At 47.7% G+C, this 56,006-nt stretch carries 63 protein-coding genes and 7 tRNA genes (2 of these 70 cut by a window edge); 56 read left to right on the top strand and 14 right to left on the bottom strand.

Annotated elements, in window-relative coordinates; all coding sequences use genetic code 11:
* The 11 genes from BLQ36_RS02275 to BLQ36_RS02225 form a co-directional block, all read left to right on the top strand.
* Positions 1 to 671, top strand: partial view of a hypothetical protein gene (locus BLQ36_RS02275; protein ID WP_033171493.1) — the 3' portion only. It extends 151 nt beyond the left edge of the window; the window shows 671 of its 822 coding nt (coding positions 152–822); the start codon falls outside the window, past its left edge; the stop codon is at positions 669 to 671.
* A 2-nt stretch (positions 672 to 673) separates the two neighbouring features.
* Positions 674 to 1,312, top strand: coding sequence for a CsgG/HfaB family protein (locus tag BLQ36_RS02270; protein WP_074513785.1), 639 nt, complete (start codon positions 674 to 676; stop codon positions 1,310 to 1,312).
* Positions 1,313 to 1,353: 41 nt separating this feature from the next.
* A complete protein-coding gene (locus BLQ36_RS02265; RefSeq protein ID WP_074513784.1) occupies positions 1,354 to 2,604 on the top strand; it encodes a hypothetical protein in 1,251 nt (416 codons plus the stop codon).
* Positions 2,605 to 2,723: 119 nt separating this feature from the next.
* Positions 2,724 to 3,596, top strand: a complete 873-nt coding sequence (locus tag BLQ36_RS02260) for a hypothetical protein (RefSeq protein WP_074513783.1) — start codon at positions 2,724 to 2,726, stop codon at positions 3,594 to 3,596.
* 74 nt (positions 3,597 to 3,670) lie between these two features.
* Positions 3,671 to 4,048 carry a RidA family protein gene (locus tag BLQ36_RS02255; RefSeq protein ID WP_074513782.1) on the top strand — a complete coding sequence of 126 codons (378 nt, stop codon included), beginning with the start codon at positions 3,671 to 3,673 and terminating at the stop codon, positions 4,046 to 4,048.
* Between the two features lie 182 nt (positions 4,049 to 4,230).
* Positions 4,231 to 4,626, top strand: coding sequence for a hypothetical protein (locus tag BLQ36_RS02250; RefSeq protein WP_074513781.1), 396 nt, complete (start codon positions 4,231 to 4,233; stop codon positions 4,624 to 4,626).
* Positions 4,627 to 4,672: 46 nt separating this feature from the next.
* Positions 4,673 to 5,041: a hypothetical protein gene (locus tag BLQ36_RS02245; protein WP_074513780.1), complete on the top strand. Its 369-nt coding sequence runs from the start codon at positions 4,673 to 4,675 to the stop codon at positions 5,039 to 5,041.
* Between the two features lie 73 nt (positions 5,042 to 5,114).
* Positions 5,115 to 5,627: a hypothetical protein gene (locus tag BLQ36_RS02240; protein ID WP_074513779.1), complete on the top strand. Its 513-nt coding sequence runs from the start codon at positions 5,115 to 5,117 to the stop codon at positions 5,625 to 5,627.
* Between the two features lie 50 nt (positions 5,628 to 5,677).
* Positions 5,678 to 6,028 carry a hypothetical protein gene (locus BLQ36_RS02235; RefSeq protein WP_074513778.1) on the top strand — a complete coding sequence of 117 codons (351 nt, stop codon included), beginning with the start codon at positions 5,678 to 5,680 and terminating at the stop codon, positions 6,026 to 6,028.
* A 143-nt stretch (positions 6,029 to 6,171) separates the two neighbouring features.
* Positions 6,172 to 8,028 carry an acyltransferase family protein gene (locus tag BLQ36_RS02230; RefSeq protein WP_180364820.1) on the top strand — a complete coding sequence of 619 codons (1,857 nt, stop codon included), beginning with the start codon at positions 6,172 to 6,174 and terminating at the stop codon, positions 8,026 to 8,028.
* A 35-nt stretch (positions 8,029 to 8,063) separates the two neighbouring features.
* Positions 8,064 to 8,666 (top strand): GDSL-type esterase/lipase family protein, encoded by a 603-nt coding sequence (locus tag BLQ36_RS02225; protein WP_074513777.1) that lies wholly within the window; start codon positions 8,064 to 8,066, stop codon positions 8,664 to 8,666.
* Between the two features lie 121 nt (positions 8,667 to 8,787).
* Here the strand turns inward: BLQ36_RS02225 and BLQ36_RS02220 are convergent.
* Positions 8,788 to 8,865: transfer RNA gene (locus BLQ36_RS02220), tRNA-Arg, on the bottom strand.
* Between the two features lie 325 nt (positions 8,866 to 9,190).
* Between BLQ36_RS02220 and BLQ36_RS02215 the strand changes: the two genes are divergently transcribed.
* From BLQ36_RS02215 to nirJ2, 7 genes are all read left to right on the top strand, one after another.
* Positions 9,191 to 10,459, top strand: a complete 1,269-nt coding sequence (locus BLQ36_RS02215) for an ABC transporter substrate-binding protein (RefSeq protein ID WP_081342186.1) — start codon at positions 9,191 to 9,193, stop codon at positions 10,457 to 10,459.
* Between the two features lie 15 nt (positions 10,460 to 10,474).
* On the top strand, positions 10,475 to 12,532 hold the full coding sequence (locus tag BLQ36_RS02210; protein WP_143558656.1) for a methyl-accepting chemotaxis protein: 2,058 nt from the start codon (positions 10,475 to 10,477) through the stop codon (positions 12,530 to 12,532).
* 109 nt (positions 12,533 to 12,641) lie between these two features.
* Positions 12,642 to 14,345, top strand: coding sequence for an S-layer homology domain-containing protein (locus BLQ36_RS02205; protein ID WP_074513774.1), 1,704 nt, complete (start codon positions 12,642 to 12,644; stop codon positions 14,343 to 14,345).
* Positions 14,346 to 14,364: 19 nt separating this feature from the next.
* Entirely contained in the window at positions 14,365 to 16,221 is a 1,857-nt protein-coding gene (locus tag BLQ36_RS02200; protein WP_074513773.1) for a glycosyl hydrolase 53 family protein, read from the top strand.
* Positions 16,222 to 16,444: 223 nt separating this feature from the next.
* Complete coding sequence (locus BLQ36_RS02195; protein WP_033171484.1) at positions 16,445 to 17,050, top strand: TetR/AcrR family transcriptional regulator; 606 nt, start codon at positions 16,445 to 16,447, stop codon at positions 17,048 to 17,050.
* 40 nt (positions 17,051 to 17,090) lie between these two features.
* Positions 17,091 to 18,278 (top strand): putative heme d1 biosynthesis radical SAM protein NirJ1, encoded by a 1,188-nt coding sequence (nirJ1, locus tag BLQ36_RS02190; protein WP_033171483.1) that lies wholly within the window; start codon positions 17,091 to 17,093, stop codon positions 18,276 to 18,278.
* Position 18,279: 1 nt separating this feature from the next.
* Complete coding sequence (nirJ2, locus tag BLQ36_RS02185; protein ID WP_074513772.1) at positions 18,280 to 19,281, top strand: putative heme d1 biosynthesis radical SAM protein NirJ2; 1,002 nt, start codon at positions 18,280 to 18,282, stop codon at positions 19,279 to 19,281.
* A 68-nt stretch (positions 19,282 to 19,349) separates the two neighbouring features.
* On the opposite strand, the gene BLQ36_RS02180 is transcribed toward nirJ2, so the two are convergent.
* The 3 genes from BLQ36_RS02180 to BLQ36_RS02170 all read right to left on the bottom strand — a co-directional run bounded on the left by BLQ36_RS02180 (position 19,350) and on the right by BLQ36_RS02170 (position 21,324).
* Complete coding sequence (locus tag BLQ36_RS02180) at positions 19,350 to 19,898, bottom strand: hypothetical protein (RefSeq protein WP_074513771.1); 549 nt, start codon at positions 19,896 to 19,898, stop codon at positions 19,350 to 19,352.
* Positions 19,899 to 19,930: 32 nt separating this feature from the next.
* Positions 19,931 to 20,314 (bottom strand): hypothetical protein, encoded by a 384-nt coding sequence (locus BLQ36_RS02175; RefSeq protein WP_074513770.1) that lies wholly within the window; start codon positions 20,312 to 20,314, stop codon positions 19,931 to 19,933.
* A 161-nt stretch (positions 20,315 to 20,475) separates the two neighbouring features.
* The gene (locus BLQ36_RS02170) at positions 20,476 to 21,324 is read right to left on the bottom strand and encodes a methyl-accepting chemotaxis protein (protein ID WP_074513769.1); all 849 of its coding nucleotides are present in this window, start codon (positions 21,322 to 21,324) and stop codon (positions 20,476 to 20,478) included.
* 195 nt (positions 21,325 to 21,519) lie between these two features.
* Here BLQ36_RS02170 and BLQ36_RS02165 point away from each other — a divergent pair, with 195 nt between their 5' ends.
* The 3 genes from BLQ36_RS02165 to BLQ36_RS02155 all read left to right on the top strand — a co-directional run bounded on the left by BLQ36_RS02165 (position 21,520) and on the right by BLQ36_RS02155 (position 23,766).
* Positions 21,520 to 22,326: an HAD family hydrolase gene (locus BLQ36_RS02165; protein WP_074513768.1), complete on the top strand. Its 807-nt coding sequence runs from the start codon at positions 21,520 to 21,522 to the stop codon at positions 22,324 to 22,326.
* Positions 22,327 to 22,405: 79 nt separating this feature from the next.
* Complete coding sequence (locus tag BLQ36_RS02160) at positions 22,406 to 23,254, top strand: histidinol-phosphatase (protein ID WP_074513767.1); 849 nt, start codon at positions 22,406 to 22,408, stop codon at positions 23,252 to 23,254.
* A 278-nt stretch (positions 23,255 to 23,532) separates the two neighbouring features.
* Complete coding sequence (locus BLQ36_RS02155; RefSeq protein WP_033171477.1) at positions 23,533 to 23,766, top strand: hypothetical protein; 234 nt, start codon at positions 23,533 to 23,535, stop codon at positions 23,764 to 23,766.
* 60 nt (positions 23,767 to 23,826) lie between these two features.
* Here the strand turns inward: BLQ36_RS02155 and BLQ36_RS02150 are convergent, their stop codons facing one another.
* A complete protein-coding gene (locus BLQ36_RS02150; RefSeq protein ID WP_074513766.1) occupies positions 23,827 to 24,402 on the bottom strand; it encodes a hypothetical protein in 576 nt (191 codons plus the stop codon).
* Positions 24,403 to 24,512: 110 nt separating this feature from the next.
* Between BLQ36_RS02150 and hydF the strand changes: the two genes are divergently transcribed.
* The 9 genes from hydF to BLQ36_RS02105 all read left to right on the top strand — a co-directional run bounded on the left by hydF (position 24,513) and on the right by BLQ36_RS02105 (position 33,249).
* Positions 24,513 to 25,718 carry a [FeFe] hydrogenase H-cluster maturation GTPase HydF gene (hydF, locus tag BLQ36_RS02145; RefSeq protein WP_074513765.1) on the top strand — a complete coding sequence of 402 codons (1,206 nt, stop codon included), beginning with the start codon at positions 24,513 to 24,515 and terminating at the stop codon, positions 25,716 to 25,718.
* A 77-nt stretch (positions 25,719 to 25,795) separates the two neighbouring features.
* Positions 25,796 to 26,773: a hypothetical protein gene (locus BLQ36_RS02140; RefSeq protein ID WP_074513764.1), complete on the top strand. Its 978-nt coding sequence runs from the start codon at positions 25,796 to 25,798 to the stop codon at positions 26,771 to 26,773.
* Between the two features lie 130 nt (positions 26,774 to 26,903).
* Positions 26,904 to 27,839, top strand: coding sequence for a homoserine O-acetyltransferase MetA (metA, locus tag BLQ36_RS02135; protein WP_074513763.1), 936 nt, complete (start codon positions 26,904 to 26,906; stop codon positions 27,837 to 27,839).
* 84 nt (positions 27,840 to 27,923) lie between these two features.
* The gene (locus BLQ36_RS02130; protein ID WP_074513762.1) at positions 27,924 to 28,568 is read left to right on the top strand and encodes a hypothetical protein; all 645 of its coding nucleotides are present in this window, start codon (positions 27,924 to 27,926) and stop codon (positions 28,566 to 28,568) included.
* Complete coding sequence (locus BLQ36_RS02125) at positions 28,568 to 29,467, top strand: ROK family protein (protein ID WP_074513761.1); 900 nt, start codon at positions 28,568 to 28,570, stop codon at positions 29,465 to 29,467. Before BLQ36_RS02130 ends, BLQ36_RS02125 begins: the two co-directional genes overlap by 1 nt.
* Before the next feature lie 131 nt (positions 29,468 to 29,598).
* Entirely contained in the window at positions 29,599 to 30,477 is an 879-nt protein-coding gene (locus BLQ36_RS02120) for an LPP20 family lipoprotein (RefSeq protein ID WP_081342185.1), read from the top strand.
* A gap of 141 nt (positions 30,478 to 30,618) precedes the next feature.
* Complete coding sequence (locus BLQ36_RS02115; RefSeq protein WP_074513759.1) at positions 30,619 to 31,368, top strand: zinc ribbon domain-containing protein; 750 nt, start codon at positions 30,619 to 30,621, stop codon at positions 31,366 to 31,368.
* A gap of 12 nt (positions 31,369 to 31,380) precedes the next feature.
* Positions 31,381 to 32,334: a serine hydrolase gene (locus tag BLQ36_RS02110; protein ID WP_074513758.1), complete on the top strand. Its 954-nt coding sequence runs from the start codon at positions 31,381 to 31,383 to the stop codon at positions 32,332 to 32,334.
* 225 nt (positions 32,335 to 32,559) lie between these two features.
* Positions 32,560 to 33,249: a zinc-ribbon domain-containing protein gene (locus BLQ36_RS02105; protein ID WP_074513757.1), complete on the top strand. Its 690-nt coding sequence runs from the start codon at positions 32,560 to 32,562 to the stop codon at positions 33,247 to 33,249.
* Positions 33,250 to 33,317: 68 nt separating this feature from the next.
* Here BLQ36_RS02105 and BLQ36_RS02100 read toward each other — a convergent pair whose 3' ends face one another.
* From BLQ36_RS02100 to dhaL, 7 genes are all read right to left on the bottom strand, one after another.
* Positions 33,318 to 34,076, bottom strand: a complete 759-nt coding sequence (locus tag BLQ36_RS02100) for a sulfite exporter TauE/SafE family protein (protein ID WP_074513756.1) — start codon at positions 34,074 to 34,076, stop codon at positions 33,318 to 33,320.
* A 130-nt stretch (positions 34,077 to 34,206) separates the two neighbouring features.
* A tRNA-Glu gene (locus BLQ36_RS02095) sits at positions 34,207 to 34,281 on the bottom strand.
* A 3-nt stretch (positions 34,282 to 34,284) separates the two neighbouring features.
* Positions 34,285 to 34,359, bottom strand: a tRNA-Glu gene (locus BLQ36_RS02090).
* A 6-nt stretch (positions 34,360 to 34,365) separates the two neighbouring features.
* A tRNA-Glu gene (locus BLQ36_RS02085) sits at positions 34,366 to 34,440 on the bottom strand.
* 3 nt (positions 34,441 to 34,443) lie between these two features.
* A tRNA-Glu gene (locus BLQ36_RS02080) sits at positions 34,444 to 34,518 on the bottom strand.
* A 24-nt stretch (positions 34,519 to 34,542) separates the two neighbouring features.
* Entirely contained in the window at positions 34,543 to 36,003 is a 1,461-nt protein-coding gene (gene gltX, locus BLQ36_RS02075) for a glutamate--tRNA ligase (RefSeq protein WP_074513755.1), read from the bottom strand.
* A gap of 120 nt (positions 36,004 to 36,123) precedes the next feature.
* Positions 36,124 to 36,747 (bottom strand): dihydroxyacetone kinase subunit DhaL, encoded by a 624-nt coding sequence (gene dhaL, locus BLQ36_RS02070; protein ID WP_074513754.1) that lies wholly within the window; start codon positions 36,745 to 36,747, stop codon positions 36,124 to 36,126.
* 313 nt (positions 36,748 to 37,060) lie between these two features.
* On the opposite strand from dhaL, the gene BLQ36_RS02065 reads away from it, so the two are divergent.
* The 15 genes from BLQ36_RS02065 to BLQ36_RS01985 all read left to right on the top strand — a co-directional run bounded on the left by BLQ36_RS02065 (position 37,061) and on the right by BLQ36_RS01985 (position 48,323).
* Complete coding sequence (locus tag BLQ36_RS02065) at positions 37,061 to 37,963, top strand: LysR family transcriptional regulator (RefSeq protein WP_074513753.1); 903 nt, start codon at positions 37,061 to 37,063, stop codon at positions 37,961 to 37,963.
* A 1-nt stretch (position 37,964) separates the two neighbouring features.
* The gene (locus BLQ36_RS02060; protein WP_074513752.1) at positions 37,965 to 38,363 is read left to right on the top strand and encodes a thioesterase family protein; all 399 of its coding nucleotides are present in this window, start codon (positions 37,965 to 37,967) and stop codon (positions 38,361 to 38,363) included.
* Between the two features lie 146 nt (positions 38,364 to 38,509).
* Positions 38,510 to 39,202, top strand: a complete 693-nt coding sequence (locus BLQ36_RS02055) for a response regulator transcription factor (protein ID WP_074513751.1) — start codon at positions 38,510 to 38,512, stop codon at positions 39,200 to 39,202.
* A gap of 25 nt (positions 39,203 to 39,227) precedes the next feature.
* Entirely contained in the window at positions 39,228 to 40,637 is a 1,410-nt protein-coding gene (locus BLQ36_RS02050; protein WP_143558663.1) for an ATP-binding protein, read from the top strand.
* 70 nt (positions 40,638 to 40,707) lie between these two features.
* Complete coding sequence (gene rfbD, locus BLQ36_RS02045) at positions 40,708 to 41,556, top strand: dTDP-4-dehydrorhamnose reductase (protein WP_074513749.1); 849 nt, start codon at positions 40,708 to 40,710, stop codon at positions 41,554 to 41,556.
* Between the two features lie 202 nt (positions 41,557 to 41,758).
* Positions 41,759 to 43,024, top strand: a complete 1,266-nt coding sequence (gene sstT / locus BLQ36_RS02040) for a serine/threonine transporter SstT (RefSeq protein WP_081342184.1) — start codon at positions 41,759 to 41,761, stop codon at positions 43,022 to 43,024.
* Between the two features lie 142 nt (positions 43,025 to 43,166).
* Entirely contained in the window at positions 43,167 to 43,469 is a 303-nt protein-coding gene (locus BLQ36_RS02035) for a hypothetical protein (RefSeq protein ID WP_143558655.1), read from the top strand.
* Between the two features lie 162 nt (positions 43,470 to 43,631).
* Complete coding sequence (locus BLQ36_RS02030) at positions 43,632 to 43,928, top strand: hypothetical protein (RefSeq protein WP_143558654.1); 297 nt, start codon at positions 43,632 to 43,634, stop codon at positions 43,926 to 43,928.
* Positions 43,929 to 43,977: 49 nt separating this feature from the next.
* Complete coding sequence (locus BLQ36_RS02025; RefSeq protein ID WP_074513745.1) at positions 43,978 to 44,364, top strand: hypothetical protein; 387 nt, start codon at positions 43,978 to 43,980, stop codon at positions 44,362 to 44,364.
* A gap of 485 nt (positions 44,365 to 44,849) precedes the next feature.
* Positions 44,850 to 45,311, top strand: a complete 462-nt coding sequence (locus BLQ36_RS02015) for a DUF4225 domain-containing protein (protein ID WP_074513743.1) — start codon at positions 44,850 to 44,852, stop codon at positions 45,309 to 45,311.
* Positions 45,312 to 45,788: 477 nt separating this feature from the next.
* A complete protein-coding gene (locus BLQ36_RS02005; RefSeq protein ID WP_074513741.1) occupies positions 45,789 to 45,992 on the top strand; it encodes a hypothetical protein in 204 nt (67 codons plus the stop codon).
* 241 nt (positions 45,993 to 46,233) lie between these two features.
* A complete protein-coding gene (locus tag BLQ36_RS02000; RefSeq protein WP_074513740.1) occupies positions 46,234 to 46,620 on the top strand; it encodes a hypothetical protein in 387 nt (128 codons plus the stop codon).
* 387 nt (positions 46,621 to 47,007) lie between these two features.
* Positions 47,008 to 47,391: a hypothetical protein gene (locus BLQ36_RS01995; RefSeq protein WP_074513739.1), complete on the top strand. Its 384-nt coding sequence runs from the start codon at positions 47,008 to 47,010 to the stop codon at positions 47,389 to 47,391.
* A 219-nt stretch (positions 47,392 to 47,610) separates the two neighbouring features.
* Positions 47,611 to 48,045 (top strand): hypothetical protein, encoded by a 435-nt coding sequence (locus BLQ36_RS01990; RefSeq protein ID WP_074513738.1) that lies wholly within the window; start codon positions 47,611 to 47,613, stop codon positions 48,043 to 48,045.
* A gap of 71 nt (positions 48,046 to 48,116) precedes the next feature.
* Entirely contained in the window at positions 48,117 to 48,323 is a 207-nt protein-coding gene (locus tag BLQ36_RS01985; protein WP_074513737.1) for a hypothetical protein, read from the top strand.
* A 99-nt stretch (positions 48,324 to 48,422) separates the two neighbouring features.
* On the opposite strand, the gene BLQ36_RS01980 is transcribed toward BLQ36_RS01985, so the two are convergent.
* Positions 48,423 to 48,513 (bottom strand) — tRNA-Ser (locus BLQ36_RS01980).
* Positions 48,514 to 48,524: 11 nt separating this feature from the next.
* Positions 48,525 to 48,613, bottom strand: a tRNA-Ser gene (locus BLQ36_RS01975).
* Positions 48,614 to 48,729: 116 nt separating this feature from the next.
* Here BLQ36_RS01975 and murI point away from each other — a divergent pair.
* The 11 genes from murI to sdhA form a co-directional block, all read left to right on the top strand.
* A complete protein-coding gene (murI, locus tag BLQ36_RS01970) occupies positions 48,730 to 49,509 on the top strand; it encodes a glutamate racemase (RefSeq protein ID WP_074513736.1) in 780 nt (259 codons plus the stop codon).
* Between the two features lie 86 nt (positions 49,510 to 49,595).
* Entirely contained in the window at positions 49,596 to 50,027 is a 432-nt protein-coding gene (locus tag BLQ36_RS01965; protein ID WP_074513735.1) for an acyl-CoA thioesterase, read from the top strand.
* 27 nt (positions 50,028 to 50,054) lie between these two features.
* Positions 50,055 to 50,606, top strand: a complete 552-nt coding sequence (locus tag BLQ36_RS01960; RefSeq protein WP_074513734.1) for a hypothetical protein — start codon at positions 50,055 to 50,057, stop codon at positions 50,604 to 50,606.
* A gap of 14 nt (positions 50,607 to 50,620) precedes the next feature.
* Positions 50,621 to 51,280: a coenzyme F420-0:L-glutamate ligase gene (locus BLQ36_RS01955; RefSeq protein WP_074513733.1), complete on the top strand. Its 660-nt coding sequence runs from the start codon at positions 50,621 to 50,623 to the stop codon at positions 51,278 to 51,280.
* Positions 51,281 to 51,340: 60 nt separating this feature from the next.
* Entirely contained in the window at positions 51,341 to 52,087 is a 747-nt protein-coding gene (gene rph, locus BLQ36_RS01950) for a ribonuclease PH (RefSeq protein ID WP_074513732.1), read from the top strand.
* Between the two features lie 16 nt (positions 52,088 to 52,103).
* A complete protein-coding gene (locus BLQ36_RS01945) occupies positions 52,104 to 52,703 on the top strand; it encodes an XTP/dITP diphosphatase (RefSeq protein WP_074513731.1) in 600 nt (199 codons plus the stop codon).
* On the top strand, positions 52,700 to 53,182 hold the full coding sequence (locus BLQ36_RS01940; protein WP_074513730.1) for a metallophosphoesterase family protein: 483 nt from the start codon (positions 52,700 to 52,702) through the stop codon (positions 53,180 to 53,182). Before BLQ36_RS01945 ends, BLQ36_RS01940 begins: the two co-directional genes overlap by 4 nt.
* A 275-nt stretch (positions 53,183 to 53,457) precedes the next feature.
* Positions 53,458 to 54,300, top strand: a complete 843-nt coding sequence (locus BLQ36_RS01935) for a fumarate hydratase (protein ID WP_033170002.1) — start codon at positions 53,458 to 53,460, stop codon at positions 54,298 to 54,300.
* 21 nt (positions 54,301 to 54,321) lie between these two features.
* Entirely contained in the window at positions 54,322 to 54,888 is a 567-nt protein-coding gene (locus BLQ36_RS01930; RefSeq protein ID WP_033170001.1) for a Fe-S-containing hydro-lyase, read from the top strand.
* 33 nt (positions 54,889 to 54,921) lie between these two features.
* Positions 54,922 to 55,548 (top strand): succinate dehydrogenase, encoded by a 627-nt coding sequence (locus BLQ36_RS01925; protein WP_074513729.1) that lies wholly within the window; start codon positions 54,922 to 54,924, stop codon positions 55,546 to 55,548.
* A gap of 31 nt (positions 55,549 to 55,579) precedes the next feature.
* Positions 55,580 to 56,006, top strand: the 5' portion of a protein-coding gene (gene sdhA, locus BLQ36_RS01920; RefSeq protein ID WP_033169999.1) for a succinate dehydrogenase flavoprotein subunit. The gene runs 1,481 nt beyond the window's last position; the window shows 427 of its 1,908 coding nt (coding positions 1–427); it begins with the start codon at positions 55,580 to 55,582; its stop codon lies beyond the right edge, outside the window.

Genomic DNA, 56,006 nt, shown 5'->3' with positions numbered 1-56,006 from the left:
AGCGCGAGGCCTTTGACACTTTTGCGGATAAGTTGTATCAGAACATGACGGCCAAAAATTTTCAGGTGGTAAGCAGAGCGGATATGACGAATGAAGCCGGCCGCCACGATGAAGGGACATCCGAGGAAGATGCGAAGTTGTCGATGATCCACATGGATGCAATCATCCATGGTCATTGGTTCGAGCATGGGGAAGCGGCGGCAAAACTGGTGCGCTATGCCGATGCTGCTATGGGGCGCAAGTATTTCTATGATGATGCGCGGATTGAAAATTGGCGCAAACAAAGTGGGGTTCCGTATCATCTGTCGCCGTCAATGATACAGCAGGCGGAGCAGATTGCCCAGAATTATGGGGCGCAATATATGCTATTCGTCAATCTCAAAGATGTCGATGTGCGCTTGAAGCACACCATGTTTGCTTCGCGGACGGAGCGCGAAACTCGTGGGAAAAAGGTGACCGCCGTGGTGGATTATTATCTCCTCAACACGGCCAATGGCAAGGTGTTTGAAGGTCATTGCGAGAACAAGAAGACGGCACAGCTCATGAACTTTGCCATTGTAAAAAATGGTAAAGGCATGAATGTTGATGAAATGCTCAATCAGGTAATGGCGGCTCAGGTTGAAGATATTGTGGCGGATTTGAACAAGAATGGCATGAAAGCGGTGCAATAACTATGGATACGACAAAATGGCTTCGAAAAATAGGGGTGGTTCTGCTCGGATGCGTGCTTATCGCTGGTATTTTTTCCTCGGCTGCGCAGGCCGCAGATCGGCCTGTGGTCATGGTGGTCGGCTTCCAGAATCGGGTGTCCAAATCAAAGGTGACGCTGACGGATTTTCAGATGGAACCGGAAGAAATGCTCCCCGGGCCGCGCACGACGCTGGAAGCGGAATTGAGCCTGAGCCCTCGCATCGATGTGCGGACTATGGATACGGATGTCATCCGGGCCCGTTATGATGAGGTGGCCATTATGGAGCAGCTGGGAAAAGGCGAGATCATCCCCGAATTGGAAAATGAGGCCGATTATTTGATTTATGGATATCTGACGAATGTCAGCAATATCAAATCCCAGAGTGGGACCATCGGTGTAGGAGGCAAGGATAAGACCGCACATGTTGAACTCAGCATGCGCGTGATCGATGCGCATACCGGGCAAGTAGTCTTTGTCACAACGGCGGATTCGCGGCGCAAGAGCGAGCTCAATTATCGCGTCATTGTTCGGCGGAAAATGTCGGGAACGGAAACGGCTGTGAGCCGGGCACTCGATATTGCCGCGCAAAATCTGGCCTATAAATTTTTACAGGCAATGTGAGCGCTGGGGAGAGCTTGAAGAGAGAACAAGGGGTTATGCAGATGAAAAAAATACTTGGTTTTTTGGCTGTCGGTGTCCTGTTGTCTGGGACTTTCGGTATGTCACATGCTGCTGCTGCAGGAAATATTTGGATGGATGAAAGTGCCGACATTCAGGCAAAGCAGTTCCGCAAAGTCATTCTCTTACCCATGCGGGTGGGAAGCGAAGCCGTCGGACGTGTAGAGGCGAATCAAGGGTATAACAACTACCTGCATGCGCGCATCAACAAAAAGATAAAGAACACCAATTTCTTGGGCTTTGGCAATCAGTTGGAAGAAAAAAAGCAGATTTTGCGGGAAACTCCGGAATATCAGGCGCTGCTCGGGAACTTCAACAGTGAAGAAGGCCGAGCCAAAGCTATTTATGATGCCACCATGGCCGATGGCTATCTGGTTCCTCATCTGCGCCATCAGGAAGTGCGCGTGGATCGTTCGCCCGCTACTTGGACTACGGTCCGGATGGAGGCTTATCATGACATCATCAATGGCCCGAAGGGAAACAAATACAAAGTCAATTACCATACGTGGATTCAAAACCATCAGATCCCAGCGTATGACAACTACCTGCAGATGATGGACATGGATTTTGTCCTCTATGATGCATCGACCGGGAAAAAGGCTATGACGCTGGTGGATTATTATAAAAACTACGGTGTCGATGCGTGGCATGCCTACAAGCAGATTACCAAGAACTTTGTCGGTGATTGGGGGCGTTTGAAACGTCATGCCGCGCAAAAAGTGGCGAATAATGCCCCGACCATCAGTATTGGGAAAATCGCAATCCCTGAAGATATCAAGGATGACGAATTGACCGCCAAAACACTGGAATATGCAATCCAAGACGAGCTTGAAGATGGGTTGAAAAAGGTAAAACTCGACAATTCCGGCACGAAGACCCGTTATTATATCACAGGAAAAATCACGCGCTGCAATAGCGGCCAGACTTGGCATCCACCTTATGCGACGCCCCAGACCATGTTTGATCATTCGGAGAAATTCCAATGGGAGGATTCGAATGGAAACAAGCAGACGGCAACGAAGAATTACTACCGGACGGTGATAACCAATCATTATGGGTATTACTCTTTTTGGTATGAGGTCGGTGTGGCCTTGCGCGTGATTGATTCGCAAACGGGCAGCATTGTTTGCAGTGTGTTCCGTACGGAATCTGATGGTGACCGTTATGCAAACGCACTTCGCAAAAGTATCCGAAGACTATGCAAGGTTGTTGACAATAAAATAGGAGAAAGATAACGCCAATTAGCAAAAAAAATTATAGGACAAAACTCCTAAATTAGCAGGTGCGGTTTATATTGGTTTATGTTAAAATAGGCTTATAGGATTGGAATTTGATGAGAAGAGGAGTTTCATGGATGAGAAAAGGAGTTATCTGCCTTTTAACACTGGCCTGCGTGACGCTGGCAGGCAGTGCTATGGCTAATGCTTCCCAGGCGTTGAATGAGGATGCGACGGTATCGGCTGTCGTTGAACCGGCCGAAAAGCCACTCGCAGTTATCACGGAGGAAAAGGTAGATGCTGTACTTCTCCCTGTGGATGGGACGGGCAACATCGCTGTTTTCGAAAAAGAAGAGCCAATAGAGCCAATCAAACAACCGCTGAAGAAACTCACCCTGGAGGAGGAGTTGGCGCAGGATCAGCAGCTTATCAATGATGATGAGGCGGAAAAGGCAATTGGAAATCTCACGGCTATCATTGAAGAGCGAGGTTGTCTGGTACCGGCTCGTGCCTATTATTTGCGTAGTGTGGCCTACTTCAATATGCAGAAGTATAACGATGCGCTGGGAGATGCCCAGACGGCCAGCCGTTTGGATGAGGATGAACCGCTTTATTATGTGCAAAAAGGGCTGATTCGTCTGGCGATTTCGCAGATGTACGATGCCATGGGACAGGATGCTGCCGTAAAGGAGCAGTGCGGCATGGTAGAGATGGACTCGGATAAATCGCTGGAATTTCAGCATCGCTATTGGCCTGCCTTGTTCTGCCGGGCAATCTCGAACTACATGCGTGGTTCCATCCATAAATCCCTGGAGGATTGCGGCGATGCGCTGAAACGCGGTGGTCGTGGAGTAAGCTTTGTCGAAGCGTTTAATGTCTATGTGCAGGCAGAACGGAGTGCCGGCGATGCTCGTTTCCCTACCGTGGATATTCAGCCCGTGCTCTTTAACAGCATCAATGGGTTGATGAATACACCCGACAAAAAGCAATGCATGGAGATTGCTGTGTAAACTTGTAACATATAGCGTTATAGGGTACAATAGCAGAAGATGAATTTATGAATGCTATTGCAGGAGGTACCCTTATGAACGTAATCCATACCCATGAAGCGCCGGCCGCAGTCGGTCCATATAGTCAGGCTGTTTTAGCTGGCAATACGCTTTATATGTCCGGCCAGATCGCCATTGACCCGGCAGTTGGCAAGATTGTTGCCACTACGATTGAAGACCAGGCAGAGCAGTGCTGCAAAAATATCGAAGCTGTTCTGGAAGCTGCGGGGACTGACATGAATCACGTAGTAAAGACAACCTGCTTTTTAGCAGATATTGCCGACTTCAAGGCCTTCAACGAAGTATATGCCAAGTATTTTGTCAGCAAACCTGCCCGTAGCTGTGTAGCCGTAAAGGATTTACCAGCTGGTGCATTATGCGAAGTGGAAGCCTTGGCGGTTATTGAAGGATAAACAAATAAGAAATAGCCCTATCGAGTATGTAGATACTTGATAGGGCTATTTTTAGCAGGATTTTTCCTCCGCTTGTAGTAATAGTCAGTAGTATCGTAAGTTTATGGACTTTTCTACAGTGTTCCAGAGATAAAGGTATAACTCGTGAGAAGAAAATAAATGGAATAGTTAGGAGGAAGAATATGTGCAATTTTTTTCATGTAAACAAAATATTTTTGGTGTTTTTGATGGTTATAACTATTTTTTTTATTGGACAAGACAATAAGGCTTTGGCAAAAGATTATTATGCAGGAACTTATGCCAGCGGTCTACATGCCTATGTTATGACAGAAACTGTGGTGATGGGGCATCCGGGTTTTAGAAGATTTGATGTAACAGTAAAAGCTGTAAATGGTCAAGGTAAACTTGTGTCCTATATAAATTATCATTTTTGGAATGACGTCGGAGAACCGGTGATGTTTTCTAATTCCGAAGGTTATCGTGGAAGAGTAAATTCTTCTACTCCAGTAGAACAAAATATATGGAATATCGCTCAACCTATTTCTGCTGAAATGTGGGGTAGAGAAATTGCGCGTTGATAGGTTTTACATGCGTCAGATGTAATTATAAGAAGGGGGTTAGGAGATGAGAAAGAAATTCATGATAGCAATGATAGGTTTGGCTGCGTTTGTTGGAGGCTTTTGGAATGGTAGTGATATTACTGAAGCCCGGAGGGATTATTACATATGTTATGACAAAGATGAAAAATGCAATGCGTTTATAGATATTGACTCGATAGAGGTACTGGGCTATGACGAACGTGGCAGAACTTCGTGGGCAAGTGTGTATTGGGCTAATGGTAATTCTTGGCATAAAATGGGGGTAATATACAACCCGCATACAGGTGTGTACTATTATTCTAGTGGAAGGGGCGGATTTCATGAAGCAACATATAAAAAGGGATTAGATTATAATTTTTGTGTACTTTGTGACCGATTAGCTTATGGAAACTGAATGAATTGGATGCAAGAAAATAGTTACTTTTTATGAACTGTTAAGTGTGAAGCGATGATTAGGAGGGGGTGATATGGTGCGGTGTCGTTTTGTGGCTATCATGATAGTTTTGTTGAGTCTAGTTGGCTCAATATGTTCTGCATCTATTCCTCGCAGTGAGTTGGCTTTAGGCGGTGTGACGTTGTTTACCCGTTTTGCAAATGTACAACGTATATATGGACATCCGACAAGTACGTCATATATAGATTGTAAAATATGGGGCGGAACAAGTAGATTTTATACTCAGCGTTATGGAAATGGGAGTTTTATTGTCACGGCTACCGATAGAGATGGAGTGGTAAGTGTGAGCACAACAGCCAATAATGGCATAGGTACACCTGCGGGTATCAAGGTGGGCATGAGTTCTGGACGATTGTCAATGGTCTATGGAGAAGTGGACTATATTGGGGAGGATGAGAATGGTAACAAAGTGTTTAACTATAATGAAAGAAAGACTGGGGTAGGCAGTCGGGATAGCTTGCAATTCACAGTACGAGATGGACGCATTATTGAAATTTCATTAGTAGCTGGTATTTTATACATATAGCTAGAAATAAATTTAATCCATGTATGTTTAAATGGAGGCAGGTGTGAAAAATGAAGCGGTTACTTATGATGATTATATGTGTTTCGTTAATGATGTTAGCAATGCCACAAGCAGATGCCAAAGATTATTGGGTGTATTCCGATAAGGATATTCATCTATATTGTGAAAGTGATAGCCTGCAATGGGATTCCGATGGGCGTTATTGCGAAGTGGTAACAAAGGTTGTTGCTGCCGATGGAACGAAGCTAACTCCGGCAAGATGGCTGTTTTATAAAAAGGCTGATGGGTGGTATTATTCGTACGGCTCAAGCCCTTGGGGTGGAGATCCGGAATTATTGACTCAGTCGGATATTATGGGGCAAAGGGTTCTTGCTTGGTGTAGGAGTTTTGCTAAAATATGAGAATAAAAGAAAGAGGCTTGATGGGATAATATCATTTTTCAACAAAGATAATTGGCTATAATAACTTATGAGTAAGAGGCACGGTGGAAGGATAGAACAATTTTTCATTCGAAAATATGGGATTTTGGGAAAGGAAGATTGTCGTGTCAGATAAGGTGGAAAGCTATACGGGAACGCTGGAAAGTAATGGTGGCAGGCGAAGGCATATCGCGGGATTGGATGCTTTGCGGGCGTTGGCTATTACGTTGATAACGTTCTTTCATGTTTGTCCAGACGTTTTTGTGGGAGGTTATATTGGCGTTTGTTTATTTCTGGTGCTCACAGGATTTCTTTTGGCTTATGGCAGTGTTTGCGATTATATGGCAGAATCGTTTAGCGTAAGGTGCTATTATTTCAAGCGGTTGAAACGGTTGTATCCGCCATTGGTGTTTGTTGTCTTGCTGACGGTAGGAGTTTATCACTTCATGTTGCCGGAGGTGTTGGAAGACAGTGGCAAGGAAATAGTCTCGATTTTCCTCGGTGTCAACAACTGGTGGCAGTTGGCTATGAATGCGGATTATTTTGCGCGGGTAATTAATGCATCGCCGTTTACCCATATGTGGTTTTTGGGGGTTGAACTCGAGTATGTGGTATTATGGCCGCTGCTTTTGGGGCTCTGTGTGCTGCTTAAACGATGGAAGGGGGGCTGGATACTTTGCTGGCTGGGGATGCTTTCGGCAGGTCTAATGACGATGGGGGCACTTTATGGTGCAGATGTTAGCAGACTGTACTACGGTACAGATACGAGAATATTTGCCTGCCTGTTTGGCAGTGCTATGGGAATGTGGTTTACAAAACGGGAAGTTACTGGGAGATGCAGTAGGCATTTAGCCGTACGAGGCGAAATTTTCGTAGGTGTACTGTTGATTCCTGTGTTGGAAGCCACTTTCCTGCTGAACGGTCAGGATATGTTTCTTTATGTTTGTGGCATGCAGTTGCTGACGGTTTTGTTTTGTTTGATGTTATTAGCGGTAATCGATTTGCCGCAATTTGGCAATCGGTTGGAAAAGCCCGTCTTCCAATGGATTGGCCAGCATAGTTATGAGATTTTTCTTTGGCAATATCCTGTCCTTTTTCTCTCTCAGCGAACAGGCTGGCATGAATTGTCATATGGCCCTCTTGGGGATATCGTCATGATTTTGTTGCTGGCGGCTTGTACTAAAGCGATACTGGAGCTGTTGGGAAAGCCGAAGAGCTGGTTTTCTCGTGGGGGTGTGAAGGAATGCGTGAAACGTTATACGGTGGCTATGACCGCTGTGTTTAGCATTGTGCTGATTGGTTTTGGTACTCAGGACATTTTGGCTTCGGATTTCGACCCCAATCATCAGCCTGGTTATAAGTTAAAACAGGAGCTGGAACAGAAGCAGACCGAGCTTAAAAACGCACAGGCAGAGCGTGCAGCTAGAGAGGTAGAGGAAGCTCAGAAAATAAAGACTGAGCAGGAGCGTCAGGCGGCACGGCTGCGCGGTGCTGGCGTTACGATGATTGGCGATTCGGTTATGGTTGGCGCTAGTCCGGCAATAGCGAAATTGTTGCCCGAAGCCTATATCGATGCCTTGTCATGTCGTGATGTCTGCGGTGGCTATGAAACTGCCCAAAAACTTGTCCGTGAGGGAAAATTGGGGGATGTTGTGGTGGTCGCCCTCGGTACCAATGGGCCATTGCTGAAATATGAGCCCTATGCCAGCGGTATGCAAAATCTTTTGAAGGTGCTGGGGACTGAACGTCAGATTTTTTGGATTACCACTTATTGTTCATATTCCCAATGGATGACGATGAATAATAAATATCTAGCGGAATTGGAACAGGCACGGCCGAATTTTCATCGGATTGATTGGTATCCTTTGGCAAGAAGTAACCCAGGTTGGTTATATTCGGATGGAACTCATCCTAATATAAAAGGTGCGGAACAATATGCGAAACTCATTCATGATACGCTGACTCAGGCGTTGTCAAATTAAGAGTAATCTGTTTCGGTAAAGAGGGGAGTAGAAATATGCGTAAACTAAGAGGTTTTATAGTTGCTGCTTTGTTGGCGGTGGGGGTGATTTTGTCAGGAGGGAACAATGCTGTTGCGCAAGCGTCAGCGATACCGGACTATTTAACTGGGGAAGGAATCACGATGATTGGCGATTCGATCATGAGTGGTAATCGCAGTATTATTCAGGCGCAACTGCCGAATGCGCACATTGATGCCAAAGGTTCACGCGATGTGTGTGGTGGTTTTGAAGCAGCTCAGAGACTTCAGTCAGCAGGAAAACTCAGTGATGTGGTAATTATCGAGCTAGGGACTAATGGACCTTTGCTTAAGCATGAGCCTTATGCTAGCGGCACGCAGAAATTGTTAAAATTGTTGGGGACGGAACGCCAGATTTTCTGGGTTACTACGTATTGTTCGTATTCTCAGTGGATGAAAATGAATAATAATTATATATTCGAACTCGCTCAGACGCGTCCGAATATCACGGTAATTGACTGGTATGCATTAGCATCTAATCACCCGGAATGGTTTAAGGATGGTGTTCATCCGAATATGGAGGGAGCTCGCCAATTTGCTAAGTTGTTACGGGAGTCTGTGGCAGCAAAATATAGCAATTAAAAGTAGAATAAACGAGGGGCGGTCAAAGGAAGAAAATCCTTTGACCGCCCCTCGTTTATAAAAACAAAAGCGTTATGCAAAAAAGTCTTATCGCTCGCGCGATAAGACTTCATCATTCAAATGGTGACCCAGGAGGGACTCGAACCCCCGACCCTTTGATTCGTAGTCAAATACTCTAATCCAGCTGAGCTACTGAGTCATGGTGTTGTTCGCTCTCGCAATCAACGTATATTATAATATCATGGTGTATATGTGTTGTCAACGCTTTTTTGAAAAAAGTTTTGGAAAAAGTTTTAGAATGAAAAATGTAGTGTCTTGTTGGGGAATAGTTATCGTGTTTGGGCCAATTTTAGGTAGAAAGAGTAGTTTTTATATCAATTACGAGAAAATAATAATATATGATTACATATGCATATAAATAAGCGCGATTTGATTGTTTACTTGCGAGTTTATTTGTGGTAAAATTGGCCTGCTCATAAGATGTAAGGAAGAGTACAATTTCATAGTAGAGGGAGAAGAGACTTATGCAAAAAAGACTCAGAAGGCTTATGTGTCTGATTATGGTCTGTATGCTGGCAGCGTTGGCTGTTGGCTGTGGGAAACAGGCTGAGCGGAGCACACGGATTACAGTAGTGGGATGGAATACTGCAGCCGATACGTTCCGGGAACAGGCAGCCGCCTTTGAGAAAGTGCATCCGGATATCAAAGTGGATGTACAGACGGTGGATTCGAGTTATACGCGTATTATGCCGCGTCTTACGGCTGGTACGGATTTGCCGGATGTAATGGTATTCCAGAATCGGGATTTTTCAACGTTCCTCAATCGCAACGAGGACGCATTCCTGGATTTAAGCAGTGACTTTGAGGATAGTCGCGATCGTTTTGTACCGGCATCCTGGGAAGCGGTAACGAAAGATGGCAAAATTTATGGCGTTCCTACCGATATGGGACCGGCGGCGTTATTTTACCGTTCCGATCTTTTTGACAAGGCTGGGATCAAGGTCGATGAGATTGAGACGTGGGAGGATTTAATTGCTGCGGGTAAGAAGTTATCGGCGGCGACAGGTGGCGAGACGGTCATGTTGGGAACCGCTGAGGATACGGATTTTTACGACCAGCTGCTCAACCAAGCTGGTGGACACTACGTATCGCAGGACGATAAAACGATCGTTTTGAATTCTGCCGAGGGGCAGAAAGCCATGGAACTCATGCAGCGCATGATAAAAGAAGGCGTGCTGAAAAATGTCGGCGACTGGGATGGCCGACTGATGGCTATGAAGCGCAGTCAGATTGCTGCTGTTCCTTATGGTGTTTGGTTTGCGGGAAATATTTCTTCGTCATTGCCAGACCAAAAGGGAAAATGGAAGATTATGCCGCTGCCGGCTATCGAAAAAGGTGGTGTTCGTGCTGCGAATGCTGGCGGATCGGTGGTGGCGATTGCGGCCAATTCCCGTCATAAAGAGGCGGCTATTGAATTTGTGAAATTCTGCGAGAACACCGATGAGGGCGAGGCTATCGCCCTGAAGCATGGATTGTTCCCGGCTTATACTCCAATTTATAAGAGCCAGGAATTCCAGAAGAGTGATGACTATTTTGGTTTTGCCATCTACACGATGTTTGCCAAGGTGGCCGAGGAGATTCAGCCCTTGCACCGTGGCCCGATATCGCTTGATAGCAGCAAGGCTACGAAGGAACTAATCCAGAATGTTATTGCGGGAAAAGATGTAAAGTCGTCGCTGGACGCAGCGGTCCGGGAAATCGCTGAAGCGACAGGCCTCAAGGCTGGCGAGTAAGGAGGCGGGATACCCTTGAGAAGAGAAAAAATCATGAATCGCTTAGTCGGAGTTTCAACGCTGGGAGCGAAATCAATCCGGATGAAATTGCTCCTGCTGGTTTTGCCAATCGTAGCTGTTGGTCTGGTGGTTCTTTCCGGAGTGATTTATCGCTATATGGATGGCGTCCTTGAGCGGCAGCTCCTCGACAGTGCTATCGTTGGTACGCAGGATACTACGGACTCCATCGGAAACTGGATGAATGAGCGCAAGCTGGAAACACAGCAGTCGACGCCAGCGTATATGAGTGCTGGCAGTGACAGTTCTGCCATTCAGAAGGCCAATGAGCCGCGCTGGAAGCTCATGAAGGAGCAGTTTGTGCGGTCGTATGATAATATTGGCTATGTGCCACTGGATGGAAATGGCAATTTGCTAAAAATGGGCAAGAATGGTCCGGGTACGGAAAATGTCAAAAATTTGGCTGCCTATGCCGATGTGGTCAAAGGCGATTCGGATCAGATCATTACGAAGCCAGAATTTGATAAAGCCGGCAATGTTGTTTTTGTCGTCGCTTCGGCATTAAAGGCGTCCGATGGCCATCGTGTGGGTATGGTCACTGCGGAAGTTACGCTGAATGAGGTCGAAGACAAGGTAAAGGCCCTTCATTTCGGCGATAATGGCTATAGCATCCTTATTGCTGGGGATGGTACCTATCTTTACAGTCCAAATCGTGACATGGTGCTGAATAAAAAAATTGAAGATATGGATGATCCAGCCGTCAAGGAGCTCGGCAAAAAGATGCAATCCGGCCGTGCCGATATGTTCCGCTATACGCAGAGCACTGGCGAGAAGATGATTGCCATTTACTATCCGGTGCCGGGAACGGGGTGGAGCTTGGCGACGATTGCTTATGAAGATGAGCTCTTTGCACCAGCGATGAATGCCTTGATGATTATGGCGGGGATTTCCTTGCTGCTGCTTATCCTTATCTCGATTGGTATTACGGTGGCAATCAATGTCATTACCAAACCGCTCAAGGGCATGATGGATGAGATGCACCGGCTGGCTTCGGGAGACTTCCGGGAGTATGAGAACGAAACGAAGTCTGACGATGAGTTGGGGCGTTTGGCCGAGGCGATGCAGTCGATGCGCAAAGATGTGAGTAAGGTAATCCAGACGGTACGCACGTCAGCGGAAAGTCTGGCGGCTTCGGTAGAGGAGCTTAATGCTACGACGGGACAGTCCGCGCAGGCATCGAGTCAGATTGCTGATGCCATTACCGCTGTAGCTGCCGGGGCATCCGAGCAGCTCGAGGCTGTGAATAGCACGACTGAGGCAATGGAACAGTTCAATACGAATATTGAGGATATTACCAAGCGTACGCGACAGGCAGCCGATAAGGGGCATGAAGCGGCATCGGTTGCACAGGCTGGCGGCGATCAGCTGAATAAGGCCATCAGCCAGATCAAGCGCATTGCGGAGACTACTGAGGAATCGACGCGTATGGTTATGGAGCTTGGCAAGCGTTCCGATGAAATTGGCAATATTGTGGATACGATTTCGGATATTGCCGAGCAGACAAATCTCTTGGCGCTCAATGCGGCCATTGAGGCGGCGCGTGCAGGTGATGCCGGACGCGGGTTTGCGGTAGTGGCTGATGAGGTCAGAAAACTGGCTGAGTCCAGCCAGCGGGCAGCGAAGCAGATTGCGGACCTCATTGCGATGATTCAGCAGGATACGCAGACGGTAGTAGCTGGTATCCAGGCTGGTGATGAAGAGGTCAAAAGTGGTACGGAGTCGATTCTGTCGACTGGGGAAGCGTTCAAGAGTATCGTGGCGATTGTCGATGAGGTATCGGGGCAGCTTGATGGCATAAATCAGGCGGTACAGCGCGTATCAAAGAGTGGCGAGACCATTGACGATAATGTCCGTACGATGAAGAACGCCAGCCAGCAGACGGCGCAGCAGGCTGAGACTGTTTCCGCGACTACGGAGGAGCAAACAGCGGCGGTTCATGAAATCGCTGATGCTAGCCAGACGCTGGCGCAGATGGCAGATGAACTGCATGAAAATGTCGCTTTGTTTAAACTTTAAGAAAAGCTATGATACAGGTTGCTAGGATGCATCAGAGCGAAACTCCACAAAGTGGCTTCGGTGCATCTTTAGAATAAAAGAAGTAAGGTTTTAGGGATTAGGAGGAAAAATGAATAAAAAAGTTCTTACCGCAGCACTGCTCACCACGGTGGCTATGACGTCTTCGGCGACAGGTTATGCCGCTAAGAATCCGTTTAAGGATCTCCCGCAGGATCACTGGGCTTATGATGCCGTGACTATGCTGGCCAAAGATGGTGTTATTGAGGGCGATAATGGTTATTTCCATGGCAATCGTACGTTGAACCGTTATGAGATGGCAGAAATTGTCGCTAAGGCAATGGCGAACTTCGACAAGGCAAAACCAGCGGATAAAGGTGCGATTCGTAAACTTAAACGCGAATTTGCCAGCGAGCTCAGCGACATTGATGACCGGCTGACGGCGGTGGAAGAAGATGTGAATTATCTCAAAAAGACGCAGTCCAGCTTTAAGTGGTATGGCGATGCCCGCATCCGTTTCTTCCAGAACAAGGATAATAAGATGACGCATCCCAATACTTATTGGGGAAATCCGCAGGCGGGCAAAGAAAAGCAGTTCGAGAAACGCTTGCGTCTGGGGATGTATGCGGAACCGGCTAAGAACCTCGTAGTAGATGGCCGTTTGAAATATGAGGATTCGTCCTTTGTCCATAGCGGTGCCCAGTATGATAATACGCCGGCAAATGCGAATCTTAACTCTTGGGACAATAGTGATCGCAACCAGAACTCGGTACGCCTCGATAAACTGAGCCTGAAGTGGAAGAATGCCGGTACGACGCTGGTAGTAGGCCGCAATGAGTTTAACCTTGGCCAGGGCCTCTTGTGGTGGGAGAACTCCATGGACGGTGCCTATGTATCCCATGAGTTCGGCCCGCGGTTTAATCTCATGGCTGGATGGGGCGATATGGCAGCCGAAGGCTGGCATGATGTGAATATGCCGGCATATTTTGCCAATGCCGAGTACAAGGCTAGCAAGGCTACGAAGTTCACGGTGGCAATGCTGCATACGACGGATAAATTGAAGGCACACAGCTCTAGGTTTAATACAAGCTTGGATTATACGTACACGAGAATAGATGAAAACGCGACGGTAAAGGGAACCGATGGTCATGATTATTGGATGGAGGGCAAATCCTGGACGGCAGACGATGGAACGGTAATGGGCTATGGCTGGAGCGAACAGGATAAGCAAAGCATGAATTTTGCTTTGGATACGTCTGATGGGAATTTGAAGGAGAAGCTCAATGGTGCGACGACAACTACGATCTCGAAATGGGATGAAAAAGACTATAAGTTCAATCAGATTGCCATTGGTGTCAATACCCAGCTTTCCAACAAGGTCAACCTCATTGCTGAGGGGGTCCGCAATAATATCACGGGCAACTCGGTGACGGGAGATGCGAGAAATGCCCGTATCAATAAAAATGGTTTCTGGACACGTCTTACCTATGGCAAAATGGATTGGAATAAGCCGGGGTCCTGGAAAGTCTATGCGGATTATGTAGCGCTGGGCAATGCTTCGGTTGATTCAGTATTCTGGGGCCATCACCTTAATTTTGCCGGCGGCAACAGCTCCTTCAAGGGCGGCGATAACCGCTGGGGGAATGGTACCCGCGGTTGGGGGCTTGGTACACAGATTATGCTGGCGTCCAATACCAACTTTGAGCTGGCTTACTATAAACTCAATCCGTATGATAAGCACTGGGGCGATGGGGATTACGGTACTTTTGGCCGTTATGATGATATCCTGCTGGCCGCATTGTCGTATAGCTTCTGATGTTTGGTGAGGTAGGAAAATGAAAAAAACGATGTTGAAATCGCTGATGCTTTCGGCATTGGCTGCGGGCACATTTTGCTTTGGATTTTCCTCGTCGGAGGCTGCTGTGCAGGTCAATCCGATTCCGGGATTGCGTGAGGATTTTATCAAGGGTGCCGATGTATCTATGCTGCCGGAGATGGAATCGCTGGGGGCAAAATTCTACGATACCGATGGTACGGAGATGGATGAGCTTCAGATCATGAAGAATCATGGCGTCAATTGGATTCGCGTTCGCATCTGGAATGATCCCAAACACGGTGTCTTGGGCGGCGGTGGCAATACCGATGAAGCTCGGGCCGTCGAACTCGCGAAGCGTGCAAAGGCGTTAGGGCTCAAGGTCTTGGTGGATTTCCATTACAGCGATGGCTGGGCGGACCCGCTGCAGCAGTATACGCCGAATGCTTGGAAAAAGGATAACAAAGACCAGCTGGTACAGCATGTCTATGAGTACACGCAAAAGGTCGTAAAGAACTTCCAGAGTCAGGGCGCTACGCCGGATATGATTCAGATTGGCAACGAAATCAACAATGGTATGATGTGGCCAATCGGCAAGCTGCCGAGCAATGACAATGGCAAGGCTTTTGCGGAGCTCATGTCCAGCGGCCTCAAGGCGGTTCGCGACATCGATCCTTCGATTAAGCTGATGATCCATCTGCCGGATGGTGCAGATAATGGGATGTATCGCAAGTTCTTCGACCGCCTGGTGAAGGATAATGGCGTCAATGATTTTGACGTTATCGGTTTTTCCTATTACCCGTTCTGGCATGGTTCCCTCGCGGCACTTCAGAAGAATCTTGATGACATGGCCACGCGTTATGGCAAAGACGTAGTAGTGGCGGAGACCGCTTATGGTTTCACTACGGATAACTACGATATGGAAAAAAATCATTATGGCAAGGCTGAGGAACGCCGTTCGAATTTTGCCGCTACCGTACAGGGGCAGGCATCAGGACTGCGTGGCGTCATGAATGATTTAGCAAGCGTTCCAAATGGCCGTGGACTGGGAATGTTCTATTGGGAACCAGACTGGTATGCCGTGCCAGGGGCTGGCTGGAAAGCTGGTGCTGGCAACAACTGGGAAAATCTTGCGATGTTCGATAAGGATGGCAAGGCGCTGGAATCGTGGAATGTCTATCGCGATGTTACGGACTATAGCTTGAAATCTGAGCAAATCAAGGTAAGCGATATTGATTACCTTGATGCACAGGGCAGTGCCGGTATTCCAGTTTCCCTGCCGGAGCAGGTCCTGGTTACTTTTTCGGATGATCATATGGAGACGCTGCCGATTTCATGGGAAAATGCAGCCCCTGTTTTTGACCAAGATGGCGATTACACGGTAACGGGAAAAATCCCAGCAATTGGTCAGTCTGTTGACTGTGATATTGAGATAAAGCCTAAGGCAAATCTCCTGAAAAATGGTGATTTCGAGACGATGTCCTTGGCCGGCTGGACGGTCGAAGGCGATAAATGGACGGTTACGCCGACCAGTGGCAAAGGCGATGCCAAGGGGCAGGGTTCCATGCACTATTGGGGTGGTGGCAATTACCACTTCACCATGAGTCAGGAAGTCACTGGCCTTACTGATGGAAAATACACGGTTCAGGTCAGCTCGCAGGGAAAATATGATGATTCGAAGTTCCAGCTTTTTGTCATTGGTGACAATGGGGAGAAGAAGACAGTGCCAATCACCAATAATGGTTGGAATAAATGGCAGACCGTAAAGATAACGGATGTTGAGATCAAAGGCGGCAAAGCTGTGGTTGGTCTTGAAATGCAGGGCAAGCCAGATAAATGGGGCTCAGCAGATAATTTCAAATTCTATCGTCAGGATTGACCGGTCAATTGACAAGTCAAAAATGACAAGAAAACCGGATTCGTCGTTAGGATGGGTCCGGTTTTTACTATGCAGAAAGAAGGATTTTTGCTAAGATTTCACGAAATATGAATATAGTTCATTTTTATCTTTTCACTACGATAATTTTTCGATATAATAGAATAGGAAAAGATAAATCAAACGATATATCAATACGAAATGCCTTAGGATAGGAGCGAGTGAGATGGAGGAGAAAATGGGGCGTCGGGAACGCAAAAAATTGCAGTCCCGCAAGGCGATACTCGATGCAGCGGTAGAGCAGTTCAGCCAAAAAGGGTTCAAGGAAACCTCGGTGGCAGATATCATGAACGCGGCAGATTTGGGAATCGGAACTTTTTATAATTATTTTCAGTCCAAAGAAGAGATTCTCGTACAATTGATACAGCAGATGGTAACCGAGGTGGCTGAGGCTTTGCGGGAGCTCAAAGCGGCAAATCGTCCAGCCGATGAACTTTTGGAGGCTGGCTGCCGTATTACCGCGTGCTTTTTGGATAAAAACCGTTATGTATTGCCGCTGTTTATTTCGGCAGCAGAGCACTCGGGACTTCCAGAGGGCAGCGATAAGCAGCCCAAAGTAGCATCCCCTGGCTTTAAGGGCCTTTACGAGCGCATCCTGCGGGAAGGACAGGAACGCGGAGAGATTCGTCAGGACGTACCGCCAGAGCTTATTGCGGAGATGTTCCATTCCATTTATCAGGCAGCAGCGCTTAGCAAACTGAATATATCGTTTCAGGAAAATATTGAGATGAAGACGCGGTTGATTCTTGATGGCATTCGGTTGAGAAAATAATTGGATTGTGTGTTTAGATGTTTTAGGAGTGTAGGAAGTAATGATTAGTGTAACGAAGCTGTTATTTGCGCGCGAGTATTTTGGGGACAATTTGCGCTATACCAAGAATGCGCATTCGATGAGAAATGGTGCAGCAGAGGGGATGGGCCCGGTGGTTGTCTGGAACTCCACCAAGACTTGCAACCTCAAATGCATGCATTGCTATATGGGATCGGATGCATCGAAATACCAGAACGAGCTGACAACCGAGGAAGCCAAGAAGTTCATCGATGATTTGGCAGATTTCAAAGTGCCGGTTTTGCTGTTCTCAGGTGGGGAGCCGCTCATCCGGCCAGACTTTTTCGAGCTGGCCGAGTATGCACAGAAAAAGGGCGTCCGTCCGACGCTTTCGACAAACGGTACTTTGATTACGCGGGAAGTGGCTCAGCGTATCAAAGATATTGGCGTGGGCTATGTCGGTATCTCGCTGGACGGCCTGAAAGATGTCAACGATAAATTCCGTGGTGTTGAGGGGGCCTATGAAAAGGCGATGGCAGGCATTAAGAATTGTGTCGCTGTAGGTCAGCGTGTCGGACTTCGTTTCACGATTAATCATCATAACATCCAGGAGCTCGATAATATCTTTGATTTTATCGAACGCGAAAATATTAATCGCGTTTGTTTCTATCATCTGGTTTATTCTGGCCGCGGTGAGCATATGGTGGATCAGGATGTTACGCCGGAAGAATCCCGCCATGCTATGGACATCATCATTCGCCGTACGAAGGATTTTGAAGAGCGGGGCCTCGAAAAAGAAATCTTGACGGTTGATAATCACTGCGATGGCGTCTATATGTACCTCAAGGCATTGGCGGCTGGTGAAGATGAGACTGCGGCACAGATTAAGAAGTACATCGCCATGAATGGCGGCAATCGCTCGGGCATTGCCTTTGGCGAAGTCGATCCGCTAGGCTATGTTCATCCGGACCAGTTCACGCAGCATCATACCTTCGGGAATGTGCGGGAACGCAAATTCGGCGACATCTGGTCGGATGTATCGAACCCGATTATGGCAGGGCTCAAAGACCGCAAGCCACTGCTCAAGGGACGCTGTGCGAAATGTAAATGGCTCGACAACTGCAATGGCAACTTCCGCACCCGGGCCGAAGCGGTCACGGGCGATTTCTGGGAATCGGACCCCTCCTGCTATCTGACCGATGAAGAAATTGGTTTGACGGAGGGCAAATAAGATGAAAATCATATCCTGGAATACGACGAATGCCTGCAATATGTACTGCGCGCATTGCTACCGTGATGCAGGCTGCAAGGCCGAGGAAGAGCTGAACACGGAGGAGGCAAAAAAACTCCTGCGTGAGATAGCCAAGGCAGGCTTTAAAATCATGATTTTTTCGGGCGGCGAGCCACTCACACGTCCGGATATCTTTGAGCTGGTGAAATATGCTGCCGATTTGCATTTGATTCCGGTATTTGGTACCAATGGTACGCTGATTACGCCGGAAGTAGCTGGAAAGCTTAAAGAGGCTGGGGCGAAAGGCATGGGAATTTCGCTCGATTCACTGGATAAGGCAAAGCATGACAAATTCCGCAATTTCCCTGGTGGTTGGGATGGTGCTGTGGCGGGGATGAAGAACTGCCGCGAGGCGGGAATTCCCTTCCAGATTCACATGACTATTATGGACTGGAATCAGGCAGAAGTAGAAGATATGGTGGACTTTGCCGTGGAACTTGGCGCAAAAGCCGTGCATTTCTTCTTCCTCGTGCCTACGGGCAGAGCCAAGACTATCGAGGAAGAATCCCTGCGGGCTGAGCAATATGAAAATGTGCTTACGCGCATTATGAAAAAGCAGCAGGAAGTCGACATCGAACTCAAGCCGACTTGTGCGCCGCAGTTCTTGCGCATTGCCGACCAGCTGGGTTATAAGAGCCGTTTTCATCGCGGCTGTCTGGCAGGCCTGTCCTACTGCATCATCAGTCCGCGGGGCAAGGTACAGCCCTGCGCCTACCTTAATATGGAACTCGGTGATGTCCACGAAACTCCTTTTGATGAAATCTGGGAAAACAGTGAAGTTCTGAAGAAACTCAGAACCTTGGACTATAGTGGTGGCTGTGGTACCTGCAACTACAAAGGTGCCTGTGGCGGCTGCCGCGCCCGTGCTGCCTATTACCACGAGGGTGACTACATGTCCGAAGAACCCTGGTGCCTCTATCACGGTCGTCGTGGGGAGAAATAAGAAAATATAATGATTGCGAAAAAATCCTCGTTGGCTTAGCAGAAGCCAACGAGGATTTTTTGATGGATTCAGATGTTCAAGCGGCGATAAAAATCTTCATCAATAACACGATGATATTGCTGAAGACTAGGGCTGTATCCCATGGTATCGTTGTAAAAACGCATCTTGCAGGCTGAGACAAAAGCTACTTCCGCGGTGTGAGGGATGAATGGGTCTCCATCGGCATAGGAATGGTCACGATTGATATCCCAAAGATACCAATTGCCGTTGCTGTCGTCGTAAGAGGCCATTTTTTTGTTTTCGTAGTTATAAAGATAATAATGGGTGGAAGTATCGCCTACGGTATAGGGGCCTCCGTTATAGGTTCCATATTTCTGCCAGTAGGCTTCGGAGAAGGTAACGTAGACCACATTGATAGCAATCATGTAGGCAGGAGGCTGCGATTCCTTGATAACGGCAGAGTTTCTATCAGCATAACTGGCTACACCTTGATGGGCGGAGACCAGAACATAATTGCCGTTGCCGAGAGTTTCCGGATATAGCGAATCGGCTTGTCCTATTGAACAAGGGATAAATAGCAGCAGGGCGAAAAAACAAGATGTCAGTATTCGCAACATAACGTACCACGCTCCTTAGCGGATTATTTTCGTCAATGTCCTGTTATATGTGCCGACCATACGGTTTGGTAGTGGCTATAAATATTGTGTTCGACGGGTGACCATTGGTCGAGGCCGCTGGCATTTATTTCCCCACTGCGGCCATCAGAACTGCTGAACGTCTCGATGTATCCATTAGGGCCTACGCCGCCGGAAAAAACATAATGGATGTAATTGCGTACTTCGTTATTTCGAACTGATTTTATCGTGACTTCAAAGTTTCGATAGTTTCCAATTTTTATGCTATCCGACATTAGCCAAGCATGGTTGCCATTGGAATATTGCCCCATGTAATAATCGGTGGCATAGACTGGAGAAATGCATATGGTACATAGCATAAGCAGCATACCAGCAATCACGGAACTGATTTTTTTCATACGTACACATCCTTTCTTATAGGTTCGGTATAGAAAAAACGTGAAATATAACGGCAGTTGTATATGTGCAAATTTCTATAAAGAGTGATGGATTCCTGCTGGATAGGGAGAGAAAAAATTGCAAAAAAAGAACTGCCTTGAGGCAGTTCCTTTTGACGTTTTTATTTAAACAGAGCGATGAATTTATTGAGCTGTTCAGCGGCCTGAGTTACTCGTGCCAGATGGGCGGTGATTTCCTCGGTGGAGGCAGCCTGTTCTTCACTGATGGCGCCAGTGGATTCAATCGTGCGGGAGATTTCGTTGACGGCGGCATTCATCTCAGCCAGCGTGGACTGAATCTTTTCCGTAGCTTCACGGGACTGTTCAGCCAGTTTCCGGACTTCTTCGGCAACGACGGCGAAGCCGCGGCCCTGTTCGCCAGCACGAGCGGCCTCGATGGCGGCATTGAGACCAAGCAGGTTGGTCTGACCGGCGATATTGGTAATGAAGTCGATGACTTTCAGCGTGTCGGCATTGCGTTCCTGCAGGAATTTGGCTTGCTCGACAGACTGCTGGCCGGCTTTTGCCAGTTCTCCAGCACTCTGTGCGACCTGCTCAACGGCATCATAGACGGTCTTGGTGGCCGTGGTAATGTCTTCAATGGAACGGACGAGATTCATGTTGCTTTCCATGTCTACGCCCGTGCTGATGGTACCGATGACATTGCCGTTTATGCCATGAATCGGAGAAAAAATCGTCTTGATAGGTACGCCGTAAACACTGGCATCCTGGTCGTCATAGGTAACCCGGTCGTACTTGATGCATTCCTGGATGGTAGGAATGTCTTTGATCGGCATACCGGGGACGATTTTGATGTCGAGTTTCTTGCCTTTTACATAATCAATATATTCCGTGAGATTGGTAAGACCGATGACAACATCTTCGCGGACAATATTATTGATATAAGGGATTACCACTTTAAATGCGTTCAGAATGTCTTCGTCGGATTTGATATTCTCTGGAAAAGCCATGTTTAGTACCTCCTTCATAATACACCTTTTCTCTTCCTATTATTCCTCACGATGCGTTAAGAATCCTTTTTCCTGGAAAAAATTATAAGGAATCGATATTTTTTCATTGGCAAACCTGCGGGAATTACGGTATAATATATGCGTTACGAAATAAGTATATGCTTCGAACGAAATTTTATCAATAGGAGTACCGTTATGATTAAACTGGTTATGTCGGATATGGATGGGACATTGTTGGATGAAAAGGGCGAGCTTCCCAGCGGTTTTGACGATATGGTCAGCCAGTTACGGGAGCGGGGCATTCTGTTTGCACCCTGTTCTGGGCGGCAGTATTTTTCGCTGCTGGACAGTTTTGACAAGTATCGGGATGAGTTCCTGTTTTTGGCGGAAAACGGTACGATGGTGATGTATCAGGGCCGGGAGTTGTTTTCTAGTTCCATGGACCGCGAACTTACTCATCAAGTATTGGCGGCGGCAGGTCAGCAGCCGGCGGTTTATCGGATTTTCTGTGGCAAACGGGATGCCTATGTACTGGAGTCTGAACACGATGCGGTGATTCAGGCAGAATTGGATAAATATTATACCCATTCGGAAGTGGTAGCGGATTATTCCCAAATCGAGGATGAGCCCATCAAAGCGGCTTTCTTTGACCCGACGGGGAATGCGGTGAAGACAATCTACCCGCTGCTGGCACCCTTCCGCAGTCGCTTGCAGGTGGTTCTGTCTAGTGATTATTGGGTGGATGTCATGAATGCGGACATCAACAAGGGAGTGGCGGTTCAGCAGGTGCAGCAGTATTTGCAGATACAGCCGGAGGAATGTGCGGCCTTTGGGGATTACTTAAACGATGCCGAGATGTTAGCAGCAGTAGATTACAGCTTTGCGATGGAAAATGCCCATCCGGACATCAAAAAGCTGGCCCGGTATTCTACGGATAGCAATGCCAGGGCCGGTGTCCTGCGCGGAATCCAAAGACTTATGGATAAGGGCCTTTGTGGTTAATAATGAATGTAAACCTGTAACTTCGGTGGCGGATATGCTACAATGAGGCTGCAGGTTTTTTGTATGAGGAGGAATGATAATGAAAATTGATTACCATATGCATTTCGAAAAGGGTTCCTATGACAAAACTTGGGTTGAGGGATTCTTCCAGGCTGCGAAAGAACGTGGTTTAGCAGAAATTGGTATCTCGGAGCACTCCCATACCTTTCCCGAGTTCAAGGAACTTTATTATGAAGATTTGATTTTGGACGATTCTGCCATGGGAACTTTCCAGCAGCAGTGGTTGAAGTCCAATAAATTTAAATACACGCTGGATGATTATTTCCGCTTTATGGCCGAACTGCAAAAGGAACATACGGTTCGCACGGGTATTGAGGTTTGCAATTTCCAGGACCAGGAGAAAGTGAAGGATATCCTGAAGGACTATGACTTTGATTATGTGATTGGCTCTGTCCATTTCTTGCATGGTTGGGCCTATGATTGTTCCGAAATCATAGCGGAGTGGCAGAAGCATTCTTTGCAGGATATTTATGAATGGTACACGGAGGAGGCCGAGAAGTTGGCGGATTCCGGTCTCTACGATGTGTTGGGGCACCCCTTTAACATCCGTCTGTTCAAGTTCTTGCCGGACTTTGATGTGACCCCTTACTTAGAGCGGGTGGCCAAGGCCATGAAGAAGGCCAATATGATTGTCGATGTCAACACGGGAACTTTCTACCGTTACCCCATTGCTGAGATAACGCCGTATCCGGACTTTATGAAAATCGCGGCTAAATATGATTTGCCCATTATCACGACTTCGGATGCCCACAAGCCGGAAGATTGCGGTGCCTATAATCAGCAGGCGGTGGAGTACGTCAAACAATTTGGTTATACCACTACCCTCCAATTGGTAGGAAAACAACGAAAAGTTATCGACCTTGGCTGATAACATACTATATATTTATACTAATAAAAATATTCGCACAATAATATTGACAGGATGCTCGGAAGCGAGTAAAATATAAATAGAAAAATTGAATAAGTTTTACATATTTGTTACGTGAGGCTTAAGTTTTTTCATGATAATAACGAAATAACTTGTAACAAGACGGCAAAGACAGCGGATTGTACTTGCATGATTGTTAATTGGTTGAAAAGCTGTGGATGGTTATTTCATCAATTTGATCAATTACAGTCAGAGTGTTGATACAAGGAGTGATTATCATGAAAGTACAGATTTATTCCCAGTGGATGGAAGATGTATTTATTCCGGTCCGCGTAAAACAGTTCACGAAGGCAGCTAGACTTATGGGACATACCAATTTCCAGGACTATGCTGAACATCATGACGTGGTCGGCCTCGCTTCGGCAGATCGCAAGTCTGCGGAGTATCTGGCAGTAGCTGAATGGCTTGATAGCCGTGAGAATGATATCAACGTGGCTGTAGGTGTCGCGTAACAAATATGCAAGATGGCGCCCTCGATTATCCTTTGAGCGGCGCCCTTTTAATGTCTTGATTTAGTTCAGTGTTTTTGGTGGCTGAGGAATGGAAATATCCATTTTGACCGCTTGAATAGCACTGGCTTTTTCCCGCATGGCTGCCGAGGTCTTAGCTGCCCAGATTTGCTGGACTTTTTTCCGGTAGGCTTCTGGTGAGATGGGCTTTTGCTGCTGCTTTTGGACATGCTTGCGGATGATGCTCATGAATTTATCATTCAGTTGGATATCGCGCTGTGCCAGCAGAATCTGGAGCGTGGTGTCGACCAGGTAGAGGTGAATGACGGAATCCCGCAGGCTTTTTTCGGTGGGCATGAGCTCATCTTTTATGCCGGAGAGGGAGAAGGGCGCATCGCCCCAGCCCTCTTTGAAGATGCCGTCGATTTGGTAGAGGAAGAAGAGCAGGCCGTCCTGTTCGTAGAGGCCCAGTTCCATTTTACCGGTCCGGAAGGCCTCAATGGCAATGATATCTGTGTGGGACAGCTGGAGGATGAACATGCAGCCGTTGGCGTCTACCTGGAACATGCCGCCGTCCTGCTGAGTCTTGATGGGCAGCGGGAAGGGTTCGCCGACTTGAAAATTCGTATAATCACTCATAATAGGAAACTCCTTTACGGTTTGCAGATTTTCGATAGATATAGTGTATCATATTTGGAATGGAGTATGCTATACTAAACAAAATGGAAGAAAGAGGAGTGTGAAGGACGTTGAGTCTTAATGATACACCGCGGGCGAATCGCCTGCATATTGGACTGTTTGGGCGGCGTAACAGCGGCAAGTCCAGCCTTATCAATGCACTTACGGGACAGGAAATTGCTACGGTATCGGATGTGCCGGGAACTACTACGGATCCCGTATACAAGGCAATGGAACTTCATGGCATCGGGCCGGTGGTATTTATCGATACGGCTGGTTTTGATGATGAAGGCAAACTCGGTGAGCTTCGGGTACAGAAGACGGAGAAAGCTTCGGCGGAAACGGATATTGCCCTAGTGCTTTTCCATGATGCGGATATGATGGAAGAACTGGCGTGGGTAAAGAAGTTCCGCGAGGCAAAGACCCCCGTGGTAGCCGTCATCAGCCAGATTGACACGCTGGCAGATAAGGGACAGGCCTTGGCGGCAAAGGTAAAGGATGAAACCGGGCTGTCGGCGATTTTTGTCAGCTCGGCTGACGGCATTGGCATTGACAAAGTACGGGATGAGTTGATTCGCCAACTGCCTGAGGATTTCGAGGAGCAAAGCATTACTGGAGGCCTTTGTGATGCGGGGGATACGGTACTATTGGTGATGCCCCAGGATATTCAGGCACCGAAGGGGCGGCTTATCTTGCCGCAGGTGCAGACGCTGCGGGAACTTTTGGACCGGAAATGCCATGTGCTCTGCTGTACTACGGATGAATTGGATAGTACCTTGGCGCTTTTAAAGGAGCCGCCACAGCTCATTATCACCGATTCCCAGGTATTCCGTACGGTTTTTGAAAAGAAACCGGTTGGGAGCAGATTGACTTCCTTTTCGGTGCTGTTTGCGGGGTACAAGGGGGATATTGATTATTTCACCAAGTCCGCTAAAAAGCTGGCTGATTTGCCAGCGGATGCCCGCATCTTAATTGCGGAAGCTTGTACGCATCGGCCACTGGCTGAGGATATCGGCCGGGTAAAGCTTCCTCGCCTGCTGAAGAAAAAACTCGGGGAGAACATTGATATCCAAATCGTAGCGGGACGAGATTTTCCCCGGGATTTGACGGGGTATGATTTTGTTATTCACTGCGGTGCCTGCATGTTCAATCGCAAGTACGTGCTCAGCCGGGTGACAGAGTGCCGCCGACAGGGAATTCCCATGAGCAATTACGGGGTTATTATTGCGGAATTGCAGGGGATTTTGGACCAGGTGGAACTGCCCGCAAAGGCGTAGATAGTTGATGTTCGCATCAAAATACGGTAAAATGTAACATATTCTGATGAATTGTTCTCTTGGCAACGAGGTGAATCATGATGAAAAAAGAATTGCGATATTGGTTAGGTATAGGTATGCTGGCCACAGGTCTTGTTGTTATGCCGGCCGCTATAACGGGAGTTCCGGTGGAGGCGGCTGCCGACCAGGCACAGGATACCGACAATGCGGCCGAACAGGATAACTGGTATTGGCTCAGTGCGGATGACCGTTATAGTAAGTTCATCGATTTGCAATCGGTGGTTGCCCAGCCGCGCAAGACGGCCACGGGAGAAAAAGGCTATGAGACAGAGGTTCAGGCATGGACGAAGACTGCCTACAGTTATGGTGGTGCGGAAGATACCCTGCGGGACTACAAGCTGTTGAAGAAGTTCAGCGATCCTAGCAAACTGGCCTTTAGTACGGCGCTTATTTCCATGAACCCGCAGACGCGTCAGTGCTGGTATCTGGAGGAGTATTTCTACGATAAGGCGGGCAATGTATTCTGGTCGGAGAAACGGAACCCTGCCGAGCGCGACAATGACAAAAAGGGTAAGGAAATAAATAGCCAGTCCTTCGACGAGGCCTTCTATACGGCTGCCATTGACCGGGCCTTTAAAGGGGCCGGCGAGACTGCTCGGGCCAAGGCCAAGGACCGCTGGTATGATATTTTTGAAAAGAAGCAGCCAGATGGGGTGCGCTATACGATTTCTGCCGACACTTCGACGATGCGGATGGAAAAAGACAATGTCATTTTTTGGTCCTGGCAGGAAACGAAGGACGTCAACGGGAAAGCCGTAGATGTTAAGCATCAGAAATTGGCAATCAATCTGCCTGAGTCGACCATCAAGGTCATTAGCGGAGATCATTGGACCCCCCAGCGCGGCTGGCAGAGCATGGAGAACGAACTCGATGGCCATTACCGCATGATTTCGGAGAATTCCGCCGAGCATCAGATGGTGGAAAAGCTTCGTGAATACGTGACCGGCCATGATGATTGGGTACATCGCTACGAGCGGAAGTACGACAGGACTTGATGGATAAAACCTTCCTCATATGAGGGAGGTTTTTTGTTTGTAATGTTGTAAGGAATAAATTTATGGTATAATAGAAAAGCATGTGCATAAAAGAAAAGATTATGCGAATCGAGAGTAAGGAAGTGGTCAGATGCCAATAAAAGTACCGAATGCGCTGCCAGCGGCGCATATTCTTGAAAGTGAAAATATTTTCGTTATGGATGCGGACCGCGCCTATAGTCAGGATATCCGTCCGCTGAAAATACTGATTCTGAACCTGATGCCGATTAAATACATCACGGAAACGCAGCTGCTGCGTTTGCTGGGCAACTCACCATTGCAGGTTGAGGTGGACTTTATCTATACGGAAACCTATGTGCCCAGCCATACCCCCAGTGATTATTTGGCACAGTTTTACGGCACCTTTGACGAGGTGCGCCATAAGAAATACGATGGGATGATTATTACCGGGGCGCCGGTGGAACATATGGAATTTGAAGAGGTTGCCTATTGGGATGAGGTATCCGAAATCATGGAGTGGAGCAAGACTCATGTGTATTCGACTTTCCACATTTGCTGGGGCGCTCAGGCAGGCCTTTACTATCACTATGGGATTCCGAAGTTCCAGGTTCCGGAAAAGATTTTTGGCGTGTTCAAACATCGTAAATGCGTCGAACACGAGCGCCTGCTGCGGGGCTTTGACGATGAATTTTATGTACCCCATTCCCGGCATACCGAGGAGCATAAAGAGGATATTTTGAAGGTGCCGGAGCTGACGATTCTGGCAGAATCGGACAGCGAGGCCGGGCCGTATATCATTGCCAACCTTGAAAAGCGGCAGTTCTTTATCACGGGCCATGCCGAATATGACCCAACGACGCTGAAACAGGAATACGACCGGGACTTCAAAGCTGGGATGAATCCGAAGATTCCCCAGAATTATTACCCGGATGATGACCCGTCAAAACAGCCCATTGTGCGCTGGCGCAGTGTAGCGCATCTGTTGTTTGCCAACTGGCTGAACTATTATGTCTATCAGGAAACGCCTTATGAGCTGGATGAACTCTATAAGGAAAGCGAATACTGATAACAAGGTGTTCAGTATTTTTTCAGTTGAATCTGATAAAATTATTATATTTGGATGAAAAATAGAAACGTAGGGGGACTTGTTATGAATAAGCGATGGGGTGCCGGAATTCTTGCAGCAGCAATGATTTTTATGGCAGCACCGCAGGCAGATGCTACGGAGGTAATTTCCGAGGACGTCTACCAGTGGGTGCAGTCTACGGCTCGTCAGAATTATTATTTCAACAAGCAGCAGTTTTATTTTGCCCAGGATGATGCGGGGTATATGACGCCGGATATCCTTTTGGTACCGGTACTTAAAACCTATGACCAGGTGCAGATTCGCGATGTGGTATCGAAGCGCCGTTGGAAGGGATTATCCACCAGCGGTTATGATGACCTGGTGGGTTGTGCAGAATATTTGAAGTTCAACCTCAAAGAGCAGACGGTTCAGGTTACGAAACACGATGACTTGGACAGTGACTGGGGCGTACTCGGTACAACTACGTCGGATAAAGTGGTGAAAATCACCGAGCTTTCGGATAAGGATGTGGATGCGAAATTCTATCGCGCTATTTTGCAGTATGCGTCTAGCCACTACCAGGAAATTTATGACCGCACCCAGACGGTTAAAGGGGCCAAGGCACCAAAACCAGAGGTGAAACGGCCGACAAAAGAAAGCGCGAAAGACTCCAAGGATAAGAAAAAAGGCCGCGTTACCAAAAGCAGCAAAAGAGGCGTTCGTGAGTAATGCAGAAAAAATTTGTGACGATTGATATTGGTGGCATGGCCATCAAATATGGATTGGCAGATGAAAGGGGAGTCTTTCTCGAGAAGAAGAGCCGGCCGACGCTGGCTCGCGAGGAAGGCGGTGCGGGAATCCTTCGCAAGGTAGTGGAGATTGTAAAGCACTATCAGCAGGATTTTGTTCTGGATGGCGTTGCCATCGATACGGCGGGGATTGTACGTCCCGATGCCAGTGGCGAGATTGTCTTTGCTGGCGAAAAAAGTTTCCCTGGCTACACGGGCGTGAAGCTGGGGGCTGCCGTCTGTGAGGCCTGCGGCGTTAAATGCGTCGTGGAAAACGACGTCAATGCGGCAGCTTTGGGGGAATATTGGCAAGGCGCTGCCCGCGGGGCAGGCTCTGCCTTTGTCATGACCGTGGGAACCGGCGTCGGCGGCTGCTTCGTGCTGGATGGTAAGATTTGGCATGGAGCGGGCTTTAGTGCCGGTGAGGCCGGTTTTATGCGCATTCACGGTGACCACCGCGTGTTAGAGGAAGTGGCTTCGGCTCGAGCTATGATTGTGGAAGCGGCAGCATCCCACAACATTTCCCCGGCGGAACTTCATGGCGAGACGGTCTTTGAATGGGCGATGAGCGGCGACGCCGACGCCGTGCTGGCGATTGAGCACATGGTGGATAATCTTTCCGAGGGCATTGCTAGTATTTACTGCCTGCTAAATCCGGAAGTCTTTGTCTTAGGCGGTGGAATCATGGCCCAGCAGGAATATCTGCGGCCGCGTATTGAACAGCGTCTCGAAGAATTGGTGGTGCCAGCTATGCGCCAGGCAACGCGGCTGGAGTTCGCCAAGCTGGGGAATGACGCCGGTATGCTTGGTGCTTTGTACAGTCTGTTACAGAAAAGTTGATTCTTTGTTGAGTCAAGCAACTATTTAATGAAATTTAAATACAGTTGCAAGAGGATTTTAACAGTATATGTATAATATACAAATAGGAAGGATAATGTCTTCATTTAACAAGCAGAAATGAGGGGAGAAAAATGAGAAGTGTATCAAGGATGATGGCAACGGTTGTTGCCGTGTTGTCGATTATGGTTTGCTCTATGGCGTCCGCATTAGCTGCCACCAGTACGATTGACTGGAATGACAGCGTGGTTCGTGTTGCTGGTTATGGTGTTGCCCCGGCCAATGCGCGTACCCCGAGTTTGGCACGGCTCATGGCCCGTCGGGCAGCTATCGCCGATGGCTACCGCCAAATGGCAGAAGCTGTTGCGGGAGTAAGTGTCGATGCGGATACGACGGTTGAGATGGCGGCGGTATCGAATGATGTGGTTCGTACTCATGTCAGTGCGGTAGTAAACGGTGCGAGAATCGTATCGGAGCGCGTGGTTGGTGACAGCTACGAGGTTATCATGGAAGTGCCGATGTTCGGTGTCCGCTCGATTGCTGGTGCCGTTATGGGACGCCCAGACCGCATCGAAGCATTCCCATCGCCAGTGACTTCGGTAGCTCCTTCGCCGGTGCTGACAACGGGGTCGGCAGAATCCGCTAAAGGTTCTTCGGCAGCTTCGGCTCCCTCTGGTCGTGCCATTGGTGGCTTTACGGGCCTCATCGTTGATTGCCGCGGGCTGGATATCAAACCGGTTATGAGCCCGGCTATCTACAACGACAATGGTCAGCCAATCTACGGTTATAAGAACCTTGACTACGACAAGGTCGTAGAAAACGGCATGGCTGGTTATGCTAAGGATATGGATCAGGCTCGTCGTGCTGGTTCGAATCCGCTGGTTGTTCGGGCGGTATCGCTTATGAAGCACAATTCCTGCCCGGTACTCTCCACGGCGGATGCCAATCGTGTCCTGATTGAAAATGGTGCCAGTCATTTCCTGGATAAGACGAATGTCGTCTTCCTTCGTTAAGTGAAATATGAAATTATAGCGGGAAAGCTTTTAGGCTTTCCCGTTTTTGTGATATCACGGTAATTTTTGCTGGTTGGCAGGAATTTTGCGAGATATATCGTATAATAGTATCGATTCAGGAAAAATGAAGGAGGATTTGCTATGGCAAATTTTTGTAAAAAATGTGGGGCACCGTTGAACCCGACCAGTAAATTCTGCACGAAATGTGGCGCACAGATTGTGGACACGCCGCCACAACAGGCGCCGGTACAACAGCCGATGGTGCAACAGTCGTATCAGCAGTCATACCAGCAGCCCTATCAGCGGCCTTATCAGGCCCCGGCTAAATCCCAGAGCGATAACCCTATGATTATTGGGTTATTGGTTTTGGTAATACTGATTTTAGGCGTATTTGTGGGTTATTATATGTACACGAACGCAGGCGATAACGGGCAGGCAAATTATTCCAAAATCGAGAAACAGGCACCGGGAAGCTCTGGTGGTGCTGAAAAAGAGCAGCCAGCACCGGCAGGCGCAAATCTTGATGAGCTGGTACGGGAAAAGGATTCGATTGATACCGCTATTGGCGAACTGGCCAACCGCATTAATTCCCATCTGAGCAGTCATTCCAGCTTCCGTGGTTATGATGGGCTGAAGAATGATGCCAAGGCGATTATCGACCGTGCCAACAGTGCCAAAGACCGGTTGAATGGCATGAATGCCGCCGACAATGCCAAGAAAGAGGCGCTGATGAATTTGTTCTCCTTGGAGATTGATCGTGCCCAGGGCCTTTACAAGGGAATCGTGGACAACCAGAATGGCGGCGACTATTCCTTAGGGTTCCAGCAGGGAACGAAGGCATCGTATTCCTTTGATGCAGCCAACTCCAGCTTTAATGCAAATTACAAATAAGCGAGGCAGGATATGAGGAAGGTCAAAATTTTGCTGGCCGTTATTTTGTTGCTAGCCCTTTGTGGTGTTACTGCTGTTGGCTGCGGTCTGTTGGGAGAAAATAAAAAAGCCCAGGAAAGGCAGGATTCCGTGGCAGCTACTGCACCGGTGGAAGTCCAGGCGGCTGAGCATAAGCCGAAAGGCCGGGAGCAGCGCTTGCAGCTGGAAGCCTCATTGCGACAGCTGATGGACAAAGATTCGGCAAAGTATCAGGTGTATGTTTTCTTTCCCCAGTGGGATGAACCACTGGTAATGGGGGACGGGCCTCAGTCTTCGGCCAGTATCATCAAGATTTTTATCTTGGGTACGGCCTATGAATTGGCGGAACGTGGTCAGTTGGAACTCAATCAGCAGGTCACGGTCCATCAGTCGGATATGGTGGGGGGCGCTGGTGTCATAAACGGCAGGAGCGGCGAGCCGGTTTATACGGTGCGGAAGCTTTTGGAGTTGATGATAACGGAAAGTGACAATACCGCTACCAACGTGTTGATGGATACCATTGGAATCGAACGCATTCATCGCTTTATGAGGGAACACGGCTTCCAGGATTCCGTCCTCCAGCGCAAGATGATGGATTTTGAAGCCCTTCGCGCCGGCAGAGACAATTTCACTACGGCTGCCGATGTGGGGAAGTTTTTCCGCGTTTTGCGGGAACATAAGCTGGTCAGTGAAACAGCTGACAGCGAGATGATTGCTATCTTGTTTGGGCAAACGGATACGGAATGTTTCCCTCAGGCATTGCCACAAGCCAGGATTGCCCATAAGACTGGTGAGTTGTCTGGCGTATATCACGATGCGGGCATCGTTTATGAAGCAAATGACAGCTATGTGCTTTGCATCTTGAGTACGGACAGCCGTGGCCGCGGCAACACCCTTTCTACCATGTGTGATATGGCCAAAACAGTGGATACTGCTTTTCGTCCGTGAAGATAGCAAATAAGAATATGGATTGACTCCCCCGCAGCAGCCGTTATGGCTATTGCGGGGGAGTCCTTTTTCTGGCTGGGCGTTATTCGCGTAATCATTTGCTTTTATTTGGGCGATACTGGCAGGATTCTAGCAGCGTGGCGCCGAAAATAGCAAGTATCCATAGAAGTACGTAAATGGTGGTTTAGAACAGAATGGTTCTAGCGAATAGCGAGGATAGATAGAATGGCCAACTATTGTACGAAATGCGGCGCGACGTTAGAGGGTGAGGTAAAATTTTGCACGAAGTGTGGAGCTCCAGTGACACCGCCACCGCAAAATAATGCCGGATGGACCGGGCTTTCCGTAGATCCCTATGAGAGTGGAAGGCAGCCCCATAGGGAAGAGGATGATTCCGCGAAAAAGATATTGGTTTTGTTGTTGTCCGTGATATTGGGGCTGCTGGTATTTGGCGGGATTGGCTATTACTTATATACGCAAATCATGGACCCGCTAAAAATTGCGCCGGAGTCCTCTTCGCATAAGTCGAATCCTGTGGACAGCAAGGATAAAACGGATGCTGCGAAAAAGGATGCCGCTATTAAGGACAAGCAGCAGGAAAAGAAAGAGGCGGCGCCTCAGGTGGTGGAAGATAAACCAAATTGGCATTGGATTCAGGATACGACTACCGGGGTGTGGCTTTGGAATCCGGAACCGACAGAGGGGGAGTGGATTGTCTGGAGTGGCGACTATGTAACCGATGGTAATTACCGTTATGCTAATGGCCCTGGGGTGCTTACCTGGTATAAAAATGGCAAGGTGATTCAGGTGGATAATGGCTCTTTTGAACGGGGCCGCCATCATGGAAGATTTACGCATAAATTCCCCAGTGGCAAAGTGAAGTACAGCAACTGGAGTCATGGACGAGAATTATAAAAATTGTGATTGTGTTGAAAAAAAAAGCCCCCAATCCATCTGCTTGTTGGACGGATTGGGGGCTCCTTTTAATGGAACAATATCATGATAATGCTGCCGATGGCTGGAAGGGCGACGATGGCGGCTTTTAGCAGTGGCAGTGGGGCGAGATGAGTGCCTTTAGCACCGAACCAGGCGCCAATCATAAGACCGGCCAGGGTCTGGATGAAAATCATAAAATCCAGGCGGTCGTTAAACAGGTAGCCGAGTCCACCGGCGGCTGAAATTGGCAGGATAATCATCATGCAGGTGCCGATGGTTTGCAGCAATGGTACGCCGAAGATTACCATAAGGGCCAGCTGAATGTAGGCAGCGGCGCCGATGCCAAAGGCACCGGAGAGAAAACCGGTGATAAGACCGGTCAAAAGGCCGTAAATCCAAAGCTTGCGGCCGGTTAAGAGTTCCGTGCGCATGGGGGTGTGAGCGGCCAGCCACTTGTCATGATAAAGTTTGATATAGAGAATCACGGCACTGGAGAAAAGCATGAGGCCGGTGATGTCGCTTAGAAAATCGGCTGGCATGAGGTTGGAGACATTCGCGCCTAGGAAGGCGCCGCTGATGCCGCCGAAGCCGATGATGGCACCTGTTTTTACCACAACTTCCTTTTGCCGGAAGTGACTGATGGTGCCGGATAGCATGGTAAATACCATGGAGGCCAAGGCAACGGCCAGTGCGGTGTGAATCGGAACGTGGAAGCCCACGGTGAGCAGAGTGATGGTAACCCCGGCACCGCCAGCTCCGACAAAGCCAATCAGAGTTCCGAGCAGCAGCATAGAGAAGAATAACATGGGAGGATTCACAGCCTTTCTAGATGGTTAAAGTGTTACCATTCATTATAGAAGTTTGCCGGGAATTGTCAAATGAGGGCAGGAGAAGACAACAAAAAAGCCAGGACATAAATCCTGGCTTGTAATTTCCTGGTGACACCTATGGGATTCGAACCCATGAACCCGGCGTGAGAGGCCGGTGTCTTAACCACTTGACGAAGGTGCCGATTGGTGACGCCTATGGGATTCGAACCCATGAACCCGGCGTGAGAGGCCGGTGTCTTAACCACTTGACGAAGGCGCCGATATTTGGTGACACCTATGGGATTCGAACCCATGAACCCGGCGTGAGAGGCCGGTGTCTTAACCACTTGACGAAGGTGCCGATTGGTGACGCCTATGGGATTCGAACCCATGAACCCGGCGTGAGAGGCCGGTGTCTTAACCACTTGACGAAGGTGCCACGTAACTGACTTGATTAATTATATTACAGGTCTTGCAAATTTGCAAGGCTTTTTTTCAATCTTTCCAGAGAAATTTCCTTGCCCAACAGAGAGAGCAGTTCCGTAGCACCGCCCGGCGTTACTTTCTGGCCGGCAACAGCGATGCGGAGTACCCACATGACGAGGCCTTTCTTGAGTTCTTTTTCTTCAATGAAGGCTTCCAACTTGGCATAGAGGCTGTCGTTGTTCCACTCGGCTTCGTCGACGTTTTCGATGAGTTCGACGAGAGTTGGCAGCAGCTCGACGGCTTTTTCCACCGTAACCTTGTTGCGCTTGTTGATATAGAGCTCAGCATCGAAGGCAGGCATGTCAATCAGGAAGCTGATTTCGTCTTTGATTTCGCCGAAGCGGGTAAGGCGGGTTTTCAAGAGAGCTGCCAGGGATTCCCAGTTTGCTTCGAGATAGTCCGGCAAATCGCCTGCGAAGTCGTGAGCCTTTTTCGCGAAACCTGCATCGTCCATTGCTTTGAAATACTCGCCGTTAATCCAGCCGAGCTTGTCATAGTCAAAGACTGCCGGAGATTTGGAAAGACCTTCCAGGCTGAAATGAGCGATGAGCTCATCCATGGAGAAGATTTCCTGATTGGTGGTTTTCGGATTCCAGCCAAGCAGGGCAACGTAGTTGACGATAGCTTCCGGCAAGTAGCCCATGTTCACCAAATCGTCAAAGGAGGTAGCACCATGGCGCTTCGAGAGCTTGGATACGGAGCCATCCTCATTCTTGCCCATGACCGGTGCAAGGTGGATGAAGGTTGGCGTCTCCCAGCCGTAAGCCTGGTACAAGAGGTTATATTTCGGCGTGGAGGTGATGAACTCAGCGCCGCGCATGATATGGGTGATGCCCATCAGATGGTCATCGATGACGTTGGCGAAGTTGTAAGTCGGCATGCCATCGCGCTTCAAGAGAACCTGGTCCTCCAGTTCTTCATTCGGGATGGTGATGTTGCCGTGCAGGACATCGAAGAACGTAGTCTCGCCGGTAAGGGGCATTTTCTGACGGATGACGTAGGGGTCACCGTTTTTCAGATGTTCGTCGATTACTTCCTGGGGCAGGTCGCGGCAGGTGCGGTCATAACCACCGAACTGGCCGACAGAGTGGTCTTCGTCTGGGTCACAGAAGCAGTAGTAAGCATGGCCGGAGGCTACGAGCTCCTCAGCGTATTTCTTGTAGATATCCATGCGCTCACTCTGGATGTATGGGCCGCAGTCGCCGCCGATGTCGGGGCCTTCGTCCGGAACGATTTTGGCCAGTTCCAGGGTGCGGTTGATAAAGTCGACTGCATCCGCAACATAGCGGGTACGGTCCGTATCCTCGATGCGCAGGATGAAATCACCTTTCTGTGCTTTGGCGTAAAGGTAGCCGTAAAGGGCCGTGCGCAGGTTGCCGATGTGCATATAACCCGTCGGGCTCGGGGCAAAACGGGTGCGGACTCTCTGTTCAGTCAATGTTGTTTCCTCCTATATAAATAGATAAAAGTGTGTCAAATTTTCTTCTAAAAGTATACTACATTCCTAGGATACGGGCAAATAAAAAGCCTTCCGCAGTGGAAGGCCGTATAGACATGGTCAGTTCTTCAGGAACTGATAAAGGGCACGGTACATCACCATCGAGCTTACAGCACCTGGATCTTCGATGCCGATGCTGCGTTCACCTACCAGGCTGGCGCGTCCCTTGCGAGCGGCAATGGTTTTCGTGTAATTGACACCTTCGCCAGCTGCCCGGGAAGCATCCTGAAGGACTTCGAATAAGGTCTTGTCCTGGGCGTTTTCCGGCAGGAAGCAGTCGCGAACCGGAATCAAAGTATCCAGCATGGTTTTGTCACCCTGTTCGGCATGACCGCGTCTCTGGATAGCGGCGATGGCAGCACTCAAAAGTTTTTCAATGCTTCCTACATTCATGTGCGTTTCTTCGTCACAGGCCTCGCCAGCACTGACAAATCCAGCACCGTAGAGGGGGCCGGCAGCGCCGCCGACATTCTGAATCAGGGCTTTGCCGATTGCCTTGAGTACAGGGCCTGGCATAGTAGTATCATCCATTTCCTCGACAGCTTCTTGCGCTGCGCGGAAGCCGCGAGCCATGTTTAAGCCGTGATCGCCATCGCCGATTTTGGCATCTAACGAAGTAAGATAATCCTTTTGGGCAATTACAGCTGCTGCAACAGCATCCAATGCATCTTTGATTCTTGTCATTCGAAAACTCCTTTTCTATAAATTGGGTAATTAATGGGGATTAGGGAATAAACTCTATTGCGTGGAGGCAATAGAGAATGATTCGTAATATTGTACCATAATATTATAGCATGGTTAATCTAAAGCACAAGTGTGAATTGACAGAAATATGGGATAAGAGTTACAGCTTTACATAAGATTTGGTGGATGGAGCGCGTTTTTCTATAAAAAAATCGTGAAATTGTTTGCCTATTTCTGGCTGAAAAAGTATAATAGCAATAAGGTTCAGTATAGTAACTATGTGTATTACGTTATAGATTGAAAGAGGGTTAATATGGAAATCAAGGATATGCGGGCGTTTTATGCAATCGTCGAGGAGGGCAATATCAGCCATGCCGCCCAGCGGTTGGACATTGCACAGCCGGCTTTGTCCCGGCAGATGAAGCGCTTGGAGACGGCATTGGGGGTTCAGCTTTTTGAGCGCGGCAGCCGCCGCATCCGCCTGACCGATGCGGGACGGGTCATGTATGCCAGAGTTGAGCACATCCTGGGAATGGTGGATGGCACCGTTCGTGAGATTACGGAAATCGGTTCGGGGGTAGCCGGGTCGGTTCGCATCGGTACCATTACTTCTTCGGGAGCTATGCTGCTGCCGGAACTCATCACGGAGTTCCACTCCCGCTATCCCAATGTTACCTACCAGATTTGGGAGGCTGAGGGGTCGAGAATCCTGGAGCTGCTAGATAATCGCGTCATCGAAATTGGTGTAACGCGCACCCAGGTGGATTCCAAGGTATATGAGTCCATCGTTTTGCCTAATGAACCCTTTGTACTCATCATGAATAAGAACGATGAGATCGGTGAGGCAAAAGACACGGTTCGCATGGAAGAACTCAAAGACGTTCCTATTATTATCCCCCTGCGGTGGCAGTCGGTTTTCGTGTCCAACTGCCACAAGCTAGGCTTCGAACCCAATGTGGTTTGCGTCAGTGACAGTATTGTACAGGATTTGCTGTTGGCTAAAATGGACATGGGCATGGCGCTGGTGCCGATTTCTTCCAAGAATCTGCTGACAGATGGCAACCTTATATATAAGAAACTGGTGGAACCGGAAATGAGTACCCACACGGTAGTGGCATGGCTCAAGAACCGTACCCTTTCTTCTTCCAGTGAGCATCTCATTAACCTGTTCCGGGAAATGTATCTGAGCGAAGGCACAGAAGGAGGCCGAGGCTAATATGGAATTAACGGAAATAAAGATTGGTCTTACCAATAGGGTTACGGAAATGGTCACCGAGCAGAATACCGCTGTGACCATGGGCAGTGGCAACCTGCCGGTCTATGCAACACCGGCAATGACCTGCCTGATGGAAAAGGCAGCAGCAGAGGCGTTGGAACCACTGCTGCCGGAGGGCTGGACTACGGTGGGAATTTCCCTGAATGTTGCCCATAAGGCCCCAACGCCAACCGGGATGGAGGTTCGGGCAGAGGCAGAGGTGGTGGCCGTGGAGGGGCGCAAGGTGACCTTTACTGTTCGGGCTTTTGATGGACGGGAAGAAATTGGAAGCGGCACCCATGAGCGCTTTGCAGTGCTGCGGGAAAAATTCACCGCCAAGGCGGAAGCGAAACGGTGCTGATTCCACGGTGTTTTCCGGGTTATATTTGAATTAGAAATGAAGGGCGGGGGTTTAATTTCCCCGCCTTTCGTTATATCATAGTAATATAGTTTATTAGAAAAATTATGCAATCCACAGGGATTACTAATATTCGGAGGGATATAACTATGGGAAATCCACGTATTTTTATTGTTGAGGACGAGCGGCGTATTGCCCGTTTCCTTCAGATTGAGCTGGAGCATGAAGGATATGAGACAGCTACGGAGGACAACGGTCTGCATGCTTTTGAGCGCATTGCCCAGGAAGATTACGATTTGGTACTGTTAGACCTCATGCTACCGGATATGGACGGCATGACGATTTGCCGTAAAGTACGTGAGATTTCCGATATTCCTATCATTATGCTGACGGCTCGCGACGACGTGGAAGACAAGGTCAATGGTCTCGACATCGGTGCCGATGACTACATGACGAAGCCCTTTGCTATCCAGGAGCTCTTGGCCCGCGTCCGCAACGCGCTGCGCAAACCTCGTGGCGATGGACGGGAACTCGAAAACGAGGGCGAGAAACTGCAGGTCCGCGACCTCGTCATGTATCCGAGCCGTTATGAGGTTCGGGTGAAGGGCGAGGAAGTTCAGCTGACTAAGAAGGAATACTCCCTTTTGGAATACTTGCTTCGCAATAAGCGCAATGTCCTGACCCGTGACCAGATTCTCCAGGAAGTATGGGGCTATGATTACACGGGCGACACGAACGTTGTCGATGTTTATATCCGTTACCTGCGCGCGAAAATTGATGACCATTTTGATGAGAAGTATATCTTTACGGTTCGAGGCGTAGGTTATGCGATCAAGGAGTAAGGCTTGGCTTCGTCATCCCATGATGATGTTCAACCGGTTGCGCTATGCGCAGATATCTACGAAGATTACCTGCTTTTATGCGTCGGTCTTACTGTTGGTCCTTATCCTGACCAGCGTGCTGACAGGATTGGGCGTTTATTTTTCCTTTTATCACCAGGCGGAAGTGGAAATCGAAATCAGCATGAATCATGTCCTTGAGCGCATGCATCAAGGACGTCCCATGGGCGATGATTTTTGGCGCGATGACCTCATTATGCCCGGTGTAGTCCTGCGCATAACGGATTTATCCGGCCGGACGGTGTACGAAAATGATGCGCACTATCCATCGATTCGCCGCATCGAAGAAAACACCATGAAGAATCCGCCCTTTTGGGCAAATCGGGACATGCAGGTTGCAGAAGTGCGCAACATGACCATTTATCATGCGAAGATGGACGTGGAATACCAGGGACAAGTCTATCAGCTTCATTTCTTCAAGACGATTACGGCGGAAAAGCATTTCTTGGAGACGTTGCAGAAAATCTTGTTCCTCATGACGATATTAGGGTTCGTGCTGGCTCTGTTGGCAGGGTATTTTGTCAGCAAGCGGATACTGCTGCCCATTCGTGAAATGACCGCAACGGCGCGCAAGATTGAGGTAGAGAAGATGGATCGCCGCATTTCGGTGCCGCCGGCCCATGACGAACTCTCGGAATTGGCTGAGACCTTCAACCACATGCTCGAGCGGTTGGAGGCTGGGTTCAAGCAGCAGCAGCGTTTCGTATCGGATGCTTCCCATGAGCTTCGGACGCCAGTCACCGTTATTTTGGGATATTCCGACTTGCTTTCCCGCTGGGGGCGGCAGGATGAAGAGATTCTCGACGAAGGTATTTCCTCCATTCGTTCCGAGGCGGAGGACATGCAGCAGCTTATCGAAAAGCTGCTGTTCTTGGCGCGTGCTGACCAGAAGCGGCAGGTTCTTCACAAAGAGCGTATTGAGCTTTCGGAACTGCTGGAAGATGTCATGCGCAAGATGAAGCTGGTAACGAAAACCCATACGGTTGATTTGCTGGAAAATGCCCAAGGGGTTATTTTCGCAGACCAGGTCACCATGCGTCAGATGATACGCATTTTTTTGGAGAACAGTACGAAATATACGCCCCAGGGAGGCCGTATTACCGCCAGTTCCCACCGTCTGCCAGAAGGTGGTTTTATTCAGCTGGAACTGGCTGATAATGGCATCGGTATCGCCAAGGAAGACCAGCAGAAGGTCTTTGAGCGATTCTACCGTGTCGATGCATCGCGTACTAAGGCTGAGGGCGGTGTTAGTGGCACCGGCCTAGGGCTTTCCATTGCCAGCTGGATTTGTGAACAGCATGGAATTGAGATTTCCATGGACAGTGACCTGGGTAAGGGCACGAAGATAATTTTGAAGATTCCTTTGGTAGAAGGATGAAGGGATATGTCTCTCCCGGATAGGGGAGAGACATATTTGTATGTAGAGATGAGAGAAAGGATGTATAGAGATGAAGGTTTTGGTTACGGGGGTGACGGGACAGTTAGGTTTTGACTGTGTCCGGGAATTAGAACAGCGCGGCTTGGAGGTGCGTGGGGTATCCAGCCGTGATTTTTCCTTGACCGATCCGGTGGGAATGCGGGAGTATATGGAGGCTTACCGTCCTGATGCCGTGATTCACTGTGCGGCTTATACAGCCGTGGACAAAGCCGAGGATGAACCGGAACTTTGTGAGGCCATCAATGCCGAAGGTACACGCTATCTGGCGGAACTCTGCCGGGAGCTGGCGTGCAAGATGGTCTACATCAGTACGGATTACGTGTTCCCCGGAACAGGGGAGGATTACTATGAACCGGATGATAGCAAAGCCCCTTGCAATGCTTATGGCCGTTCGAAACTTCATGGGGAAGAAGCGGTATTGGATTTGCTGGAGGAATACTTTATCGTTCGCATTTCCTGGGTGTTTGGCATCAACGGCAAGAACTTTATCCGTACGATGCTAAAGCTGGCAGAAAATCATAAAGAACTCACTGTGGTGGATGACCAGATTGGTTCCCCCACCTACACCTATGATTTGGCGTGCCTGCTGGCAGATATGGTGCAGAGCGATAAATACGGTGTTTATCATGCGACCAATGAAGGTGTCTGCTCCTGGGCGGAACTGGCAGCGGAAACCTTCCGCTTGGCAGGAAAGGACGTAAAGGTTACGCCGGTCCCCTCGTCAGCGTATCCCACCAAGGCAGTGCGTCCGAAAAATTCCCGCATGAGCAAGGCATGTCTGGATAAAGCGGGCTTCAAACGCCTTCCCCAGTGGCAGGATGCGGTAAAACGCTACATAAATGAGCTGAAAGAAAACTAAATAATAATAACGTCTCTTGTATATAGACATTTTACAAATATATTCGTCTCAGTTTGTACCTGACATAAATGGTTCACCGGAGAAAAACATTTTTACTAAAATATGTTGCAAGATTGTAAAGTTTAGTATATACTAACACATGTACTTATTGCGCGGACGGATTCGCGTTGTTTTGTAAAAGGTTGTAAAGGAGATGGTTAGCATGTCTAATCAGTTAAAAAAGATTGGCAGGAAGTACCAAGAGACGGCACTGATTAAACTCATTGCCGTTGGCTTGGTTATTGGTATTATCCTAGCGGTATTTGCACCGCAGACGGTCCCCGTGATTTCTATTTTCGGTGACCTCTTTGTACGGGCCCTCAAAGGGGTGGCGCCGATTCTCGTGTTTGTGCTGGTCATGAATGCGATGGCCCAGAAAAACGCCGATGCCAGCGCCTCGATGCGCCCGATTGTCAAGCTCTATGTGATTGCTACGTTCCTGGCATCGCTGGTAGCGGTTGGTTTCTCGTTTGCCTTCCCGACCAGCCTGCAGCTGCAGATGGCAGACGCCAAGCTCGCTCCACCGAGCGGCATCCTGGAAGTCTTACATAACTTGATTTTGAGTGTGGTGGACAATCCGATTCATGCAATCGCTTCGGCGAACTACATCGGTATTTTGGCTTGGGGCGTTCTTTGCGGTCTGGCTTTGCATAATGCTTCGGATACCACGAAAGTCATGATTAACGATTTGGCGAAAACGGTAACGAAAATCGTTCAGTGGGTTATCCGCTTTGCGCCGTTTGGCATCATGGGACTCGTGGCTAATGCGATTGGAGAAAGTGGCCTCGGCGCGCTTTTGGGTTATGTCCAGCTGCTGGGGGTTCTGCTCGGTGCATTCTTCTCGGTAGCCCTTATCATGAATCCGCTAATCGTTTATGCACATATTCACCGCAATCCGTTCCCGTTGGTTTGGACGACGCTGCGTGAAAGCGGTATCTATGCATTCTTTACGCGCAGTTCGGCAGCGAATATCCCGGTTAACCTTTCGCTTTGCAAACGGCTGCATCTCGATGAAGATACCTATTCGATTTCCATTCCGCTGGGAGCAACGATTAACATGAGCGGCGCTGCAATCACCATTGCGGTCTTATCGCTGGCAGCCGCTCATACGTTGGGCATTGATATTGATATGCCGACGGCACTCTTGCTCTGCATTATCGCGACGGTTGGTGCCTGTGGTGCGTCCGGTGTCGCTGGTGGCTCACTGCTGCTCATCCCGGTAGCCTGCTCGTCGTTTGGTATCGGTAACGACATTGCTATGCAGGTCGTTGGTGTTGGCTTTATCATTGGCGTGTTGCAGGATTCCTGTGAAACAGCACTCAACAGTTCCAGCGATGTACTGTTCACCGCTACGGCTGAATTTGCCAAACGGGCAAAAGCTGGTACGCTGACGGCAGAGGACATGGTTCCGGCAGTGGATGAAGACTAAGACAAGAAAAAAGTGATTTTTAAACCTCCTGTTCAGGATTATTCCTGGACAGGAGGTTTTTTTATGTTCATCAAGGTAGGATAAGAAAAAGTTAATGATATTTATAGAGTTTATTTAGAATTTAGGTATAGGGTAATAGAAGGTGGGAGATGCGTCTGCCAATAAAGCAATGATTTGGACAAACCGAACTTTTATGGCAACCGATTATCCGGGAATTCATCAAACGTATCAGGCAACTAAAACATGGGGGAAAACCTTTGGCTTGGTAAGTACTGTTATGACTGGAAAAAGTTTATATGATGATTGGCATAATTATCAAGGTGTGAATTGTGCGAAAACTATGATGATTGATACTGGAGCATTTATAGGAGGATGGATGGTAACAGCTGGTGTGGCATATGTCGCATCTTTTTTGCGGTTCCGACAGTTGTTATTTTTGGAGTAACAGTATTAGCTGGGGCGATGGTATTGTTAGGCTCTGAGTCATTAAAAGATAAGATTACTAGGAAGAATAAATGATGAAAAGTGAAAAAAATATTTACCGTTGGTGGCTATAATATCCTATGGGATAGGACATTATATATCAACAAATTTTTTAATAGGAGTAATGACGGTATGTATAATTATGATAGCTGTATTTTTGATACGGTATATTAACGATGGTATGCCATTAATAGTAGTATGGGTATTTGGTTTGCTTATGATCTCAGGAATTGGCGGTGTTGTAGCGGCGGCTTTTAATTTAGGTAGTGATATGATAGTAAATGCTATATTTATACCAATGTTTATTTATTTCGTTGGTTTAGGGATGCTTTCTTTTAGAAAATGCAAATCAGTTTCTTATAAAGCATGGGTGGGAGCATTTTGTATAATGCTTTTATTGGTGATAAATTGGTCATCATAAAGAATTCAATGTCCTATTTATTTCTATAAAAAGGTAGGGGATAAAGATAATGAAACCAAAGAATAAGGCATGGATTATTGGAGTTGGGATGGCATCTTGTGCGATAGGTCAATATTTACTGCCTAAACAAATGGTTATATTATTATCGATAGGTATAGCCTGTTTATTGCTGCCGTTGTTCCTTTTCAGGAAATATAAATGGCCACGTATAATGATTTGGTTGATTGTTATGTCTTTGTTAATTGCGATAAATGTTATCGTGTTAGAGTTTGGGGTTGTTAGCAGAGATACTGGTATAAGTTTTTTGTTTTCATTATTATTAGGAGAATTTCTGGGGGCGGGAATTTTATCATGGGATCAATATAGGGATATTTCGTATAAGTTTTTTGGAAGTGCGGTTATAATTATATTGATGGGAATAATTTCTAAGTTATGATTAGCAATAACGGCATTTGAAGCTGTTGAGGATGTGATTACTGGACATGATGTGGATGAGAAGGATGATGAATAAATGACACATTGGACGTATGCAATGATAAGTTTATGTTTGGTTATGAGCTTTCTTGTTAGTATCGTATGGCTATTAATTACCTTGTTTTTACGGAAGTGGCGATTGAGGTCATTGGCATTGTCCTTTTCGCTGTTGATGATATCAACTTTAGAAGCATCTTTGATGACATATGATTATGGGTATGCGTGTATGATATTAGCTATTTCACTTTTTTCTTGGGGGGGAGGATTGTATATAGATGAATTGCGAAGAAAGGCAAAGGGGATGGATATCCCGAAGTGGTATAGATATAGAAAATTATTTTTTATTGTAGCGGCGATAACTATGTTGTTTTATATTTATTGGTGGCCAGAGGAATATCAGAAATACGAATATATGATTCCACCTCAATATAGATTGGAAAATATGCATTGACAATAGTAGTCATATATGATGCTGGGACAGGGTTCGTTCAAATGACAGGAGGCTTAGTAGCAATTGGTGCAAGTGGTGGATTGGCAACAATACCAGCAGGGTTAACAGCTGCAGATGGGGCTAATAACTTTGTATATGGTGTGGGAGAGGTAATATCGGCAGTAAAGGATGATCCTAATTATGCATGGAATCCGTTGGAATCAGGCTATGAAAATGTAGCAGAAGCCTTGGGGGGGAGTAAACAAACTGCCGATGAGTTGTATGATATGCAGGAATATGCGTTAAGTTTTAATGGCGTGCGTAAAGATTTAGGTAAATTAGCAATACACGAGATTACGAAAATGAATACAGTAGTCGATGGAATAGGTGTTGCTAAAAATTTGTATACAGCTGTGTCGGATCAATATAAGGGCATGATGGAACAAATGGAAAAGAGGAATGATAATGCAACTGATTGATAAGTGCTCAAAATTAAGGCAAAGACTTGATTTCAGAATAGATAGAGGAAAAATTTGGTTGTTTGGGCCTTCAGCCATTTAAATTATTTGGTGTTCTTTTAGGGGGATTTATTGGTGAGTACTTATATAGGAGTATTCAGTATTATAAACGAGGTAATCCTTTAAATTTATCGGGACGACAGTTTCAAAGTAGTTTGTTTCGATTATGTATTATGATGTTTTTGCTTATCGTTATAATAGCGGTAATACAAGGTATGCTTGAGTTATATTTTAATGTAAATTTGGTATGGATTACGGGAATAGAACCGGACCTAGAATATGATTAATATTATATTGGTAGATTGATGACTCTAGAATATTAATCATTGACCAATTGGGAGAAAAACGTAATGATAAATCTAATATATCTTAGATGACATATCTGTTTCCGATGAAGTTTCGGGATACATTGAGGCTGGTAAAACGTACGCTAGTGATATGTTGAGTCAAACGGTTGATAAGGTTAGTGATTGGGCAAGCGAAGCCAAAGACTATGTCAGCGATACGATAGATAAGGCGGCTGACAATGTTGGTGAGACAATGGAAGCTGCTTATGAATATGTTAGTGATATCGCAAGTAAGGTTGCTGATAAGGCTGGGGAAATGGTAGATACGGGGAAAAATATGCTAGTAATGCAATAGAACATACGGTAGAAAGTGCAGAGAAATTAACTGATGAGGCAAAAAATGTTGCTAGTACAGCGATAGATGATATCAAAGAACAATCGACAGGGTTCTGGGGTGCGGCAGCTGGTTTGACATATTTTGCTTCTTTTTTTGCAGTTCCGACAGCTTTGGTTTTTGGAGGAACAGTCCTTCTCGGTGCAGGAGTAACTATGATAGCTAACTCGCTGAAAGATTCAATCCCTAAGGAGGATAATAAATGAATAATACTAGAGAGTGGATACCATGGGTAGCTGTTATAACCTGTGCAATAGGAAAGTATATATCGGCGGATATTCTAGCTTATATAATGGCAATATGTGCGCTGAGTATATTTATATTTTTAGTACGTCATATTCGGGATGGAATGCCATGGATAGTAGTGTGGGTTTTTGGATCTATTATATTGATAGCAATTGGCGGAGTGGCAGGCGTATTTCTAAATATGAATAATGATTTGAAAGTATATCTTTTATGTGTGCCGTTTATAATGTTTTTTTTTCGGGTGGCAATATTTTCGTGGAAAGATTGCAGGTCAATGTCTTATAAGATGTGGATTGGTCTGTTTTCTACTATTTTGATCATGGTTATTTATAAATCGATATAAGATGTAATTAGTAATGAGATGTTAGAGAGTGGGGGAGATGATGCAATAGAGTGGACAAAGCGAAATTTAATGGTAACAGATTATCCGGGGATACATCAAACGTATCAGGTAGCTAAAACTTTGGGGGAAATTTTTGGATTGGTAGGAACGGCTATGACCGGGGAAAAGTATATAGGGTGATTTTTATAATTATCAAGGGGGCAATTGTGCAAAAACTATGGCTATTGATACTGGTGCTTTTTAGTAGGATGGAGCGTAACTTTTGGGGTAGGAGTTCTTGTTTCGTATCTGATCGCTCCAACAGCAGTGATGGGAGCCTTGGCTTTTGGTTGCTCTGTTGTTATGGGAGCAAAATCTTAAAAATGGTATCGATAAGGTGGATAAATAATGAATAATGATAAAAAATTGATTTCTAGCGTGGTTTTTATAGCGATGGGATTGTGTCAATATTTATCAACAGAAAATCAAACGATATTTATGTGTATATGCTTGGCATTTTTAGGAATATTATTCTGTTTTGTGGTTAGAAGAGTGTCATCGGTGTTGGTATATTTTTGGTTCGTTATAGTTATGGTTGGCTTGATTGCGGGAGTTTTATTTAATCAGGGAATTATTAGTGCTGATGCCAGTGATTATATTATATGTGGATCTTTGTCGTTGGTTTTTCTCGTCTTCGGTGCTTTGGCGTGGCCACAAAATCGAAAGATTGCTTATGGGGAGTTTTTTTGTGCCTTCATATGGATTATATTGCTTATGATTGTCAAGCTATAGTATTATACGAACTATCATTTGATAAGGATGTTTTTGGGGGTGTTTGGTTATGATGAATTAATTGCTAAGTTATAAGTGCTAACACCTGCATTTAAAGTTGGGGAGGATGTAGTTACTGATTATGATAAATTATCTTCTGCTAAGGAGTAGGCAAGAATATATATAGTTTAGTGACTGACCAATATAAAACAATGACGGAGCGATTGGGAGAAAAACATAATGATGAATCTAATTGATTGGCTTAATGAAAAAAAGAAGCTTACGGATGCTATGATTGATCGCGGTAAACTATGGATGCTTTGTTCTCGGAAACGTTCATATGGTTTTTGTTTTACAATAGCATATCTTATATTATTTTGGAATTACTGGTCGTATTTTTTAAGGCAGGGAATACTGGGAGTTCAGCCATTTAAATTGTTCGGGATTTTGTTTGGTGGTATGGGAGGGGAATGGTTGTATAGATGTGGTCAGTATTTTTTGCTAGGAAATCCTGAGAAATTGTCAGAAAAAGAATTTCAAAAAGAAGGGTTATATGTAATTGGGGGAATAATTATTGTCGGTATGTTATTGATAATAATACAAATATTGGTGTGGAATTGTTGGCATGTTGATTTATCTTGGCTGACTGGCGTTGGGCCAGCAATGCGTCGTTGATAAGTAAGAGGCTATTGTAGCAGATTGATGAAAGTGTAGTGTAATAAACTCATTGGAAGGAATGGTGACATATGATGAAAATATTTCTGGCGGCAGGTGTTTTCCAGGCACTGGGGGTCGTTTTGCCGCTGGTTACACAAGTTGTTATCGATAAGGTTATTGTGAACCATGGGGTAGTTACGCTTAATGTGCTCTGTGGCGGCTTGTTGATTGTTTTGTTGTTCCAATTGCTTATGGATTGCAGTCGTCGTATTTTGTTTGCTCATACAAGCTGGTAAGGTGGAACTTATCCTGGGGGGTAAGTATTATCAATTGTCATCATTAGAATAAGGATAAACAAAAAACGCCAGGTTTAAAACCTGGCGTTACATTTCGTATGGCGGAGTGGAGAGGATTCGAACCTCCGCACCGGTTACCCAGCCTAACGATTTAGCAAACCGTCCTCTTCAGCCTCTTGAGTACCACTCCATGTATTTATATGGCGGAGAGGGTGGGATTCGAACCCACGCACCTGTTACAGCCTACCGGTTTTCAAGACCGGACTCTTCAACCACTTGAGTACCTCTCCATAGTGAACAGATATATTATAGCAGGTCGCAGGATGCCTTGTCAAATGGCAAGGGGACTGTTATAATAGCCTTTGAATTATTTTCGTAAGGACTAATGCGTTTAGGAGCTGAGTGCATGAAAATCGCATTTTTTGATTCGGGAGTTGGCGGCTTGTCGGTGCTCCATCACGCCATGAAGGTTCTGCCCCATGAACAGTTTGTATTCTTTGCTGATGAAGACCATGTTCCCTATGGAACGAAGAGCAAGCAGCAGGTTCGTGATTATGTGGCCGAAGCTTTTGACTTCCTCATGACGAAGGATGTTAAGGCAATTGTTACGGCTTGCAATACCGCAACTTCGGTGGCTGTGGCAGAAATGCGCCGCCGTTATGATATTCCGATCATTGGCATGGAACCAGCGGCCAAAAAGGCGTTGGATATGGATGGGGAGCATCGGGTCTTGGTGACGGCAACGCCCATTACCGTAAAGGGCCGCAAGATGGAACTGCTCATTGAAAAGGTGGACAAGGACCATCTGGTGGATAGGCTGGCACTGCCAGGGCTGGTGGAGTTTGCTGAGCGGCAGGAGTTTGAATCCCAGGCTGTGACCGATTATTTGACCGGTCAATTTGCAGGCTTTGACTTTTCGCAGTATTCGGCACTGGTGCTGGGGTGTACCCATTTTAACTATTTTAAGGATACGATGCGGAAATTGCTGCCGGATAATGTGCAGTTTGTGGATGGCAACGAAGGAACAGTCCGGGAGCTTATCCGCCGCCTGAAGGAACGCAATCAGCTGGAACAGAATCGCCCATCGGTGGAGTATTATTATTCCGGACGTCTGGTTGAGGAGGATAGGGAACTTTCCCGGCTGCAGAGTTATCTGAAGCGGTTGGAGAAGATGTATAGGATTTGACTTGACTTTAGGCAGTATTTGTTCTAGGCTATACATTGTATTTTGTAAGTAATTAAGGAAATAAGATTTCCGTCGGGAGGGATTGCATGCCGGTCATTACGGAACATCACGTGAATTTTTACGATACGGATGCGATGGCTGTAGTTCATCATTCCAATTATATCCGCTGGTTTGAAATCGGCCGGGTGGAATATCTGCGCTCTATCGGCATTACGTTGGGGGAGCTGATGGATGATGGTTTCGTATTTCCCATTACGGATGTACGGGCGAAGTATGTTTCGCCGGGGCGATTCGATGATGTTGTCTTGATTGAGACGACACCTACGGCGCTTACCAAGGCTAAGATGGCCTTTGATTACCGGATTATCCGCAAAGCCGATGGCGAGGTTATGGTGACTGGTCATTCCCAGAATGTGTTTACCAGCAAGGAAACTGGACATATAACCCGTCTGCCGGAAAAATACTATCGGATATTAGCGGCGGCAATGGCGAAAGAGAAGGCTTTGTCGTCGAAATAACTAATGGATTTCTAGGGAGGAATAATTGTGACAATCGTATACGTTATTGTTGGTCTGATTGTACTGGCCGTAGTAGCAGCTAACCTTTACCTGGCTGTTGCAGGTAAGGAGGACATTCGTGTGGATACGAGTGCGCCGGTGGTTGTGGAGTCTCAGGATGAAAACAGCATCGTGCTGTCGAAAAAACTGAACTTCTATAATGAAGGCAAGCAGTGCGCAACCATCATGGATGCCATTAACCACATCCAGCTGCCCTATGAGCAGTATGATGGAATCGCGGTCAAAGGTATTGCAGAACGCGAGGGTGAGCCCCGCGAGGATGAGTATTTCGAGGCTGTCCTGATTCAGAAAAAAGGCGATGCCCATGGCGAAGATAAGCTGAACATTTACGCCAAGGTCAAATTGACGCCGCGCAAGGGTATGAGCCTTAATGAGGCCCTTTCGCATATGGTTGACCTACCGGTTGACTTTATTTGGATGGAGACGGGCCGTACGCCGTGGCATTACCGCAAAATCCGTTTGGTATTTACTGCTGAAGAGATTGCCAAGTTGGCAGACGTCCAGCTGGTACAGGACTAAGGAGGCACGAAACAATGGCAGAAGAATTAGAACTCATCCCGGTGCCGACGCGCATCCTGACTGAGAAAGATGACATCGTTGATGCGATTGAACGCTATACGAAAGATAAGATTGGTGAAAATGACCTGCTTTGCTGTGCAGAAAGCGTAGTAGCTATCACCCAGGGACGTTATGTACGCCCGGAAGACCTGAAAATCAGCAGGGTAGCACAGTTCTGCTGCCGGTTCATTCCGGATTATGGCTCTTTGGCTTCGCCCCATGGCATGCAGTCGCTGATGAATGTTGAGGGCAAGTGGCGCGTAGCGTTTGCGCTGTTTGCAGGCTTTATTGCAAAAATCTTTGGCAAGTCCGGCATGTTTTATGTTTGGGGCGGCAAGGAAACGGCTATGATTGATGACGTAACGGGCACGATGCCTCCTTTCGATAAGTGCATCGTTTATGGTCCGGGCGAGCCGAATGAAGTCGTAAAGAAAATCCAGCAGCGCCTTGGCTGCTTTGGTGCGATGATTGCGGACGTCAATGACCTCAAGCGTTCCCGCGTGGTCGGTGTTACGGATAAAGTCGATGGCCCGAAGGCTGCACAGCTGCTGATTGATAATCCTTTCGGCAATGCATCTCAGAAAACGCCGATTTGCATCATCAAGAACTACAAGCAGTATCAGGAAAATAACTAAGACGGAATTTTATAGCCTTCCTCTGACGGGGAAGGCTTTTCATGTATAGGAGGAATTTCTATGGAACGAATCGACCGCCGCAGTGCGGATCAGCTGCGTCACTACACCATCCACCGCCATTTTCAGAAGTACCCGGCAGGGTCGGTGCTCATTGAAATGGGAAATACCAAGGTAATCTGTGCGGCTACGGTGGAAGACCGAGTGCCCTTTTTCTTGAAAGGGACGGGGGAAGGCTGGGTCACTGCTGAGTATTCGCTGCTGCCCAGTGCTACTGGCGTGCGCACTCAGCGTGAGGCTGTCCGGGGGAAACAGTCGGGGCGCACTCAGGAGATTGAGCGCCTGATTGGACGCAGCCTGCGGTCAGTGGTGGATACCAAGGCAATCGGTGAGCGAACGATCATGATTGACTGCGATGTCATTCAAGCCGATGGCGGTACCCGCACGGCTTCCATCACCGGTGCTTTTGTGGCTTTGGTGGAGGCCTGCGCGACCTTCTACGAAAAGGGAAATATCTTCCCGGTAAAGGATTTTCTTTCAGCTATCAGCGTCGGTGTCAGCCATGAGAATGAACCGATCCTCGACCTTTGCTATGAGGAGGATTCCCAGGCCATTGTGGATATGAATGTGGTAATGACTGGGGATGGCCGTTTTGTTGAGGTTCAAGGTACTGGGGAAGGACGTCCCTTCTCCCATGAGGAGATGTCGGAGTTGCTCCGTTTGGGTGAAAAGGGCTGCCGGGAGCTGATTTCCTACCAAAAGGATATCTTAGGCGGGCAGCTGGTATGGCTGGTGGGCCGCGAAGGCTGAGATGAGGAGAAAAGATATGCAGAAAATCGTAATCGCAACGAAAAATAAGGGCAAGGTGCGGGAAATGGCGGCAGCATTGCAGGAACTGCCAGTGGAAGTGGTTTCCCTAGCGGAGTTTGGCGAGCTGCCGGATGCTGTGGAAGATGGCAAATCCTTTGCAGAAAACGCGAAGATTAAGGCGGCGTTTTATCAGCAGCAGACGGGCTGCGCCTGCATCGCCGATGATTCAGGATTGGAGATCGAGGTGCTTGGTGGCGCGCCGGGCATCTACTCGGCTCGTTTTGCTGGCTATCATGCCGATGATGCTGCCAATAACGAAAAGATGGTGGAAGAGTTACAGAAGGCAGGGGTAGCGGAATCGGCGGCGGATTATCGCTGTGCCCTGGCCTTTATTGGGGCCGATGGCAAAACTTTGACGGCGGAGGGGCGCTGTGATGGGCAGGTCAAGCTGACAGCCAAAGGGGAAAATGGTTTCGGCTATGACCCGTATTTCTATCCGGTGGAATATCCAGGGCGCACCATGGCAGAACTCACCTTGGAGGAGAAGCAGGTTATCAGCCATCGGGGAAAGGCATTGAAGGAACTAGCCACGGCGTTGGAGGATTACCTGAAATGAAAATCGGAATTGCAAGTGACAGCCATGGAGACACGAATGCGCTGGATGTGATGCTGCAGCATCCAGCAGCCGCGGATGTGGAAGCGTGGCTGTTCGCTGGGGATATTGCCATGGATGCAGAATATCTGGAGATGGTGACCGATTTGCCGGTCATAAAGGTGGCCGGCAATAATGATTGGCCCATGTCGCGGTTGGAGGATACCGTGCTTGCGGACTTGGGGGATCACCGGATCCTGCTGACCCACGGACATCTTTACGGTGTGAACTTTTCTACCCAGAATCTTGTGCTGGCAGCTCGTGAGCAGGCGGCTGACATTGCTGTCTATGGTCATACCCATGTGGCTGACTTGTCAATTGGCGAGGTCACGGTACTCAATCCTGGCAGCGTGGCGCGCCCTCGGGATGCCAGCCGTGGTTCATTCATGGTGGCGGATTTGGTACAGGGACAGAAGCCCGTGGTCAAGCTGATACGGATATAAACTGATATAATTCTGCTCTCATGAAAAAATAAAAAATAATAATACATTTTTTACGAAAAAAATAAAAATCAGCAGGAATTTTTCCCTCGATGGATAATAAGTATAGTGATGTGATGTATATCATATAGATCTGTTTTTGGGTGAAGTAAAAAGTGAACGAAATTCACTATTTACGCGGGTTTGCGGCACTTTTTACAGTGCTTGAATGGCATAATAAAATGTGCTATGATGAACCTACAGATGTGTGATAAGTTGTATTTATGGGAGGGATTACTTTGCGAGAACTCGACGCAAAACAAATCACTGAAAACGTAGCACAGATGTGCAAGGAAGCAGCTTATTATCTGCCGAAAGACGTTTACGAAGGCCTCAAACGTGGCCGCGAGACGGAGGTTTCTCCGGTCGCACAGAACGTTCTTGACCAGATTATTAAGAATGCAGAGATTGCCCGTGCTGAGGACCGTCCGTATTGCCAGGATACCGGCATGACGATTGTATTCCTCGAAGTAGGCCAGGATCTCCATATCACTGGTGGTTCCTTGGAGGATGCTGTCAACGAAGGTATTTCGAAGGGCTACACGGAAGGTTATCTGCGCAAATCTGTTGTTGCGGAGCCGCTGTTCAATCGTGTCAACACGAAGGATAACACGCCGGGCGTTATCTACACGAAAATCGTTCCGGGTGACAAGCTCAAGATTACGGTTGCACCGAAAGGCTTTGGTTCGGAGAACAAATCCGGCGTTAAGATGCTGGTTCCGGCCGATGGCGTTGAGGGCGTAAAGAAAGCTGTTATGGATATCATTCTCCATGCAAGCATGAATCCGTGCCCGCCGATGGTTGTCGGTGTTGGTATCGGTGGTACTATGGACCGTGCCGCGCTCCTTTCCAAGAAGGCACTGACTCGTTCCATTGATGAGCGTAATCCGATGCCGGAATACGCAAAACTCGAGGGCGAGCTCCTGGATCTCATTAATCAGACGGGTATCGGACCGCAGCTCGGCGGCTCGACCTCCGCTCTTGCAGTCAATATTGAGTGGGGCCCAACGCATATCGCAGGCTTGCCGGTCGCTGTAACGATCTGCTGCCACGCAATGCGTCATGCATCCCGTACGCTTTGATTTGAGATAGGAGGAATAACAATGGCAGAACCAATTAAAATTCAGACTCCGTTTACGGAAGAGAAATCCCGCCAGCTGCATGCTGGTGATGCAGTCTTGATCAGCGGTACGATTATCGCTGCTCGTGATGCAGCTCATAAGGCAATGACAGAAGCGCTCGCACGTGGCGAGAAGCTGCCGGTTGACTGGACGAACCAGATGGTCTATTACCTGGGACCGACGCCGGCAAAACCGGGCGATCCGATCGGTTCCTGCGGTCCGACGACTTCTGGCCGCATGGATGCTTATACGCCGACGATGCTCGATCAGGGTATCAAAGGTATGATTGGTAAAGGCTCTCGTTCGGAGGCTGTTATCGAGTCCATGAAGAAAAACGGTGTTACGTATTTTGCTGCTGTTGGTGGTGCTGCTGCCCTGATTGCAAAGTCGGTTAAAAAATACGAAGTCCTCGCATATCCAGAGCTTGGCCCTGAGGCAGTAGCTGCTCTTACGGTTGAGGATTTCCCGGCTATCGTTGTTATCGATTGTGAGGGTAACAACCTTTACGAGACGAATCAGGCTAAGTATCGTACGCTGAAAGGCTACTGATAGAAGTATTGGAATTATTTTAGGAGGTACAGAATGTTTCACACAACTTTTTATCTGCGTCGTCTGCATTCTTTAGTGGGTCTCCTGGTTCTGGGTATGGTTCTCTTTGAGCATATCTTCACCAACTCGATGGCCCTCGGCGGCGCTCCGGTGCTGAATGGTGCACTTGCAACGATGGAGCTCATCCCGAAACCGATCTTCCTCGCCCTTGAGGTTGGGGCTATTGCGGTTCCGCTGCTGTTCCATGCTATTTATGGTATTTACATCTGCCGTCAGGCAAACAACAACCCGGGCCGTTATGGTTACATCCGTAACTGGCAGTTCGCGCTCCAGCGCTGGACGGCTTGGCTCCTGGTCTTTTTCCTTGCTTGGCATGTATTTGATCTCCGTATCTTTACGAAGGCTATTAGCGGTACGCCGATCTCCTATGAACTGCTTCAGAGCATGTTCACGGGCAACCCGATTATCGCTGTACTCTACATTATTGGTATGTTCGCTGCAATCTTCCATTTCTGCAATGGTATCACGACCTTCTGCATGACTTGGGGTATTGCTAAGGGCCCGCGCATCCAGAACGTCGTCAGTCTCTGCAGCATGGGTCTCTGCGCTCTTCTCTGCCTGATTACGCTGGTATTCATGGGCAGCTACTTCGTAATGTAAGTGAAGTATCGCAAAGAAAAGGAGAAAATCAATGGCTAATAAACCTGAAAATAAGATTATTGTCGTAGGTGGCGGCCTCTCTGGCCTCATGGCTGCGCTGAAAATCTGCGAAGGCGGCGGTAAAGTAGATCTGTTCTCGTACTGCCCGGTAAAACGTTCCCATTCCCTGTGTGCACAGGGTGGTATGAATGCTTGCATGGATACCAAAGGTGAGCATGATTCCATTTATGAACATTTCGATGATACGGTATACGGCGGTGACTTCCTGGCTGACCAGCTGGCTGTAAAAGGCATGGTTGAGGCAGCTCCGAAACTCGTCAAGATGTTCGATCGCATGGGTGTTCCGTTCACGCGTACGGCGGAAGGCGTTCTCGATCTCCGTAACTTCGGTGGTCAGAAAAATAAACGTACGGTATTTGCTGGTTCCACGACGGGTCAGCAGCTCCTCTATGCTCTTG

The organism is Selenomonas sp. WCT3 (assembly GCA_900100835.1).
Classification (GTDB): Bacteria; Bacillota; Negativicutes; order Selenomonadales; family Selenomonadaceae; genus Selenomonas_A; species Selenomonas_A ruminantium_E.
This window is presented reverse-complemented; position numbering and strand designations above follow the sequence as displayed.

What these genes read in the sequence shown, in the direction of transcription:
- BLQ36_RS02150 (WP_074513766.1), bottom strand. Translation starts at nt 24,402, where the DNA reads ATGAGTGATTATACGAATTTTCAAGTCGGCGAACCCTTCCCGCTGCCC.
- BLQ36_RS02110 (WP_074513758.1), top strand. Translation starts at nt 31,381, where the DNA reads ATGAGGAAGGTCAAAATTTTGCTGGCCGTTATTTTGTTGCTAGCCCTT.
- BLQ36_RS02250 (WP_074513781.1), top strand. Translation starts at nt 4,231, where the DNA reads ATGTGCAATTTTTTTCATGTAAACAAAATATTTTTGGTGTTTTTGATG.
- BLQ36_RS02170 (WP_074513769.1), bottom strand. Translation starts at nt 21,324, where the DNA reads ATGGCTTTTCCAGAGAATATCAAATCCGACGAAGACATTCTGAACGCA.
- BLQ36_RS02245 (WP_074513780.1), top strand. Translation starts at nt 4,673, where the DNA reads ATGAGAAAGAAATTCATGATAGCAATGATAGGTTTGGCTGCGTTTGTT.
- BLQ36_RS02050 (WP_143558663.1), top strand. Translation starts at nt 39,228, where the DNA reads ATGTTCAACCGGTTGCGCTATGCGCAGATATCTACGAAGATTACCTGC.
- BLQ36_RS02105 (WP_074513757.1), top strand. Translation starts at nt 32,560, where the DNA reads ATGGCCAACTATTGTACGAAATGCGGCGCGACGTTAGAGGGTGAGGTA.
- BLQ36_RS01945 (WP_074513731.1), top strand. Translation starts at nt 52,104, where the DNA reads ATGCAGAAAATCGTAATCGCAACGAAAAATAAGGGCAAGGTGCGGGAA.
- BLQ36_RS02200 (WP_074513773.1), top strand. Translation starts at nt 14,365, where the DNA reads ATGAAAAAAACGATGTTGAAATCGCTGATGCTTTCGGCATTGGCTGCG.
- BLQ36_RS01925 (WP_074513729.1), top strand. Translation starts at nt 54,922, where the DNA reads ATGTTTCACACAACTTTTTATCTGCGTCGTCTGCATTCTTTAGTGGGT.
- BLQ36_RS02055 (WP_074513751.1), top strand. Translation starts at nt 38,510, where the DNA reads ATGGGAAATCCACGTATTTTTATTGTTGAGGACGAGCGGCGTATTGCC.
- BLQ36_RS02255 (WP_074513782.1), top strand. Translation starts at nt 3,671, where the DNA reads ATGAACGTAATCCATACCCATGAAGCGCCGGCCGCAGTCGGTCCATAT.
- nirJ2 (WP_074513772.1), top strand. Translation starts at nt 18,280, where the DNA reads ATGAAAATCATATCCTGGAATACGACGAATGCCTGCAATATGTACTGC.
- BLQ36_RS02065 (WP_074513753.1), top strand. Translation starts at nt 37,061, where the DNA reads ATGGAAATCAAGGATATGCGGGCGTTTTATGCAATCGTCGAGGAGGGC.
- dhaL (WP_074513754.1), bottom strand. Translation starts at nt 36,747, where the DNA reads ATGACAAGAATCAAAGATGCATTGGATGCTGTTGCAGCAGCTGTAATT.
- BLQ36_RS02205 (WP_074513774.1), top strand. Translation starts at nt 12,642, where the DNA reads ATGAATAAAAAAGTTCTTACCGCAGCACTGCTCACCACGGTGGCTATG.
- BLQ36_RS02240 (WP_074513779.1), top strand. Translation starts at nt 5,115, where the DNA reads ATGGTGCGGTGTCGTTTTGTGGCTATCATGATAGTTTTGTTGAGTCTA.
- BLQ36_RS02155 (WP_033171477.1), top strand. Translation starts at nt 23,533, where the DNA reads ATGAAAGTACAGATTTATTCCCAGTGGATGGAAGATGTATTTATTCCG.
- BLQ36_RS02115 (WP_074513759.1), top strand. Translation starts at nt 30,619, where the DNA reads ATGGCAAATTTTTGTAAAAAATGTGGGGCACCGTTGAACCCGACCAGT.
- BLQ36_RS02140 (WP_074513764.1), top strand. Translation starts at nt 25,796, where the DNA reads ATGATGAAAAAAGAATTGCGATATTGGTTAGGTATAGGTATGCTGGCC.
- BLQ36_RS02270 (WP_074513785.1), top strand. Translation starts at nt 674, where the DNA reads ATGGATACGACAAAATGGCTTCGAAAAATAGGGGTGGTTCTGCTCGGA.
- BLQ36_RS02180 (WP_074513771.1), bottom strand. Translation starts at nt 19,898, where the DNA reads ATGTTGCGAATACTGACATCTTGTTTTTTCGCCCTGCTGCTATTTATC.
- BLQ36_RS02025 (WP_074513745.1), top strand. Translation starts at nt 43,978, where the DNA reads ATGAAACCAAAGAATAAGGCATGGATTATTGGAGTTGGGATGGCATCT.
- BLQ36_RS01955 (WP_074513733.1), top strand. Translation starts at nt 50,621, where the DNA reads ATGGCAGAAGAATTAGAACTCATCCCGGTGCCGACGCGCATCCTGACT.
- BLQ36_RS01990 (WP_074513738.1), top strand. Translation starts at nt 47,611, where the DNA reads ATGATGAATCTAATTGATTGGCTTAATGAAAAAAAGAAGCTTACGGAT.
- BLQ36_RS02225 (WP_074513777.1), top strand. Translation starts at nt 8,064, where the DNA reads ATGCGTAAACTAAGAGGTTTTATAGTTGCTGCTTTGTTGGCGGTGGGG.
- BLQ36_RS02030 (WP_143558654.1), top strand. Translation starts at nt 43,632, where the DNA reads ATGACGGTATGTATAATTATGATAGCTGTATTTTTGATACGGTATATT.
- nirJ1 (WP_033171483.1), top strand. Translation starts at nt 17,091, where the DNA reads ATGATTAGTGTAACGAAGCTGTTATTTGCGCGCGAGTATTTTGGGGAC.
- BLQ36_RS02175 (WP_074513770.1), bottom strand. Translation starts at nt 20,314, where the DNA reads ATGAAAAAAATCAGTTCCGTGATTGCTGGTATGCTGCTTATGCTATGT.
- BLQ36_RS02000 (WP_074513740.1), top strand. Translation starts at nt 46,234, where the DNA reads ATGAATAATACTAGAGAGTGGATACCATGGGTAGCTGTTATAACCTGT.
- sstT (WP_081342184.1), top strand. Translation starts at nt 41,759, where the DNA reads ATGTCTAATCAGTTAAAAAAGATTGGCAGGAAGTACCAAGAGACGGCA.
- BLQ36_RS02235 (WP_074513778.1), top strand. Translation starts at nt 5,678, where the DNA reads ATGAAGCGGTTACTTATGATGATTATATGTGTTTCGTTAATGATGTTA.
- BLQ36_RS02165 (WP_074513768.1), top strand. Translation starts at nt 21,520, where the DNA reads ATGATTAAACTGGTTATGTCGGATATGGATGGGACATTGTTGGATGAA.
- BLQ36_RS02060 (WP_074513752.1), top strand. Translation starts at nt 37,965, where the DNA reads ATGGAATTAACGGAAATAAAGATTGGTCTTACCAATAGGGTTACGGAA.
- BLQ36_RS01930 (WP_033170001.1), top strand. Translation starts at nt 54,322, where the DNA reads ATGGCAGAACCAATTAAAATTCAGACTCCGTTTACGGAAGAGAAATCC.
- BLQ36_RS02100 (WP_074513756.1), bottom strand. Translation starts at nt 34,076, where the DNA reads ATGTTATTCTTCTCTATGCTGCTGCTCGGAACTCTGATTGGCTTTGTC.
- BLQ36_RS02260 (WP_074513783.1), top strand. Translation starts at nt 2,724, where the DNA reads ATGAGAAAAGGAGTTATCTGCCTTTTAACACTGGCCTGCGTGACGCTG.
- BLQ36_RS02125 (WP_074513761.1), top strand. Translation starts at nt 28,568, where the DNA reads ATGCAGAAAAAATTTGTGACGATTGATATTGGTGGCATGGCCATCAAA.
- BLQ36_RS02265 (WP_074513784.1), top strand. Translation starts at nt 1,354, where the DNA reads ATGAAAAAAATACTTGGTTTTTTGGCTGTCGGTGTCCTGTTGTCTGGG.
- BLQ36_RS01965 (WP_074513735.1), top strand. Translation starts at nt 49,596, where the DNA reads ATGCCGGTCATTACGGAACATCACGTGAATTTTTACGATACGGATGCG.
- BLQ36_RS01985 (WP_074513737.1), top strand. Translation starts at nt 48,117, where the DNA reads ATGATGAAAATATTTCTGGCGGCAGGTGTTTTCCAGGCACTGGGGGTC.
- BLQ36_RS01995 (WP_074513739.1), top strand. Translation starts at nt 47,008, where the DNA reads ATGAATAATGATAAAAAATTGATTTCTAGCGTGGTTTTTATAGCGATG.
- BLQ36_RS02160 (WP_074513767.1), top strand. Translation starts at nt 22,406, where the DNA reads ATGAAAATTGATTACCATATGCATTTCGAAAAGGGTTCCTATGACAAA.
- BLQ36_RS02130 (WP_074513762.1), top strand. Translation starts at nt 27,924, where the DNA reads ATGAATAAGCGATGGGGTGCCGGAATTCTTGCAGCAGCAATGATTTTT.
- murI (WP_074513736.1), top strand. Translation starts at nt 48,730, where the DNA reads ATGAAAATCGCATTTTTTGATTCGGGAGTTGGCGGCTTGTCGGTGCTC.
- BLQ36_RS02195 (WP_033171484.1), top strand. Translation starts at nt 16,445, where the DNA reads ATGGAGGAGAAAATGGGGCGTCGGGAACGCAAAAAATTGCAGTCCCGC.
- rfbD (WP_074513749.1), top strand. Translation starts at nt 40,708, where the DNA reads ATGAAGGTTTTGGTTACGGGGGTGACGGGACAGTTAGGTTTTGACTGT.
- BLQ36_RS01940 (WP_074513730.1), top strand. Translation starts at nt 52,700, where the DNA reads ATGAAAATCGGAATTGCAAGTGACAGCCATGGAGACACGAATGCGCTG.
- rph (WP_074513732.1), top strand. Translation starts at nt 51,341, where the DNA reads ATGGAACGAATCGACCGCCGCAGTGCGGATCAGCTGCGTCACTACACC.
- metA (WP_074513763.1), top strand. Translation starts at nt 26,904, where the DNA reads ATGCCAATAAAAGTACCGAATGCGCTGCCAGCGGCGCATATTCTTGAA.
- BLQ36_RS02005 (WP_074513741.1), top strand. Translation starts at nt 45,789, where the DNA reads ATGTTGAGTCAAACGGTTGATAAGGTTAGTGATTGGGCAAGCGAAGCC.
- BLQ36_RS02215 (WP_081342186.1), top strand. Translation starts at nt 9,191, where the DNA reads ATGCAAAAAAGACTCAGAAGGCTTATGTGTCTGATTATGGTCTGTATG.
- BLQ36_RS02120 (WP_081342185.1), top strand. Translation starts at nt 29,599, where the DNA reads ATGAGAAGTGTATCAAGGATGATGGCAACGGTTGTTGCCGTGTTGTCG.